56 protein-coding genes (2 of these 56 only partly in view) are annotated in these 57671 nt (G+C 61.8%); 6 read left to right on the forward strand and 50 right to left on the reverse strand.

Going from position 1 to position 57671, the window contains the following annotated elements:
* Positions 1–5739 carry the beginning of a non-ribosomal peptide synthetase gene (locus tag C4J88_RS18650; protein WP_124407805.1) on the reverse strand. 7158 nt of this gene lie to the left of the window's left edge, so only the first 5739 of its 12897 coding nucleotides appear in the window; the start codon lies at positions 5737–5739; its stop codon lies beyond the left edge, outside the window.
* Between the two features lie 51 nt (positions 5740–5790).
* A complete protein-coding gene (locus tag C4J88_RS18655) occupies positions 5791–6543 on the reverse strand; it encodes a thioesterase II family protein (RefSeq protein WP_124407806.1) in 753 nt (250 codons plus the stop codon).
* A gap of 301 nt (positions 6544–6844) precedes the next feature.
* Between C4J88_RS18655 and C4J88_RS18660 the strand changes: the two genes are divergently transcribed.
* A complete protein-coding gene (locus C4J88_RS18660; protein ID WP_124363749.1) occupies positions 6845–7396 on the forward strand; it encodes an RNA polymerase factor sigma-70 in 552 nt (183 codons plus the stop codon).
* Positions 7397–7531: 135 nt separating this feature from the next.
* On the opposite strand, the gene C4J88_RS18665 is transcribed toward C4J88_RS18660, so the two are convergent.
* Both C4J88_RS18665 and C4J88_RS18670 read right to left on the reverse strand, forming a co-directional pair.
* Positions 7532–8320: an ABC transporter substrate-binding protein gene (locus tag C4J88_RS18665; protein ID WP_124407807.1), complete on the reverse strand. Its 789-nt coding sequence runs from the start codon at positions 8318–8320 to the stop codon at positions 7532–7534.
* A gap of 90 nt (positions 8321–8410) precedes the next feature.
* Positions 8411–9034 (reverse strand): TetR/AcrR family transcriptional regulator, encoded by a 624-nt coding sequence (locus C4J88_RS18670; RefSeq protein WP_124407808.1) that lies wholly within the window; start codon positions 9032–9034, stop codon positions 8411–8413.
* 187 nt (positions 9035–9221) lie between these two features.
* Between C4J88_RS18670 and C4J88_RS18675 the strand changes: the two genes are divergently transcribed.
* On the forward strand, positions 9222–9764 hold the full coding sequence (locus C4J88_RS18675) for an exonuclease domain-containing protein (RefSeq protein ID WP_124363752.1): 543 nt from the start codon (positions 9222–9224) through the stop codon (positions 9762–9764).
* A gap of 65 nt (positions 9765–9829) precedes the next feature.
* Positions 9830–10111: a pyrimidine/purine nucleoside phosphorylase gene (locus C4J88_RS18680; protein WP_124363753.1), complete on the forward strand. Its 282-nt coding sequence runs from the start codon at positions 9830–9832 to the stop codon at positions 10109–10111.
* A gap of 48 nt (positions 10112–10159) precedes the next feature.
* Here the strand turns inward: C4J88_RS18680 and C4J88_RS18685 are convergent, their stop codons facing one another.
* Together C4J88_RS18685 and C4J88_RS18690 are read right to left on the reverse strand one after the other, a co-directional pair.
* Complete coding sequence (locus C4J88_RS18685) at positions 10160–10963, reverse strand: MOSC domain-containing protein (RefSeq protein ID WP_124407809.1); 804 nt, start codon at positions 10961–10963, stop codon at positions 10160–10162.
* A gap of 40 nt (positions 10964–11003) precedes the next feature.
* On the reverse strand, positions 11004–11939 hold the full coding sequence (locus C4J88_RS18690; RefSeq protein WP_124367833.1) for a chemotaxis protein CheV: 936 nt from the start codon (positions 11937–11939) through the stop codon (positions 11004–11006).
* A gap of 549 nt (positions 11940–12488) precedes the next feature.
* Between C4J88_RS18690 and C4J88_RS18695 the strand changes: the two genes are divergently transcribed.
* The 3 genes from C4J88_RS18695 (at position 12489) to C4J88_RS18705 (ending at position 14811) form a co-directional block, all read left to right on the forward strand.
* Positions 12489–12938, forward strand: coding sequence for a hypothetical protein (locus C4J88_RS18695; RefSeq protein ID WP_177412752.1), 450 nt, complete (start codon positions 12489–12491; stop codon positions 12936–12938).
* Positions 12939–13261: 323 nt separating this feature from the next.
* Complete coding sequence (locus tag C4J88_RS18700; RefSeq protein ID WP_124408655.1) at positions 13262–14155, forward strand: sensor histidine kinase; 894 nt, start codon at positions 13262–13264, stop codon at positions 14153–14155.
* Complete coding sequence (locus C4J88_RS18705; RefSeq protein ID WP_124371402.1) at positions 14152–14811, forward strand: response regulator transcription factor; 660 nt, start codon at positions 14152–14154, stop codon at positions 14809–14811. The genes C4J88_RS18700 and C4J88_RS18705 overlap by 4 nt, the downstream gene beginning before the upstream one ends.
* On the opposite strand, the gene yegS is transcribed toward C4J88_RS18705, so the two are convergent.
* The 44 genes from yegS to C4J88_RS18930 form a co-directional block, all read right to left on the reverse strand.
* Positions 14770–15690 carry a lipid kinase YegS gene (yegS, locus tag C4J88_RS18710; RefSeq protein WP_124407810.1) on the reverse strand — a complete coding sequence of 307 codons (921 nt, stop codon included), beginning with the start codon at positions 15688–15690 and terminating at the stop codon, positions 14770–14772. The two genes, C4J88_RS18705 and yegS, sit on opposite strands and share 42 nt — an antisense overlap.
* Positions 15691–15906: 216 nt before the next feature.
* Positions 15907–16299: a DUF2802 domain-containing protein gene (locus C4J88_RS18715; protein ID WP_124363758.1), complete on the reverse strand. Its 393-nt coding sequence runs from the start codon at positions 16297–16299 to the stop codon at positions 15907–15909.
* Positions 16300–16782, reverse strand: coding sequence for a chemotaxis protein CheW (locus tag C4J88_RS18720; protein WP_124363759.1), 483 nt, complete (start codon positions 16780–16782; stop codon positions 16300–16302). It abuts the gene before it with no gap.
* A gap of 79 nt (positions 16783–16861) precedes the next feature.
* A complete protein-coding gene (locus C4J88_RS18725; RefSeq protein ID WP_124407811.1) occupies positions 16862–17653 on the reverse strand; it encodes a CheW domain-containing protein in 792 nt (263 codons plus the stop codon).
* Positions 17653–18441 carry a ParA family protein gene (locus tag C4J88_RS18730; RefSeq protein WP_124407812.1) on the reverse strand — a complete coding sequence of 263 codons (789 nt, stop codon included), beginning with the start codon at positions 18439–18441 and terminating at the stop codon, positions 17653–17655. Before C4J88_RS18730 ends, C4J88_RS18725 begins: the two co-directional genes overlap by 1 nt.
* Positions 18442–18491: 50 nt before the next feature.
* Positions 18492–19379, reverse strand: coding sequence for a flagellar motor protein MotD (gene motD, locus C4J88_RS18735; RefSeq protein ID WP_124363762.1), 888 nt, complete (start codon positions 19377–19379; stop codon positions 18492–18494).
* Positions 19380–19518: 139 nt separating this feature from the next.
* Positions 19519–20259, reverse strand: coding sequence for a flagellar motor protein (locus C4J88_RS18740; protein WP_124363763.1), 741 nt, complete (start codon positions 20257–20259; stop codon positions 19519–19521).
* The gene (locus tag C4J88_RS18745) at positions 20259–21386 is read right to left on the reverse strand and encodes a chemotaxis response regulator protein-glutamate methylesterase (protein WP_124407813.1); all 1128 of its coding nucleotides are present in this window, start codon (positions 21384–21386) and stop codon (positions 20259–20261) included. Before C4J88_RS18745 ends, C4J88_RS18740 begins: the two co-directional genes overlap by 1 nt.
* Before the next feature lie 48 nt (positions 21387–21434).
* Positions 21435–23642, reverse strand: a complete 2208-nt coding sequence (locus C4J88_RS18750; protein ID WP_124407814.1) for a chemotaxis protein CheA — start codon at positions 23640–23642, stop codon at positions 21435–21437.
* Positions 23643–23653: 11 nt separating this feature from the next.
* Complete coding sequence (locus tag C4J88_RS18755; protein WP_124363766.1) at positions 23654–24442, reverse strand: protein phosphatase CheZ; 789 nt, start codon at positions 24440–24442, stop codon at positions 23654–23656.
* Positions 24443–24460: 18 nt separating this feature from the next.
* A complete protein-coding gene (locus tag C4J88_RS18760) occupies positions 24461–24835 on the reverse strand; it encodes a chemotaxis response regulator CheY (RefSeq protein WP_005790040.1) in 375 nt (124 codons plus the stop codon).
* A 167-nt stretch (positions 24836–25002) separates the two neighbouring features.
* On the reverse strand, positions 25003–25743 hold the full coding sequence (fliA, locus tag C4J88_RS18765) for an RNA polymerase sigma factor FliA (RefSeq protein ID WP_124359259.1): 741 nt from the start codon (positions 25741–25743) through the stop codon (positions 25003–25005).
* Positions 25740–26573, reverse strand: coding sequence for a flagellar synthesis regulator FleN (gene fleN / locus C4J88_RS18770; protein ID WP_003192912.1), 834 nt, complete (start codon positions 26571–26573; stop codon positions 25740–25742). Before fleN ends, fliA begins: the two co-directional genes overlap by 4 nt.
* 105 nt (positions 26574–26678) lie before the next feature.
* Complete coding sequence (flhF, locus tag C4J88_RS18775; protein ID WP_124363767.1) at positions 26679–27995, reverse strand: flagellar biosynthesis protein FlhF; 1317 nt, start codon at positions 27993–27995, stop codon at positions 26679–26681.
* A 12-nt stretch (positions 27996–28007) separates the two neighbouring features.
* On the reverse strand, positions 28008–30122 hold the full coding sequence (gene flhA / locus C4J88_RS18780; RefSeq protein WP_124365188.1) for a flagellar biosynthesis protein FlhA: 2115 nt from the start codon (positions 30120–30122) through the stop codon (positions 28008–28010).
* A gap of 254 nt (positions 30123–30376) precedes the next feature.
* Positions 30377–30589, reverse strand: coding sequence for a hypothetical protein (locus tag C4J88_RS18785; protein ID WP_256659142.1), 213 nt, complete (start codon positions 30587–30589; stop codon positions 30377–30379).
* Positions 30590–31122: 533 nt separating this feature from the next.
* Positions 31123–32259, reverse strand: a complete 1137-nt coding sequence (flhB, locus tag C4J88_RS18795; protein WP_124363769.1) for a flagellar biosynthesis protein FlhB — start codon at positions 32257–32259, stop codon at positions 31123–31125.
* Positions 32260–32262: 3 nt separating this feature from the next.
* Positions 32263–33048, reverse strand: a complete 786-nt coding sequence (fliR, locus tag C4J88_RS18800; RefSeq protein WP_124367840.1) for a flagellar biosynthetic protein FliR — start codon at positions 33046–33048, stop codon at positions 32263–32265.
* Positions 33049–33052: 4 nt separating this feature from the next.
* Entirely contained in the window at positions 33053–33322 is a 270-nt protein-coding gene (gene fliQ, locus C4J88_RS18805) for a flagellar biosynthesis protein FliQ (RefSeq protein WP_057721355.1), read from the reverse strand.
* Between the two features lie 4 nt (positions 33323–33326).
* Complete coding sequence (fliP, locus tag C4J88_RS18810) at positions 33327–34070, reverse strand: flagellar type III secretion system pore protein FliP (RefSeq protein ID WP_124363771.1); 744 nt, start codon at positions 34068–34070, stop codon at positions 33327–33329.
* Complete coding sequence (gene fliO / locus C4J88_RS18815) at positions 34070–34504, reverse strand: flagellar biosynthetic protein FliO (RefSeq protein ID WP_124367841.1); 435 nt, start codon at positions 34502–34504, stop codon at positions 34070–34072. The genes fliP and fliO overlap by 1 nt, the downstream gene beginning before the upstream one ends.
* 1 nt (position 34505) lies before the next feature.
* Positions 34506–34973 carry a flagellar motor switch protein FliN gene (gene fliN, locus C4J88_RS18820; RefSeq protein WP_053257298.1) on the reverse strand — a complete coding sequence of 156 codons (468 nt, stop codon included), beginning with the start codon at positions 34971–34973 and terminating at the stop codon, positions 34506–34508.
* 43 nt (positions 34974–35016) lie between these two features.
* Positions 35017–35985 carry a flagellar motor switch protein FliM gene (fliM, locus tag C4J88_RS18825; protein WP_124363773.1) on the reverse strand — a complete coding sequence of 323 codons (969 nt, stop codon included), beginning with the start codon at positions 35983–35985 and terminating at the stop codon, positions 35017–35019.
* A 9-nt stretch (positions 35986–35994) separates the two neighbouring features.
* Entirely contained in the window at positions 35995–36495 is a 501-nt protein-coding gene (gene fliL, locus C4J88_RS18830) for a flagellar basal body-associated protein FliL (protein ID WP_124363774.1), read from the reverse strand.
* Positions 36496–36729: 234 nt separating this feature from the next.
* Positions 36730–38013 carry a flagellar hook-length control protein FliK gene (locus tag C4J88_RS18835; RefSeq protein WP_124407816.1) on the reverse strand — a complete coding sequence of 428 codons (1284 nt, stop codon included), beginning with the start codon at positions 38011–38013 and terminating at the stop codon, positions 36730–36732.
* Positions 38014–38117: 104 nt separating this feature from the next.
* Positions 38118–38462 (reverse strand): Hpt domain-containing protein, encoded by a 345-nt coding sequence (locus C4J88_RS18840; protein WP_124407817.1) that lies wholly within the window; start codon positions 38460–38462, stop codon positions 38118–38120.
* Between the two features lie 30 nt (positions 38463–38492).
* On the reverse strand, positions 38493–40211 hold the full coding sequence (locus C4J88_RS18845; RefSeq protein ID WP_124407818.1) for a fused response regulator/phosphatase: 1719 nt from the start codon (positions 40209–40211) through the stop codon (positions 38493–38495).
* Positions 40208–40513 carry an STAS domain-containing protein gene (locus C4J88_RS18850; RefSeq protein ID WP_124367845.1) on the reverse strand — a complete coding sequence of 102 codons (306 nt, stop codon included), beginning with the start codon at positions 40511–40513 and terminating at the stop codon, positions 40208–40210. Before C4J88_RS18850 ends, C4J88_RS18845 begins: the two co-directional genes overlap by 4 nt.
* A gap of 95 nt (positions 40514–40608) precedes the next feature.
* Positions 40609–41058 (reverse strand): flagellar export protein FliJ, encoded by a 450-nt coding sequence (fliJ, locus tag C4J88_RS18855; RefSeq protein WP_124363779.1) that lies wholly within the window; start codon positions 41056–41058, stop codon positions 40609–40611.
* A 3-nt stretch (positions 41059–41061) separates the two neighbouring features.
* A complete protein-coding gene (gene fliI, locus C4J88_RS18860) occupies positions 41062–42420 on the reverse strand; it encodes a flagellar protein export ATPase FliI (RefSeq protein ID WP_124407819.1) in 1359 nt (452 codons plus the stop codon).
* Positions 42410–43174, reverse strand: a complete 765-nt coding sequence (gene fliH / locus C4J88_RS18865; RefSeq protein WP_124407820.1) for a flagellar assembly protein FliH — start codon at positions 43172–43174, stop codon at positions 42410–42412. Before fliH ends, fliI begins: the two co-directional genes overlap by 11 nt.
* 10 nt (positions 43175–43184) lie before the next feature.
* Positions 43185–44201 (reverse strand): flagellar motor switch protein FliG, encoded by a 1017-nt coding sequence (fliG, locus tag C4J88_RS18870; RefSeq protein ID WP_057721344.1) that lies wholly within the window; start codon positions 44199–44201, stop codon positions 43185–43187.
* Entirely contained in the window at positions 44194–45969 is a 1776-nt protein-coding gene (fliF, locus tag C4J88_RS18875; RefSeq protein WP_124363782.1) for a flagellar basal-body MS-ring/collar protein FliF, read from the reverse strand. The genes fliG and fliF overlap by 8 nt, the downstream gene beginning before the upstream one ends.
* Positions 45970–45985: 16 nt before the next feature.
* On the reverse strand, positions 45986–46315 hold the full coding sequence (gene fliE / locus C4J88_RS18880; RefSeq protein ID WP_017134937.1) for a flagellar hook-basal body complex protein FliE: 330 nt from the start codon (positions 46313–46315) through the stop codon (positions 45986–45988).
* A gap of 130 nt (positions 46316–46445) precedes the next feature.
* Positions 46446–47822 (reverse strand): sigma-54 dependent transcriptional regulator, encoded by a 1377-nt coding sequence (locus tag C4J88_RS18885; protein WP_124407821.1) that lies wholly within the window; start codon positions 47820–47822, stop codon positions 46446–46448.
* Between the two features lie 7 nt (positions 47823–47829).
* Positions 47830–49041: a PAS domain-containing sensor histidine kinase gene (locus C4J88_RS18890; RefSeq protein ID WP_124365190.1), complete on the reverse strand. Its 1212-nt coding sequence runs from the start codon at positions 49039–49041 to the stop codon at positions 47830–47832.
* 110 nt (positions 49042–49151) lie between these two features.
* Positions 49152–50627, reverse strand: coding sequence for a sigma-54 dependent transcriptional regulator (locus C4J88_RS18895; RefSeq protein WP_124363784.1), 1476 nt, complete (start codon positions 50625–50627; stop codon positions 49152–49154).
* A gap of 170 nt (positions 50628–50797) precedes the next feature.
* The gene (gene fliT, locus C4J88_RS18900) at positions 50798–51094 is read right to left on the reverse strand and encodes a flagellar protein FliT (protein WP_124367849.1); all 297 of its coding nucleotides are present in this window, start codon (positions 51092–51094) and stop codon (positions 50798–50800) included.
* A 25-nt stretch (positions 51095–51119) separates the two neighbouring features.
* A complete protein-coding gene (fliS, locus tag C4J88_RS18905; RefSeq protein WP_124367850.1) occupies positions 51120–51524 on the reverse strand; it encodes a flagellar export chaperone FliS in 405 nt (134 codons plus the stop codon).
* A gap of 140 nt (positions 51525–51664) precedes the next feature.
* Positions 51665–53059 (reverse strand): flagellar filament capping protein FliD, encoded by a 1395-nt coding sequence (fliD, locus tag C4J88_RS18910; protein WP_124407822.1) that lies wholly within the window; start codon positions 53057–53059, stop codon positions 51665–51667.
* Between the two features lie 81 nt (positions 53060–53140).
* A complete protein-coding gene (locus C4J88_RS18915; RefSeq protein ID WP_124404862.1) occupies positions 53141–53491 on the reverse strand; it encodes a flagellar protein FlaG in 351 nt (116 codons plus the stop codon).
* Between the two features lie 75 nt (positions 53492–53566).
* Positions 53567–54988 (reverse strand): flagellin, encoded by a 1422-nt coding sequence (locus C4J88_RS18920; protein ID WP_124367853.1) that lies wholly within the window; start codon positions 54986–54988, stop codon positions 53567–53569.
* Positions 54989–55251: 263 nt separating this feature from the next.
* Positions 55252–56181, reverse strand: a complete 930-nt coding sequence (locus C4J88_RS18925; RefSeq protein ID WP_124407823.1) for a ketoacyl-ACP synthase III — start codon at positions 56179–56181, stop codon at positions 55252–55254.
* Positions 56182–56461: 280 nt separating this feature from the next.
* A protein-coding gene (locus C4J88_RS18930) for a flagellar hook-associated protein 3 (protein ID WP_124407824.1) crosses the window boundary here: on the reverse strand, positions 56462–57671 show its 3' portion. The gene runs 395 nt beyond the window's last position; only the last 1210 of its 1605 coding nucleotides appear in the window; its start codon lies beyond the right edge, outside the window — the gene reads right to left on this strand; the stop codon is at positions 56462–56464.

Raw genomic sequence — 57671 nt, forward strand, 5'->3', positions numbered from 1 at the left:
CAGCGGATGTTCGCTGCCCAGTTGCGCGGTCCAGTAATCCAGCTGGCGTTGCCGCTCGCCCGCTTCCAACCACTGGCGTTGCCACGCGCTGTAGTCCAGGTACTGCACCGGCAGCGGCGCCAGCGGTGAGTCGCGCTCGTCGATGAAGGCCTCGTACAGCGCACTGAGTTCACGGGCAAAGATGTCCATGGCCCAGCCTTCGGTGACGATATGGTGCAGGGTCAGCACCAGGTAATGCTCCTGCTCACCTGCCTTGACCAGGCAAGCGCGCAGCAACGGCCCGGTTTCCAGGTTGAACGGCGTATGCGCTTCCTGATCCGCCAGTTGCTGCAAACGCTGCTGACGCTCGGTTTCAGTCAGTGCCGAGACGTCCTGCCAGTCCATGCGCAGGCCGGTCTGTGGCGAGACCTTTTGACAGGCCAAGCCATCGACGCTCGGGAAGGTGGTGCGCAGGGTTTCGTGACGCATGATCAAGGCCTGCAGCGCCGCCTCGAAACGCCCCACATCCAGCACCCCGCATAAGCGCGCCATGCCGCCGACGTTATAAGCCGGGCTGTCCGGTTCCATCTGCCAGAGGAACCACATGCGCTGCTGGGAATAGGACAGCGGCACGGGTTGGCTGCGGTCGACCCTGGCGATTGCAGTCTGTTGGTTGCGTTGGCCCGAGGCCTGGATCAACCCGACCTGCTCGGCAAACGCACCCAGCTCGCTGGCGTCGAACAAGGTGCGCAACGGCAGTTCGACATCGCAGACCTGGCGGGTGCGGGAGACGATTTGCGTGGCCAGCAGCGAGTGGCCGCCGAGGGCGAAAAAGTCGTCGCGCAGGCCAATACGGGGCAGGCCGAGCACTTCGCGCCAGATCGCGGCAATTTGCTGCTGCAACGGCGTTTCCGGTTCGACGTGTTCGCGGGTTTGCCACACCGGTTCGGGCAGTGCGCGGCGGTCGAGTTTGCCACTGGGGCTCAGGGGCATCGCGTCCAGGCGCATCAGGTAGGCAGGCACCATGTACTCGGGCAGGTCAACGGCCAGGGCGGCTTTCACTGCCTGTGCATCCAGTTCGGCCGGGCCGGTGTAGTAACCGATCAACTGGCCGTCCCGCACCTGCACCACGGCGTGGGCGATGCCGTCCAACGCCAACAGGCGCGCTTCGATTTCCTGCGGTTCCACCCGAAAGCCGCGCAGCTTGACCTGCTGATCGAGACGGCCCAGATATTCAAGCACGCCATCGACACTCCAGCGCGCACGGTCACCGGTGCGATACAGACGCGCCCCGGCTGCGCCCAGCGGGTCGGCGACAAAGCGTTCGGCGGTGAGCCCCGCACGGCCGAGGTAACCGCGCGCCAGGCCGATGCCGCCGATGCACAGTTCACCCGGCACACCGGCCGGCAACGGGTTGAGCTGTTCGTCCAGCACCCGGCAGATCACATTGCCCAGTGGCCGGCCAATCGGCGAGCGCTCGCCATCCTCCACGGCGCAGTGCCAATGGGTGACGTTGATCGCGGTTTCGGTCGGGCCATAACGGTTGTGCAACTGCACCGCCGGCAGGCGCGCCAGGACGCGGTTGCGCAACTGCGCGGGCAAGGCTTCACCGCCGGAGAACAGCCGGCGCAGGCTGGTGCATTCGGTAACCAAGGGTTCATCGATAAACAACTGCAACAGCGGCGGCACGAAGTGCAACGTGGTCACGCCATGTTCCTGCACCAATTGCGCGATGCGATGAGGATCACGGTGCTCGCCAGGGCCGGCCAGTACCAGACGGCACCCTGTGATCAGCGGCCAGAAGCACTCCCACACCGACACGTCGAAACTGATCGGCGCCTTTTGCATCAGCACGTCGCTGGCATCCAACGTGTAGGTGGCCTGCATCCACTGCAACCGCTCGGCCAGCGCCGCATGGGTATTGCCCACGCCCTTGGGCTGGCCGGTGGAGCCGGAGGTGTAGATCACGTAGGCGAGGTTGTCGCCGTGCAGGTGCAGGCCCGGTGGCTGGGTCGGCCAGCGGTCCAGGTGCAGGCTGTCCATGGCGATCACACACACGCCTGCCACCGTCGGCAGTTGTTCCAGCAGTGCGGTTTGGGTCAACAGCAAGTGCACGCCGCTGTCCTCGAGCATGTAGGCCAGGCGCTCGGTGGGGTAATCCGGGTCCAGCGGCACATAGGCTCCGCCGGCCTTGAGGATCGCCAGCAGGCCGATCAGCAACTGCGGCGAACGCTCGGCGGCGATGCCCACGCAGACATCCGGGCCGACGCCCTTGTCGCGCAGGTAATGCGCCAGGCGGTTGGCCTGGGTATGCAACTGGGCAAAGCTCAGGCTGCCAGCTTGCCAGATCAGCGCGGGGGCGTGCGAAGTGTGCTGGTTGAGCAGCTCGGGCAACCACTGCCGGGCCGGCGCGCAGGGTGCCTGGCTCCATGCCTGTTGCTCGTCCTCTGCGGTCAGTTTCAGCTCGCCCAAGGCTAGCTGCGGTTGTTCGCAGACCGCTTGCAGCAGGTGAATGTAATGCTCGGCCAGGCGCTGCAGGATTGCCGGCTCGAACAGCTCATCGGCGTAGTCGAAGGCCAGGCTCAAGCGCCCGGTGCGGTCTTCTTCGCTGTGCAGTTGCAGGTCGAACTTGGCTTCACGGCTGTGCCACGGCAGTTCCTCGGCGAGCAGGCCCGGCAGGCGGCGCAGGGCGCTGAGGTCACGTTGCTGGTGATTGAACATGACCTGGAACAGGCCCTGTTCCCGCGCCTGGGGGAAGGCCTCCAGCAGCTGCTCGAACGGCAGGTCCTGATGCGCCTGGGCGTCCATTGCCGCCTGGCGTGTCGCGGCCAACAGCTGGTTGAAAGGCTGGAGCCCGTCGAGTTCGGCACGCAATACCAGGGTGTTGATGAAGAACCCGACCAGCCCTTGGGTTTCCTGGCGTGAGCGATTGGCATTGGGCACGCCTATGCGGATATCGCGCTGGCCGCTGTAGCGATACAACAGCGTCTGGAACGCGGCCAGCAGCAGCATGAATGGGGTGGCTTCATGGGCCTGTGCAGTCTGGCGAATCGCGTCACTGAGCTTGGCGCTCAGGCGTACGGTATGGCGCGAGGCGCTGTTCAGACGCTGCGCCGAGCGCGGGTGGTCAGTGGCGAGGTCGAGCGTCGGGTGATCGCCCTCAAGCGTTGCCTGCCAGTACGCCAGTTGCCGCTGGCCTTCACCTGCGGCCAGCCATTGGCGCTGCCAACTGCCGTAGTCGGCGTATTGCAGGCTCAGTGGCGGCAGCTCCAGGGGCTGGCCCTGGGATGCGGCCGCGTAGAGACGGGAGAACTCGTCGATCAGAATAGTCAGCGACCAGCCATCGGCGATGATGTGGTGCAGGGTGACCAGCAACTGGTGGTCTTCTTCATCCAGGCGCACCAGGGTCACCCGCAGCAGCGGGCCTTTTTCCAGGTCGAACGAAGTCCGTGCCTGGTCTTCACGGATTTGCTGCGCACGGGCTTCGCGCTCGGCGCCGGGCAGGTCGCTGAGGTCGATGGTGTGCAGGTCGAACACCGCACTGGACTCGATGCGCTGGAACCCTTCGCCGTCACGCTCATAGAAACGCGTGCGCAGGGCTTCGTGGCGCTGGACCAGGTGCTGGAAGCTTGAGCGCAGCGCGTCTTCGTCCAACGCGCCGCGCAGGCGCAGGGCGCCGGGGATGGTGTAGGCGCTGCTGTCGGGGTCCAGCTGCCAGGTGATCCACAAGCGGTTCTGGGCCAGGGATTGCGGCAGCTCGTGCTGGCGCGACAGCGCAGCCATTGCGCCTTGTGCAACGCCGCCGGCCTGCTGCACCTGCGCGACGCTGGCGGCGAAGCCTTGCAGGGTGGGCGCCTCGAACAGCAGGCGCAGGTTCAGCTCCAGGCCCAGGGTTTCACGCAGGCGCGCGACCACCTGGGTGGCACTGATGGAGTTGCCGCCAAGCAGGAAAAAATGATCATCGGCGGCAACCGTGGCCACTTGCAGCTGCTCACACCAGATCGCCGCGATCTGCTGTTGCAGGGCCGACGCCAGCGCGACCTCACTCGCCGGCGCTTGTACCTCGGGGAACTGCGCATAGCGGTCGAGGCTGCCATCGGCATGGCGCAGCGCACACGCCGCCCGTTGCACCTTGCCGCTGGAGGTTTTCGGCAGCGCGCCAGGGTTGAGCAGCACCACCACGCTAGGCGCCTCTTGGTAAGCCTCGGCCACCGCTTGGCGAATCGCCTTGATCAGCGCTTCGGGCGGCAGGATTTTCTGCACGCTGCGGCTGATTTCCGCAGCGATGCCGATGCCTTCCAGGCCCCGGTCATTCACCGCAAAGGCCGCCACCCGGCCTTTGCGCACCACCTCGACCTCACGTTCGATGGTTTGCTCGATGTCCTGTGGATACAGGTTGTGCCCGCGCACGATCAGCAGGTCTTTCAAGCGCCCGGTGATGTACACCTCACCGTCACGGATAAACCCCAGGTCGCCGGTGCGCAGCCAGGTCCGGCCGGCGTGCTGGACGAATGTCTTGGCGGTGGCTTCAGGGTTGCGCCAGTAACCCTGGGCGATGCTCGGGCCGCTCGCCCAGAGTTCGCCCACGCAATTGTCGGCCAACGCGCTCAGCGTGTGGGGATCGGCGATCAGTACGGCGTGGTCCGGCTGCTGAGTGCCGCAACTCATGACGGCCCTGCCCTGCCCTGGCGCGGCGCGGTTGGCGGCCAGCGCGTGCTCATCGACGTGCAGCGCAGGGATGCCTTGGCCACGGGTGCCGCCCGCGACGAACAGGGTCGCCTCGGCCAGGCCGTAGGAAGCAAAGAAATTGCTTGAGGTGAAACCGCAGGCGGAGAACTTGTCGGTAAAACGGTCCAGGGTGTCCAGGCGGATCGGTTCGGAGCCGGAATAGGCCACGCGCCACTGGCTCAGGTCCAGGCGTTCCAGGGCCGACTCGCTGACCCGTTCGCTGCACAGGCGGTAGGCGAAATCCGGGCCACCGCTGATGGTGCCGCCGTAGTCGCTGATCGCTTCCAGCCAGCGCAACGGCCGCGCCAGGAAGTAGGCCGGCGACATCAACACGCACGGCACGCCGCTGAAGATCGGTTGCAGCAGGCCGCCGATCAGGCCCATGTCGTGGTAGAGCGGCAGCCAGCTGACGATGACATCGTGCGGGTTGAGGTCGATGCCAAAGCCGCGACGGATCAGCACTTCGTTAGCCACCAGGTTGCCGTGGCTGACTTGCACGCCCTTGGGCAACGCGGTGGAGCCGGAGGTGTATTGCAGGAAGGCAATGTCGTCGGCTTGCAGCGCGGGGGCGACCCAGTGAGCGGCCAGCTGTGCGTCGAGGGTGTCTACGCTCAAGACCGGTGGTGCGTGGTCAATCTGCGCCAGGCTTTCGCCGAGGCTGGCGATGGTCAGCAGCAGGCGCGGCTCGGCGTCGCTGATGATCGACAGCAAGCGCTCCTGGTGATGCCGCTTGGTGGATTCCGGCGGATAGGCCGGCACCGCGATTACCCCGGCGTACAGGCAGCCGAAGAACGCTGCGACATAGTCCGGGCCGCTGGGGAACAACAGCACTGCGCGCTCGCCCATCGCGACATCGGCTTGCAAGGCGGCAGCGATGGTGCGGGCGCGTTGGTCCAGGTCACGGTAGCTGAGCACCACGCTGTGCTCGGCGGACTCGGCCAGAAAGCGCAGGGCTATCTGGTCCGGCGTCTGTGCGGCACGGCGTTGGAGGGACTGGACCAGGGTGCGGGGAAGTTCGAAGGCGTCCATCATGGGGTTCCTGCCTGAAATCGGCTTACGGGAAAGTCGGGAAGTCGGTGAGATTCAGCCGGTGGCCAGTTGCCGCGCCGCGCCAAGGCGCCAGCGGGCCAGGTGTTCGTCGGCATAGCGGCGCACACAACGCAGCACGGCGCTTTCGTGCTGCACGAGGAAGAAGTGGTGACCGTCGAACATGTCGAGGGAGAAGCCGCTGGCCGCCTCGAGCTGCCAGTCGAGCAATTGGTCGGCGCGCACGCTGTCCTGCTTGCCGCCGAACACATGGATCGGCACGCCCAGGGGCTCGCGCTCGCCATAGGTGAAGCTGCCGCAGAGCAGGAAATCGGCGCGCAGGATCGGCAGCATCAACTCCATCAATTCAGGATTGGCCAACGCGGCGTCGCAGGTGCCCTGCAGTTCGCGCAAGCGGGCGATCAGTTGTGCGTCGGTCTTTTCGATGGCGTATTCGCTGACATCGCGCCGCGCCGGGCCGGCGGTGCCGGAGGCGAACAACGCCAGCGGCGCCGGCACATTGCGCGCTTTCAATGCATGGGCCAGTTCGAACGCCAACAGGCCGCCGAGGCTGTGGCCGAACAACGCATAGGGGCCATTGAGGTCGCGGCTGATTTCAGTCGCGAGCTGGGCAGCCAAGGCCTTGATATCGCGCTGCAGCGGCTCGCCCATGCGCATGCCACGCCCCGGCAATTCCAGCGGGCACACCTGCAACCATTCCGGCAGCACGCGGCGCCAACGTGCGTAGACCGAGGCGCTGGCGCCGGAATGGGGCAGGCAGAACAGGCGCAGCGGCGTTGGCGTACTCATCACCCGAGGACTCCAAGCTGAAACACGCTGTGTGCACGATAAAAACCCATTTCGCCCTCCTGCGGGTGCTGATCCTTGGCCGTTTGTTTACAGGCCTGTCACCCAGAAGAACGGACGGCCCCGGCAAATAATTAGTCGCCGGGGGCGAGCGAGACGCGGTTCACACCTTACCGGAAGGCATAAGATTAGTTCGCCTTCTCATTTGACAATCATTATCATTCAGCATAATTTGTTGCCCGATGTGTAGGAGGCCTCAGCAAGGACGCCCTCCCCTAACCTCTTTTGCAACCAGGTGATTTCCATGACGGAACCAGTATCCACAGGCAGGTGCGACTCACCACTTCTCCAGGCGTTCGTCGACAATCGACTGATCCTGGTGAAGATCGCGGCACGTATTACCGGCTGTCGTTCCCGCGCCGAGGATGTGGTGCAGGACGCTTACTTTCGGCTGCAGTCGGCCCCGACGATCACCTCTTCGTTCAAGGCCCAACTGAGTTATCTGTTCCAGATCGTGCGCAACCTGGCGATCGATCACTACCGCAAGCAGGCCCTGGAGCTCAAGTATTCCGGGACCGAAGAGGAAGGCTTGAATGTGGTGATCCACGGCGCTTCACCGGAAACTTCCCATATCAATTTCAACACCCTGGAAAACATCGCCGACGCCCTGACCGAGCTGCCGCAGCGCACCCGCTACGCCTTCGAGATGTACCGCCTGCACGGCGTACCGCAGAAGGATATCGCCAAGGAACTCGGGGTTTCGCCGACGTTGGTGAACTTCATGATCCGCGATGCGCTGGTGCACTGCCGCAAGGTGTCGGGCAACCACAGCGATACGTTTGCGCGCAGGGTTTGAAAGCAACAGAAACAAATGTGGGAGGGGGCTTGCTCCCGATGAGGGAGTGTCAGTAAACATCTGTTACTGACCCACCGCCATCGGGGGCAAGTCGAATCGTCGCACCGCCCCTCCCACATTTGATTTCCAGCGCTCTCAGGGGACAGGCGTTACATCGATGCGATACGGCTCGAAGATCCTGAGCATCTGGCCATTATCCCGCAGCTGCTTGAGCAACCCGGCAAACGCAGGCCCGGTGATCGGGGCTTTGGGCCGTAGCAACGCGTAATGGTGATAGACCTGGTCGATGCGCTCCGACACCAGGAATGTCCCCGCCATCTCGGCATTGCGCACCATGAAGTCACTCAGGTACGAACGGGTGACCAAGGCGATATCAGCACGCCTGCGGGCGACCATCAGCAAGTTGCTGTCATGGGAGTACGTCAACGTTGCGTTGAAGTGCTCGGCCAGGTACTTGGGGTCGGGGTTGAAGTTGGCGAAGGCGTAGTGATAGCCGCTGAACACCGCCAAGCGTTTGCCGGCAAGGTCGCTGAAATAGCTTTGGTCGCGACCGGGCTCACGCTCGGCGACGAAGATTTCAGCGTCTTCCAGGCCCATGTCGACGCTGGTATGGGCCACGTCTTTCCAGCCCCAGGACGGGTTTTCAAAGATCGCCATGTCGACCCGGCCTTGCTCGAAATCGCGAAAACGCCTGGGAATCGAAGTGGGCACCAGCACAAACTGATAGTCGCTTTGCACGGCGTTCAGCGCTTCGACCAATTGCGGCAGCAATCCGGTATCGGCGCCTTGCTCAGGGCGTACGGTATACGGCGGAAAATGTGCCGCGCCGATCCTCACCAACTGCGCGGCGCTGGCCTGCGTCCACCCTGCGGTACCCAATGCCCAAAATGTCAGTCCTGCAGCCAGCCGCCATGGCGAAAACATCTAGGCACACACCGTGAATTCTATGATGGCGATAAGCTAGGCGTTTTTCCCTGGGGAGACAATGTTCACCCGCAAATTAATAGCCGCACTTCAGTCCGCCTTGAGCACCATCAACAGCGCTTCGTCGGCCAGCTCTTCGAGGGTCAGGCTGCCTTGGGTGCGGAACCACGTGGTGGTCCAGGATAACGCGCCGGTCAGGAAGCGCCGGGTGATGAGCACGTCGCCCCTGATATAACCGGCGGCCTTGGCTTCGCCCAGTACCTGCAGCCAGATGTCCTCATACATATCGCGCAGGGCCAGTACCTGGACCTGGCCGTCGGCAGACAACGAGCGCCATTCATACACCAGCACCGCCATCGCCTCACCGCTGCCGCCCATGATCGACTGCAATTCGCAGCGGATCAGCGCCAACACGCGCTCGCGCACCGTGCTCGCTGCTTCCAGCGCAGCCCGCACCATCGCGGTGTTGTAGAGGATGGTTTCTTCCATCACTGCGCGCAGGATCTCGTCCTTGCTCTTGAAGTGATGAAAGATGCTGCCGGACTGAATGCCCACCGCACTGGCCAGGTCGCGCACAGTGGTGCGCTCGAAGCCCTTGTTGCGAAACAGGTGCGCCGCGGTTTGCAGCAACTTGCCCCGGGCACTCTCGGGGTCGGTCAATTGTCCAGCGTCGACCAGGGTGCGCATCACCCGCAGGGCTTGGGGGTCGTCCATGCTGCTGTCCCTCATGTCTACTATCGTCTTGGGCGGCAATTTAGGCCGTGGCCGCCACCCGAGCAAGCGCTTGGGTAAAACTTGTGTACGGGGTTTACCAACCAGGCGAATCAGCCCCCTGGGCGGAACTACAAGGCCCGGCTACGCTCTATCCCCATCAGGACAGGAACAGTACGGGAACCTGCGCATGCCTCATTGGCTGATTATTGACCTTGAAGCCACCACGGATGACGGCGGCTGGCCCGTGACGGAGATGGAAGTCATCGAAATTGGCGCAAGCCTGGTCAACCGCCAGGGCCGCGAGCTGGATCACTTCCAGCGCTTCGTGCGGCCGCTACGGCGGCCGCTGCTGACGCCGTTTTGCCGCCAATTGACCCATATCACCCAGGCCAATATCGACGCGGCAACGCCGATCACCGAGGTGTGGCCGCTGTTCGAGCGCTGGCTGGGCCAGCATCAGGCACGCCTGGAAGGCTGGGCCAGCTGGGGCGATTACGACCGTGTGCAACTTGAGCTGGAATGGCAACGCCATGGCCTGGCCAGCGCGCTCGGCCAGACGCCCCATGTCAACCTCAAGCAACGGTTCGCCAAGGCCCGGCGGCTGGACAAGCCCTTGGGGCTTAATGGCGCGCTGCAATTGGCGGGGATGCAGTTCAGTGGCCAGCAGCATCGGGCGCTGGAGGATGCGCGCAACACCGCACGCCTGCTACCGCTGATTTTGCCGGTCTAGGCAGCTCCCCTGCCCTTGGGCATACTGGCTGACCTTTCCAGACCCTTTTTTCCGAGGATTCACTCATGTTCAAAGTCAATGAATACTTCGACGGCACCGTCAAGTCGATCGCTTTCGGCACCGCGGAAGGCCCGGCGACCATCGGCGTGATGGCCCCGGGTGAATACGAATTCGGCACCGACCAGCGTGAAATCATGCACGTCGTTTCCGGCGCGCTGATCGTCAAACTGCCTGACGCCGAATGGGAAACCTTCGCCGCCGGCAGCCAGTTCAACGTCCCGGCCAACAGCAAATTCCAGTTGAAGGTTGGCGTAGACACCGCTTACCTGTGCGAATACCGCAGCTGAGCCTGACTCGGCGCAAAAAAATGCCCGTCTCCTGCGAGACGGGCATTTTTATTCCAGCACCGTTACCGGCATCCCGACTTCCAACTGGCCAACCCCATCGTTGACCAGGTTCTGACCGAACATCGGGCCCTTGTCGGTGCTGCGATAGGCCTGCAGGGTGGCGAACGGCTCGCGGTCCGGGCTGCGCTCGCCGGTCTGGGGGTCGACGGTGGTGAGAATGCAGCGTGAACAAGGCTTGACCACGCGAAACTCCACATCGCCGATGCGCAAGCGTTTCCAGCCATCCTCGGCAAAGGCCTCGCCGCCTTCGATCACCAGGTTGGGACGAAAGCGCAGCATTTCCATCGGCCGGCCAATATGCGCGCACAAATCGTCCAGGGAAGCCTGGCCGATCAGCAGCAAGGGGTAGCCGTCGGCAAACCCCACTTGATCGTCATCCCGGCCAAAACCGGCCTGGGTCGAGCGTGCACGCTCCAGGGGCATATGCACCAGGCGCGTGGGCTTGCCGATGAAGGCGCTGACCCAGGCCGCCGCCGCATCGCCCGCGTCCGGCACGCGCAGGGTGTCGTGCCAGATGGTCACACCGCGCAATGCATCGGCGCCGGGCATTGCCACGTCGAGCGTCCCATAGCCAGGCGAGCTGAGGGTCAGGCCGCCCGCCGCGTTCCACAGCGCCGTCAACTGGCTCATCTTCGCCACGGCGCGTTGCGTGAGGAACCGCCCGCTGGCTTCGTCCACCAGCATCCAGCGTCGATCCCCCGCCAGCCCGAGCTTGTCCAGGCCACTCTGCTGCAAGGCCTCGGCCTTGCCGGATTTCAAGGGGTAACGGTATAACGCGCTGAGACGGAGCATGAGCCTGCATTCCTGGGGAACAAAGTGGCATACCCTAGTGTCACGCGGGCACTTCGTCCAGCATCAGTCGTTGACGCACCACATCCACCAGCTTGTCCGGCTGGAATTTGGAGAGAAAATTGTCGCAGCCGACCTTCTTGACCATCGAGTCATTGAAGCTCCCCGACAGCGAGGTGTGCAGCACCACGTAGAGGCCACGCAGGCGCGGGTCGTTGCGAATTTCGGTGGTGAGGCGGTAGCCGTCCATCTCGGGCATTTCGGCGTCGGTGAAGATCATCAGCAGCTTGTCGGTCATCACCTGGCCGCTGTCGGCCCAGGCCTTGAGCATGTTCAGCGCCTTGAGGCCGTCGCTGGCGATGTGCATCTTCACGCCCAACTGGCCCAGGGTGTCCTTCAACTGCGACAGCGCTACGTTGGAGTCGTCCACCAGCAACACTTCACGGCCACGGGCGCGTTCCAGCACTGGGTCCTCGAGTTTTTCCCGGGAGACCTTGGCGTTATAAGGCACGATTTCCGCCAGGACTTTTTCCACGTCGATGATTTCCACCAACTGGTCATCGACCTTGCTGATGGCGGTGAGATAGTGCTGGCGCCCGGCGCTGGCCGGCGGCGGCAGGATGGCTTCCCAATTCATGTTGACGATGCGGTCGACGCCGCCCACCAGGAACGCCTGCACCGAACGGTTGTACTCGGTGACGATGATGGTGCTGTTGGGCCCTGGCACCAGGGGGCGCATGCCGATGGCCTGGGACAAGTCGATCACCGGCAAGGTCTGGCCACGCAGGTTGACCACGCCGCAGACAAACGGATGGCGCTGCGGCATCAGGGTCAGCTTGGGCAGCTGCAGCACTTCCTGCACCTTGAACACGTTGATCGCGAACAGCTGCCGCCCAAACAGGCGGAACATGAGAATCTCCAGGCGATTCTCACCCACCAATTGCGTGCGTTGATCTACGGTGTCGAGAATGCCGGCCATTAAGAGCTCCTGGTGTGCACATGGGTTGCGCGCTGAGAGGGTGTGCAGTTCGTATAGGCAAGTTATCGGCGGCAAGCGCCAGACCTTGACCCCGCTAAAATGCCATGTAAATACATTGATGTCACACTGACATCATGCTTTACTGCATCAGCCCTGTCCTCGGGCTGCGTGGGCCTTGCACGACACTCCAATCGGCGTGCGGTTCCATGACGTAGGGGATTCCCCTATGCGCAATCAGGCCCGACCTGATATTCGCGATATCTAATAGCCATTAATGTGACGCCATTCTCATTGCATGAATGGAGTCAGGCTTTTGTTTGCCATCCCACGCCCTAGGCCCATGGGCCTTCCAGGCACTCACGTATCGGCAACTGAAGTCGTGTCATCCCGCTCAACTGGGACTACGCACGACTTTCGTGAGCATTTCAATAAATGTCCTACTGGAATATCGGAATCAGCCTACAAGCTCAAATCATATTTCAGCGCTAGTTTTAAGCTATTCACCCGGTGCGACATCTCATCACCCGAGCTTGAGTTGCGGAGACATGCATGATGAATAGCGCGAAAGAATGGCAAACGGCACTTCCCGAGTTTCTGCTGGAGGCCGAAATGCTGCTGATCAAGTCCCAAGAGTGCTTGAGCCACCTGCATTTGATCCGCAACGACAGCGACGCCATCGACTGCATGAAAACCAGCCTCGCCAAACTGGCTGAAAAGGCCGACAGCCTGGCGCTGCAGGCGATCAGCGAGTTCTCGCGGCACCTGCAGGACCTCATTGCCAACGCCGAAAACCCGATGCAACTGCATGACCAGGCACTGGATGCGTTACATGACTGCCTGACGCTGCTGGCCTGGCAATTGGAGCTGATCGACACGCGCACCGGTGAGTTGGCCCTGGACGAGACCGAGCAAACGTCGTTGATCGCGACGGTTACCTTGCAGATTCCGCAAAAGGATTTCCGGCATAAACCACAGCAGCGGTTGCATCATGCGTCCTGAGTCCCAAGCATGTCACCGACGATAGCTGACCTGTCCAAAAACGACCGATAACGGCGAGAAAGGCAGAAATATCAATTAGCCATCTACGCAATAACGATACAAACCAACTTTACTAATACAACTTTTTCAACTCTGGGATTACCCCCCAGAGTATTTGCGCGGGCCATAAACCAATCAGGCGACCAACGGTAACAGGGGTGGTACTATGCCCCCACTCGAAGTGACTCAACTTCATCATGGTTAAACACGATTCGGCAGCGTATTCCAAACAGAGCCCGGCCAACCGGTCTCCCCGCAGCGAACCCTCAGTGGCTCCATCCGCTATGTACGCCAACCTCAAGCCCCTTTTCTCAAGGTCTGTGTCGCGCAGCAACGCACGCCGCATCGTCCTTGCGCTGTGCCTATGTTCGTTGTCGGTCAGCGTGTGGGCCTACGCGCATGCTTCGCCCTGGTCGCTGCTGATCCTACTGGTTAACCTGGCCACGCTGGCGGTGGTGGGCCTGCACCAATGGCGTTCACGCAAATCCATCAAGTTCCAGCCCCAGGAGTTGGCGGACCGGCTGTTACAGGTCCAGGAAAACGAACGCCATCGCCTCAGCCGCGAACTGCACGACGACATCGGCCAACTGCTGACCGCCGCCAAGCTGCAAAGCGAATGGCTGCAGCGTCGCCTGCCGCCAGAGCTGCACGAACACTGCATGGTGCTGTGCAATACCCTCGACGAAACCTTGGCCAAAGTGCGCGACGTGTCGGCCATTCTCAACCCGCGCCAGTTGACCAGCCTGGGCCTGGAAGCCAGCTTGCGCGCACACCTGCTCAAGACCCTGGAAAACACCTCGGTGTGCTGGAGCCTGGAATGCCAGCAACGCCTGACCGGTATTCCTGAAGAAATGGCCGTGGCGGCGTTTCGCATCACCCAGGAAGCCGTGACCAACATGCTCCGTCACGCCCAGGCACACAACCTGCGGGTGTGCCTGCGGCGCCTGCCCGAAGGCTTGTCGCTGATGATCTGCGATGACGGCCAGGGCTTTTCGCCGGCTACCGACCCAGGCCTTGCGGGCCAACGCGGCATGGCCGGCATGGCCGAGCGGATAGACCAACTGGGCGGCACCTTGTCGGTCAGCAGTCAGCCAGGCCAAGGCACGCGGATCGACGCGCTTTTCCCCTGGGCGCCCCGCGCCCTCGAACGGGCCAGTTCCCCTAAGGGTTTCGAGTGACCTGCAATTTACTCCTGGTGGATGACCACGCACTGATTCGCGCCGGCGTGCGTGCGCTGATCCTGGACATGCCCGGCTACGACGTGATCGGTGAGGCCAGCGATGGCGCGCAAGTGCTCGCGCAATTTCGCGCCCTGCAGCCGGACATCGTGCTGCTGGACCTGTCGATGAAACACACCAGCGGCCTGGATGCCTTGCAGGAACTCAAGGGCGCCTACCCCCTGAGCAAAGTGCTGATCCTGTCGATGCACACCGACCCCGACCTGATCATGCGCGCGCTGGAATCAGGTGCCCACGGCTACCTGCTCAAGGACATGACCGCCAACGAGCTGGAACACGCCCTGCATGCCTTGCGCAACAACGAGCGCTACCTGAGCCCGGCGATCGCCCACACCGTGATCAATCAAGCACTGATCCGCAGCAACGGCCCTGCGACGCCCGCGCCCCATAGCCACAACTTGACGGCGCGCCAGTTGGAAATCCTGCGCCTGATCGTGCGCGGCAAGTCCACCCGGGAAATCGCCCACGGCCTGGGCCTGAGCATCAAGACGGTAGAAGCGCATCGCTCGCAGATCATGAAGCGCCTGCAGATTTTCGACGTGGCGGGCCTGGTGTTATTCGCTGTGCGCGAGCAGATCATCAGCCTGGACGACTAGGGGCGAACCCAACGGCAGGTGCACGCGCAGGGCCTTGGGCAAGGCCTCGAAATGCAGATCATCGCCTTCCAGCGGCTCGCCATCGAGATTGATGTACAAGCCCTGCGCCACCTTGATATTGACCCACGGCAGGCGTGCCCGCACGAACATGGTGTCCAGGCCCCAGCCGTTGCTCATCAATTCGCGCAAGGTGCCGACCACCTCCTGGGGCGCCGGCAGGATGCTGATGTCCAGCAGGCCATCATCGGCCAGCGCACCCGGGCACAGCACATGCCCGCCCCCGGCCTGGCGCCCGTTGCCGATCCCCAGCGCGAGCAGTTCGCCTTTCCAATGGAAATCCGGGCCTTCCAGCTCACCGTAGGCAGCCTTCAATTCACTGAAACGCGACAAACCGGTGAACAGGTAGGCGGCACCGCCGAGGATTTTCTTCAGGTCTTCGGAGGTGTTGGCGGTGACCTGGCTGCCGAAACCGCCGGTGGCCATGTTCAAGAATATCTGCCCGCCGACCTGGCCCAGGTCAATCGCCCTCGGTTCAACATCCAGCAACGCCAGCGCACCAGACGGCTCCAACGGCACGCCGGCGGCCTTGGCGAAGTCATTGGCGGTGCCCAGCGGCATCAGCACCAGGCTGGCATCGGTATTGGCGTGAGCCATGGCTTCGGCCACATCGCGCAAGGTGCCGTCGCCACCGCCGGCGATGATGTGGGTGTAACCGTCGGCCAGGGCTTCATTGACCAGGCGCTGGGCATCGCCACCTTCCCAGGTCACCCGCACTGCCAGCTCCCAACCCTGCTCACGCCGGGCCAGCACAGCCGCGCGCACGTCCTCGTTGAGGGCTTGTTTGCCGTGGAGGATCAACAGGGCTCTGGCGGTGGTCATTTGGGGAACTCTCCTGGGTCAAGGTGCTTGCAGGATGTTGACCCTTGGGGATGAGGAAAAGTCTGTGGCTGGACAAATTTGATTGATGTACGCAGATCAACATGTGGGAGGGGGCTTGCTCCCGATAGCGGTGGGTCAGCTCTAGTTAAGCTGACTGATACACCGCCATCAGGAGCAAGCCCCCTCCCACATTGAATCCAGCAAGCCCGGCCCGAATCAGCTCTTGTGCAACTTGCTCATCAACTGCGCCTCGGCCTGGGTCAACCCGCACGACTGGGTCAGCTCATCCACCGTCGCGCCCATGCCCACCAGCTTGGCCGCCTGGGCGAACGACAGGTTCGCAGGATCACGCTGTTCCAACTGCACCAACTTGTCCGGCAACGGCCCGAGAATCGCGCGCAGTTCATGCACTTCATCCCCAACCCGCACCGCACTCTGCTGGAAATGATCGACACGCTTGACCAACTCCAGAATGCGCCGGTCACGCACCGCATCGCGCTCGGCCTGTTGCAAGGCCAACTCCCGTTGCTGGCGCACATAGCGCAGCACAAACGCCAAAGTCCCGGCCCACAACAGGGCCAGGACGATCACCGCCGCCTCAAGGAACAATCAGATGCTCTCCAGGTCCGACCACTCTTCTTCGCTCATCATTTTGTCCAGCTCAACCAGAATCAACAGCTCGTTGTTCTTGTTGCACACGCCCTGGATAAACTTGGCGGATTCTTCGTTGCCCACGTTCGGTGCGGTTTCCACTTCCGATTGGCGCAGGTAGACCACTTCGGCCACGCTGTCGACCATGATCCCGACCACTTGCTTGTCGGCTTCGATGATGACGATGCGCGTGTTGTCGTTGACATCGGTTGGCGCCAGGCCGAAGCGTTGGCGCGTATCGATCACCGTCACCACGTTGCCGCGCAGGTTGATGATGCCCAGCACATAGCTCGGCGCACCCGGTACCGGGGCGATCTCGGTGTAGCGCAGCACTTCCTGCACGCGCATCACGTTAATGCCGTAGGACTCGTTGTCCAGTTTGAAGGTCACCCATTGCAGGATCGGATCATCCAAACCTTGTGCGGACGCTGACTTGTTCATGCTTCTGACCCCTTCAAATGCCGCTATCGACGGCGTGTGTGCTAATGGGCCGCGCAACCGCACGACCTTTATTGTTCAATCAACTGCGTTTGTTCTGCGCCATTTCCTTGACCGCCCCACTGGCGATCAACTCGGCCAGTTCGGCGACGTCAAGCAACGCGCACATGTGTTCGATCACGGTGCCCGCCAGCCACGGCCGTTGGCCACGGTGGCTGCGCCATTTGATTTCGTTCGGGTCCAGGCGCAACGAGCGGCTGACTTGATGCACCGCCAGCCCCCACTCGTAGCCCTGCACGGAGATCACGTACTGCAGGCCCTGGCGGAAGTCGTCGCGGTAGCGGTCGGGCATCACCCAGCGCGCGGTGTCCAGCACCTTGAGATTGCCGGCCTGGCTGGGCAGGATGCCGAGGAACCACTCCGGTTGCCCGAACAACGGCGTCAGCTCCTGGCCTTCCAGGGAATAGATCGAGCCCAGGCACACCAGCGGCACCGCCAGGGTCAACCCGGCGACATCGAACAGCAGGCATTCGAACGGCTCGGCGGCCCACGACGGGCGACCATCGCCGGTCACCGGCGGCGGCGTGATGCTCGGCGGCAGGTGCACTTCCACGATCGGCTCGACCACCACCGGCGCCATCACGTCAGGCGTGATCGGCACCACCACCGGCGCCACTTCCACGTGTGCATCGCGGGCCTGCTCCTCAAGCACCGCCAACTGGAACTCATCCAGCGCAGCGTCAGGCTCGACGGCCGGCTCCAGCACCAGGATCGGTTCCGGCAGTTCCTCGGCGGTCGCCTCCTGCAGCAAGGCATCCAGGTAGGATTCCAGTGCCAGTTGCGGCCGGGTCTTGAAGTCGAGGGGACGGTTCATCAGGCCACCTGCGCCACAAGCTGCTGGGACAGCAGGTGCTTGAGCAACGCCCGATAAGCCAGCACGCCACGGCTCTTGCCGTCGAATTGCGACGGCGTGAGCCCGGCGCGGCTGGCGTCACGCAGGCGCGTGTCCACCGGGATGTAGCCGTTCCAGATGGTGTCCGGATAGGCATCGCGCAGTACGCGCAGGGTGCCAAGGGAGGCCTGGGTACGCCGGTCGAACAAGGTCGGCACGATGCTGTACGGCAAGGCCTGCTTGCGCGAACGGTTGATCATCGCCAGGGTGCTGACCATGCGCTCCAGGCCTTTGACGGCCAGGTGTTCGGTCTGTACCGGGATCACCAACTGCTGGCTGGCCGCCAAGGCGTTGACCATCAGCACGCCGAGCAAGGGCGGGCTGTCGATGATCGCGTAGTCGAAGTCCTGCCACAGCTGCGCCAGGGTCTTGGCGATCACCAGGCCCAGGCCGCTCTGGCCCGGCGACTGGCGCTCAAGGGTGGCCAGGGCGGTGCTGGACGGCAACAGCGAAATGCTGTCATTGCTGGTGGGCAGCAGCAGTTGCCCAGGCAAATCGCTGGGCACGCTGCCTTTGTGCAGGAACAGGTCGTAGCAGCTGTGTTCCAGCGCATCCGGGTCGTAACCGAAATAGCTGGTCATGGAGCCGTGGGGGTCCAGGTCGACCACGACCACGCGCTTGCCCGCCTCGGCCAGCAAGCCGGCTAACGCGATGGACGTGGTGGTCTTGCCGACTCCACCCTTTTGATTGGCAACTGCCCAGACTCTCATTCGGTTGATTCCTCCCGGTGGGCACACGCGCGACCGAGACATTGCATAGGTTAGTGAGCCGGTGACGGAGAATTGACGGAGCTGGCCCGCACCAGCGGCTTTGCAGGGGCCGGTGCAGTTTGTGTGCCAGCGCGCCTCAACGCCGCATCCGGTGTTGCATTCGCCGTGCCGGTGCCGGTCAGGCTGCGGCGTACATCCAGGTTGCGCGACACCACCAGCACCACCCGCCGATTGCGCGCGCGGCCTTCGAGCGTGGCGTTATTGGCCACCGGCTGGAATTCACCGTAGCCCACCGACGCCAGGCGCTGGGGGTTCACGCCCTGCATCGCGAGCATGCGCACGATGCTCGCCGCCCGCGCCGAGGACAGTTCCCAGTTGGTCGGGTACTGCGCCGTACTGATCGGCAGGTTGTCGGTAAAGCCTTCGACGTGGATCGGGTTTTCAAACGGCTTGAGGATCGCTGCCACCTTGTCGATGATGGTGAAGGCCTGGTCGCTCGGCAGCGCATCGGCGCTGGCGAACAACAGGCTGGAGTTGAGCTCGATCTCCACCCACAGTTCATTGCCGCGCACGGTCATCTGGTTGGAGCTGATCAGGTCGCCAAATGCGGCGCTGATATCGTCGGCAATGCTTTTGAGCGGGTCGCTGGTGCCGCCGACACCGGCGGCGGTTTCATCGCTGTCGTTGACCAACGGCTTGGCCGGGGTCACCGTCTTGGGTCGTTCATCGCCTATAGGAATAGGCTTGAGCGCGCGGTCGGAGTCGGAAAACACCCCGATCAACGCTTCGGAAATAACCTTGTACTTGCCTTCGTTCACCGACGAGATCGAGTACATCACCACGAAAAACGCAAACAGCAAGGTGATGAAGTCCGCGTAGGACACCAGCCAGCGTTCATGGTTGACGTGCTCTTCAGGCTCGCGACGGCGACGGCTCACTGACGACCTCCGCAAAACGAATCAACTGTAGGAGCGAGCTTGCTCGCGAAAATCGTCAACGATAACGCGAACATCCTGGATGAACGCGCTGTTCTCAGGTTTTTCGCGAGCAAGCTCGCTCCTACAAGGTTCATGTGCATCAATCCATGAAGCCCTGGAGCTTCAATTCGATGGAGCGCGGGTTCTCGCCCTCGGCGATCGACAGAATGCCTTCGAGCAACATCTCGCGGTAACGGGACTGGCGCATGGCAATCGACTTGAGCTTGCTCGCCACCGGCAACAACACCAGGTTGGCGCTCGCCACACCGTAGATGGTGGCGACAAATGCCACGGCAATGCCGCTGCCCAGTTGCGAAGGGTCGGCCAGGTTGCCCATCACGTGGATCAGGCCCATCACCGCGCCAATGATGCCGATGGTCGGCGCATAGCCGCCCATGCTTTCAAAGACTTTGGCCGCGTTGATGTCGCGGCTTTCCTGGGTGTAGAAATCCACCTCGAGGATGCTGCGGATCGCCTCCGGCTCCGCGCCATCCACCAGCAGTTGCAGACCTTTGCGGGCGTAGCTGTCGGGCTCGGCATCGGCCACGCTTTCCAGGCCCAGCAGGCCTTCCTTGCGTGCGGTGAGGCTCCAGTTGACCACACGGTCGATGCCGCCTGGCAAGTCGACCCGTGGCGGGAAAATGATCCATATCAGGATCTGCATGGCGCGCTTGAACGAGCTCACCGGCGCCTGCAACAACGCCGCGCCCACGGTGCCGCCGATCACGATCAGCGCCGCCGGGCCGTTGGCCAGGGCGCCGAGGTGGCCGCCTTCGAGGTAGTTGCCGCCGATAATGGCGACAAACGCCAGGGTGATGCCGATCAGGCTCAAGACATCCATCAGAGGCAGGCCTCCACCAGATGCTTGCCGATGTCATCCAGGCTGTAGACCGCGTCGGCCAGGTCAGCCTTGACGATCGCCATGGGCATGCCGTAGATCACGCAACTGGCTTCGTCCTGGGCCCAGATTGCACTGCCGCCCTGCTTGAGCAGGCGCGCGCCCTCACGGCCATCGGCGCCCATGCCGGTGAGCACCACCGCCAGAACTTTGTCACCGTAGGACTTGGCCGCCGAACCGAAGGTGATATCCACGCACGGCTTGTAGTTGAGGCGCTCGTCGCCCGGCAGGATTTTGATCGCGCCACGGCCATCCACCATCATCTGCTTGCCACCCGGGGCCAGCAGCGCCAGGCCAGGGCGCAGGATGTCGCCATCCTCGGCTTCCTTGACGCTGATGCGGCACAGCTTGTCCAGGCGCTCGGCAAAGGCCTTGGTGAACGCGGCAGGCATGTGCTGGATCAACACGATCGGCGCCGGGAAGTTGGCCGGCAGTTGGGTCAATACACGCTGCAAGGCCACCGGCCCGCCCGTGGACGTACCGATCGCCACCAGTTTGTAGGCCTTGCGCTTGGGCGCGGGCGAATGGGCGCTGGGTGCAGTCGCGCGGGTAGGCGCTGCCGGCGCGGGCCGCGCTGCCGGGGCGGGCGCCGGGCGGCTGAACGATGATGTCGGCGCGGCCACAGGTGCAGGCGCAGGTGTCGGCGCGGGCGCGCTGAACAGACTGCGGCGGTTACTGCGCGAAATGCTGTGCACCTTCTCGCACAGCATCTGCTTGACCTTATCGGGGTTACGCGAGATGTCTTCGAAATTCTTCGGCAGGAAATCCACCGCGCCGGCATCCAGCGCATCCAGGGTGACCCGGGCGCCTTCATGCGTCAGCGAGGAGAACATCAATACCGGTGTGGGGCAGCGTTGCATGATGTGACGCACGGCCGTGATGCCATCCATCATCGGCATTTCGTAGTCCATGGTGATCACGTCCGGCTTCAACGCAATGGCTTGATCGATCGCCTCTTTGCCGTTGGTGGCCGTGCCGACTACCTGGATCGTTGGATCGGCGGAAAGAATCTCCGAGACGCGGCGGCGGAAGAAACCCGAATCGTCCACCACCAGGACCTTGACTACCATAAACACTCCGTTAGACGGGGCGGGCGCTACCGCCCTGCCCCGCCAGAATCAAATACGCCGTGCGGCGTAACGCTTGAGCATGCTCGGAACATCGAGAATCAACGCGATGCGGCCGTCACCGGTGATGGTCGCGCCGGACATGCCCGGGGTCCCCTGCAGCATTTTGCCCAACGGCTTGATGACCACTTCTTCCTGGCCCACCAGTTGGTCGACCACAAAGCCGATGCGCTGGGTGCCCACCGACAGAATCACCACATGGCCTTCGCGCTGCTCTTCATGCTTGGCCGATGCCACCAGCCAGCGCTTGAGGTAGAACAGCGGCAGGGCCTTGTCACGCACGATCACCACTTCCTGGCCGTCCACCACGTTGGTGCGCGACAGGTCGAGGTGGAAGATCTCGTTGACGTTGACCAGCGGGAAGGCGAAGGCCTGGTTGCCCAGCATCACCATCAGGGTTGGCATGATCGCCAGGGTCAACGGCACCTTGATGACGATCTTCGAGCCCTGGCCCTTGGTCGAGTAGATATTGATCGAGCCGTTGAGCTGGCTGATCTTGGTCTTCACCACGTCCATGCCGACGCCACGGCCAGACACGTCGGAGATCTCGGTCTTGGTCGAGAAGCCGGGGGCGAAGATCAGGTTGTAGCACTCGGTGTCGGTGAGGCGATCGGCGGCGTCCTTGTCCATCACGCCGCGCTTGACCGCGATATTGCGCAGAATCGCCGGGTCCATGCCTTTGCCGTCATCGGTGATCGACAGCAGGATATGGTCGCCCTCTTGTTCCGCCGCCAGGATCACCTTGCCGCCCCGCGATTTGCCCGAGGCTTCGCGTTCTTCCGGGGTTTCCACGCCGTGGTCGACGGCGTTGCGCACCAAGTGGACCAGCGGGTCGGCCAGGGCCTCGACGAGGTTCTTGTCGAGGTCGGTTTCTTCGCCCACCAGTTCCAGGTTGATTTCTTTCTTGAGCTGGCGCGCCAGGTCGCGCACCAGGCGCGGGAAACGGCCGAAGACTTTCTTGATCGGCTGCATCCGCGTTTTCATCACGGCGGTTTGCAGGTCGGCGGTGACCACATCGAGGTTCGACACGGCCTTCTGCATGGCTTCATCGCCACTGTTCAGGCCCAGGCGCACCAGGCGGTTACGCACCAGCACCAGCTCGCCGACCATGTTCATGATGTCGTCCAGGCGCGCAGTGTCTACGCGCACCGTGGTTTCGGCTTCAGTGGCAGGTTTATCGGCAACCGGCGCAGCGGCAGGACGCGCCGGAGCTGGCGCGGCAGCCGGTGCAGGCGCTGGCTTGGCGGCCGGCGCTGCGGCTTTGGCGGCGGCAACCGGTGCGGCTGTAGCGACCGCTGCGGCGGCGGCCGGAGCCGGGGCCACTTCGGTGAACTTGCCTTTGCCGTGCAACTCGTCCAGCAAGGCTTCGAACTCGTTATCAGAAATCAGCCCGTCACCGGCAGGTGCTGCGCTGGCCGCCGGAGCGACGGCGGCAGTGGCAGCGACCTGCGGCAAGGCTTCGGCGACGAACGTGCCTTTGCCGTGCAGTTGGTCGAGCAGCGCCTCGAATTCGTCGTCGGTAATATCGGTACTGGCGTTGGTCGCCGGTGCCGCTGGCGCAGCCGCCGGTGCCACGGCGTCGGCCGCGAACTGGCCTTTGCCATGCAACTGGTCGAGCAGGGATTCAAATTCTGCGTCGGTAATGTCTTCGCTGGTCGGCGTGGCAATCGGCGCCGTTGCAGCCGGTGCTTCAGCCTCGGCCTTGACCGCATTGAGCGAGTCGAGCAGTTGCTCGAACTCGCTGTCGGTCACATCCGCCTCGGCTTCCACCACTGGCTCAGGCACGGCTTGCACAGCCGGTGCTTGCGCAGCCGGTTCGGCCAGGCGCGCCAGGGCAGCCAGCAGTTCCGGCGTGGCGGCGGTGACCGGTGCACGTTCACGCACCTGGCTGAACATGGCGTTGACCGCATCCAGTGCTTCGAGAATCACGTCCATTAATTCCGAGTCAACCTGACGCTCACCCTTGCGCAGGATGTCGAACACGTTCTCGGCGATGTGACAGCACTCCACCAGCTCATGGAGCTGGAGGAAGCCGGCGCCCCCTTTTACAGTGTGAAAACCGCGAAAAATTGCATTGAGCAGGTTCGCATCATCCGGACGGCTTTCCAGCTCGACCAGTTGTTCGGACAGTTGCTCTAAAATTTCGCCGGCCTCTACAAGGAAATCCTGAAGGATTTCTTCATCGGCGCCGAAGCTCATGTGGGTGCTCCTTAGAAGCCTAAACTGGACAGCAAATCGTCTACGTCATCTTGACCGGATACGACGTCTTCACGTTTATCGGCATGAATCTGCGGACCTTCACCCTTGGCGAGGTGTTTTTGTGGATCTTTTTCCGAGAGGATCGCTTCGCGGTCATGTTCGATGCCGGCAAAACGGTCGACCTGGCCGGCCATCAGCACCAGCTTGAGCAGGTTGCTTTCCACTTCGGTGACCAGTTGGGTCACACGCTTGATCACTTGACCGGTGAGGTCCTGGTAATCCTGGGCGAGCAGAATGTCGTTGAGGTTGCCGGCCACCGTGCGGTTTTCCTGCTCGCTGCGCGACAGAAAACCGTCGACCCGACGCGCCAGTTCACGGAACTCTTCAGCCCCCACTTCGCGGCGCATGAAGCGGCCCCAGTCAACGCTCAAGGCCTGGGCTTCACTGGCCATGCCGTTGACCAGAGGCGTGGCGTTTTCCACCAGGTCCATGGTGCGGTTGGCCGCAGCCTCGGTCAGCCTGACCACATAGGACAGGCGTTCGGTGGCATCGGTGATCTGGGAAATTTCTTCGGCCTGGGGCATGCGCGGGTCAATCTGGAAATTGACGATCGCACTGTGCAGCTCACGCGTGAGCTTGCCCACTTCCTGGTACAGGCCGCGGTCACGGGTCTGGTTAAGCTCATGGATCAACTGCACCGCATCGCCGAACTGGCCCTTTTCAAGGCATTCGACCAACTGGTGAGCATGTTTTTTCAGGGTCGACTCAAAATCGCCCTGTGACGTTTCGTTATGGTCCATAGCTCCCCCGTGGCAGCATCAATGGCCGATGCGTTCGAAGATTTTTTCGATCTTCTCTTTCAAGGCCAGGGCAGTGAATGGCTTGACCACATAGCCGTTTACCCCGGCTTGGGCGGCTTCGATGATCTGTTCACGCTTGGCTTCGGCGGTCACCATCAACACCGGCAGGCTGCGCAGTTTTTCATCGGCGCGCACATGGCGCAGCAAGTCGATACCGGTCATGCCGGGCATGTTCCAGTCGGTTACCAGAAAGTCGATGCTCCCGCTGTTGAGGATCGGAATCGCCGTAATGCCGTCATCCGCCTCGACCGTGTTAGTGAACCCAAGGTCACGCAACAGGTTTTTTATGATCCGCCGCATCGTTGAGAAGTCATCAACGATGAGGATTTTCATGTTCTTGTCCAATTCGACCTCCAAGCAGTCTTAAACGCGCCCAGCACCTGGACGCGCCACTTCAATCAACAGGCGTTACACAAAAAGGACTGCCCAGGGCACCACGGAGCGAACCCGCGAAGGCCGAAACCTTCGCGGTAGCGTCTGCAGTGTCCCCACACTGCCTGTCAGCGCGCGCGCCACTCTCCCAACCGCCCCCGCAAGCGGGCCGCGCACTGGCTATGCAACTGGCTGACACGCGATTCGCTGACCCCCAGGACCTCACCGATTTCCTTGAGGTTCAGCTCCTCGTCGTAGTACAGCGCCAACACCAGGCGCTCGCGCTCCGGCAAATTGGCAATGGCCTCCGCCAGCGCTCCCTGGAAACGTTCATCTTCCAGATCGCGCGACGGTTCCATATGCGCGCTCGCGCCGTCCTCGTGCAGCCCTTCGTGTTCGCCGTCCTGCAACAGGTCGTCGAAACTGAACAGGCGGCTGCCCAAGGTATCGTTCAAAATCCCGTAATAATCGTCGAGACTCAATTGGAGTTCGGCCGCAACTTCATGATCTTTAGCGTCACGACCGGTTTTTGCTTCAATTGCACGAATTGCGTCACTGACCATGCGCGTATTGCGGTGTACCGAACGCGGCGCCCAATCCCCTTTACGCACTTCATCGAGCATCGCGCCACGGATACGGATACCCGCATACGTCTCGAAACTCGCGCCCTTGCTTGCGTCGTATTTGGTCGACACTTCGAGCAGGCCGATCATCCCGGCCTGGATCAGGTCTTCCACCTGCACGCTGGCGGGCAGGCGCGCCAGCAGGTGATAGGCAATGCGCTTGACCAGCGGCGCATAGCGCTCGATCAACTCGCCCTGGCTGTCACGGGCCGACTTTTTGTAAAGGTTGTAGCCGCTGGATGTCATAGCACAGGCCCTGCGCTCGTCTGATGCACCAATCGCTCGACAAAAAACTCCAGATGCCCCCGAGGGTTGGCAGGCAACGGCCAGGTATCGACCTTCTGGGCTATCGCCTTGAACGCCAGTGCGCACTTGGAACGAGGGAACGCTTCGTAGACCGCACGCTGCTTTTGCACGGCCTTGCGCACACACTCGTCATAGGGAACTGCACCGACGTATTGTAAGGCGACATCGAGGAAACGATCCGTGACCTTGGTCAACTTGGCGAACAGGTTGCGCCCTTCCTGCGGACTCTGGGCCATGTTGGCCAGCACGCGGAAGCGGTTCATGCCGTAGTCACGGTTAAGCAGTTTGATCAGGGCGTAGGCGTCGGTGATCGAAGTGGGTTCGTCGCAGACCACCAGCAGCACTTCTTGCGCGGCGCGTACGAAGCTGACCACCGACTCGCCGATCCCGGCGGCGGTGTCGATTACCAGCACGTCGAGGTTGTCGCCGATATCGCTGAAGGCCTGGATCAGGCCGGCATGCTGCGCCGGGCTCAGGTGCACCATGCTCTGGGTGCCCGAGGCGGCCGGCACGATGCGGATACCACCGGGACCCTGGAGCAGCACATCGCGCAGCTCACAGCGGCCTTCGATCACATCGGCGAGCGTGTGTTTGGGTGTCAGCCCCAGCAGAACGTCCACGTTCGCCAGGCCCAGATCAGCATCCAGCAGCATGACGCGACGGCCAAGCTCTGCCAGGGCCAGGGACAAATTCACTGACACGTTAGTTTTGCCGACGCCACCTTTGCCGCCGGTCACCGCGATCACCTGTACGGGATGCATGCTGCCCATTTTATTTCTTTACCTTGTCTTGCTTAGACGCAGGCTACATGGCTTGGTCGCGTGTATCGCTTGCAGACCATCGATGTAGGTACATTTCACGGTGTTCATCCTGCCTTATCCCACCCGCTTTGCCGGGTTGTGATAAAGGTCGGCGAACATGTCGGCCATCGCTTCCTCGCTAGGCTCGTCTTGCATTTGCACACTGACAGCACGGCTGACCAACTGATGACGGCGCGGCAGATGCAAATCATCCGGGATCCGCGGCCCGTCGGTCAGATAGGCGACCGGTAATTCATGACTGATCGCCAGGCTCAGCACTTCGCCGAGGCTGGCGGTTTCATCCAGTTTGGTCAGGATGCAACCGGCCAGGCCGCAGCGTTTGTAGCTGTGATAGGCAGCGGTAAGAACCTGTTTCTGGCTGGTGGTTGCAAGCACCAGGTAATTTTTCGACTTGATGCCGCGTCCGGCCAGGCTTTCAAGCTGCATGCGCAGGGCCGGGTCGCTGGCTTGCAGGCCGGCGGTATCGATCAACACCACGCGCTTGCGCAGCAGCGGGTCGAGGGCATTGGCCAGGGACTGGCCCGGGTCGACGTGGGTCACCGGCACATTGAGGATACGGCCCAGGGTCTTGAGCTGTTCCTGGGCGCCGATGCGGTAGCTGTCCATGCTCACCAGCGCGATATTCGACGCGCCGTACTTGAGCACATAACGCGCGGCCAGCTTGGCCAGGGTGGTGGTCTTGCCCATGCCGGCGGGGCCGACCATGGCGATCACACCGCCTTCTTCCAGGGGTTCGATTTCCGGGGTGGCGATCATCCGCGCCAGGTGCGCCAGCAGCATGCGCCAGGCTTGGCGCGGCTCTTCGACTTCGGCGGTCAGCGCCAGCAGGTCGCGGGACAACGGCCCGGACAGGCCGATGCGCTGCAGCCGGCGCCACAGGTTGGCTTGTTGCGGCTTGCTGCCTTGCAGTTGGCTCCAGGCCAGCGAGCCCAGTTGCACTTCAAGCAGCTCGCGCAGGCCGTTGAGTTCAAAGCGCATCGAATCGAACACACGCTGGTCGACTGCGGCGGCCGGGGCTGGCGCTGCAGGACGTGGCGGTTCGACAAACGTAGGTTCCACCAGCGGCTCGGCGGCGGTCAGTGGCAGGCCGGCGAACAATTGGCGGTTGGTGGTGGCGTCGCTGTCACCGCGCATGCTCAGTTCGGCCTGGGCCGAGACGATGCGCGAAGCGGTCTTGCGCAGCTCGTCTTCGAGCTCCATGTTCGGCACACGCGGAGCCAGGGCCTGAGGCGTGTAATCCAGGGCAGCCGTCAGCTCGACACCGCCAGCGATACGACGGTTACCGATAATCGCGGCATCGGCGCCCAGCTCATCGCGGACCAACTTCATGGCCTGACGCATATCGGCGGCGAAAAAACGCTTTACTTGCATAACCCACTACCCTCAGCCGTTGGGCCCTACTGTCGCGACGATAGTCACTTGCTTATTGTCAGGAATTTCCTGGTAAGCCAACACGTGCAAATTCGGTACTGCCAGGCGCCCGAAGCGCGACAACATCGCGCGGACCGGACCGGCCACCAGCAGAATCACCGGCTGGCCCTGCATCTCCTGGCGCTGCGCGGCTTCGATCAACGAACGCTGCAGCTTTTCAGCCATGCTTGGCTCCAGCAGAACGCCCTCTTCCTGGCCTTGCCCTGCCTTCTGAATACTATTGAGCAATATCTGTTCCAACCTTGGCTCCAAGGTGATAACAGGCAGCTCAGACTCAACGCCTACAATGCTTTGCACGATGGCGCGGGACAAACCGACCCGTACCGCCGCCACCAGAGCGGCAGTATCTTGACTCTTGGCGGCATTGTTGGCGATGGCCTCGGCGATGCTGCGAATATCGCGCACGGGCACCTGTTCGGCGAGCAAGGCTTGCAACACCTTGAGCAACTGCGACAACGACAGCACGCCCGGCACCAGCTCTTCGGCCAGTTTTGGCGAGGCTTTGGCCAGCAAACCCATCAATTGCTGGACTTCCTCGTGGCCGATCAGCTCGTGGGAGTGTTTGTAGAGAATCTGGTTGAGGTGGGTAGCGACCACGGTACTGGCGTCCACCACGGTATAACCGAGGGACTGCGCCTGGCTGCGCTGGCTGACTTCGATCCACACCGCTTCCAGGCCGAAAGCCGGATCTTTGGCGGTGATGCCGTTGAGCGAACCGAACACTTGCCCTGGGTTGATCGCAAGTTCGCGGTCCGGGTAGATCTCGGCTTCGGCCAGGATCACGCCCATCAAGGTCAGGCGGTAGGCGCTGGGGGCCAGGTCGAGGTTGTCGCGGATATGCACGGTGGGCATCAAAAAGCCCAGGTCCTGGGACAGCTTCTTGCGCACACCCTTGATCCGCGCCAGCAGTTGGCCGCCCTGGTTGCGGTCCACCAACGGGATCAGGCGGTAACCGACTTCCAGGCCGATCATGTCGATCGGGGTCACGTCGTCCCAGCCCAGTTCCTTGGTTTCCTGGGCGCGGGCCGGGGATGGCAGCAATTCCTGCTGGCGGGCAACTTCCTGCAGGGCCTGAACCTTGACCGCATTCTGTTTCTTCCAGAACAGGTAGGCCGCGCCGCCGGCCATGGCCGCCATGCTCAGGAACGAAACGTGGGGCATGCCCGGCACGATGCCCATGACGGCCATGATACCGGCGGCCACGGCCAGCGCCTTGGGCGAAGCGAACATCTGCCGGCTGATCTGCTTGCCCATGTCTTCGGAGCCCGAAGCACGGGTCACCATGATCGCAGCAGCTGTGGATAACAACAGTGATGGCAATTGCGCCACTAAACCGTCACCGATGGTCAGCAAGGCGTAGACCTTGCCCGCATCGCCGAAGGTCATGCCGTGCTGGAAAATGCCCACGGCCATGCCGCCGATCAGGTTGATGAACAGAATCAGCAGGCCGGCGATGGCGTCACCGCGCACAAACTTACTGGCGCCGTCCATGGAGCCGTAGAACTCGGCTTCCTGGGCCACTTCCAGGCGACGGCTCTTGGCCTGGTTCTGGTCGATAAGGCCGGCATTGAGGTCGGCGTCGATAGCCATCTGCTTACCGGGCATCGCATCCAGGGTAAACCGCGCGCTCACCTCGGAAATCCGCCCGGCGCCCTTGGTGACCACCACGAAGTTGATGATCATCAGGATCGCGAACACCACGATACCGACCACGTAGTTACCGCCGATCACCACCTCACCGAAGGCCTGGATCACCTTACCGGCGGCGGCGTGACCGTCCTGGCCGTGGAGCATCACCACGCGGGTGGACGCCACGTTCAGCGCCAGGCGCAGCAGGGTCGCCACCAGCAGGATGGTCGGGAACACCGCGAAATCCAGCGGCCGCAGGGCGTACACACACACCAGCAGCACCACCACCGACAGGGCGATGTTGAAGGTGAAAAACACGTCGAGCAGGAACGGCGGCATCGGCAACATCATCATTGCCAGCATCACCAGCAACAACAACGGCACGCCCAGGTTGCCCCGCGACAGGTCAGTCAGGGTGCCACGGGCCGTGCTGAGCATTTGAGAGCGATCTACCACCGGTCTTCCTCGTGTCCTTGAAGCAAAGTTTTGACGCTGGGGGGCGTCCTGCAGGCGGTATTGCAAGAAGCCTTCCAACTTTGCTTTTGGGCCCGGGATGACCTTGGAAGCGACGCAGCCTAGCGGGTGTGACTCAGGTCAAAGGTGGGAGCAAGCCCCCTCCCACATTTGCACCCGGGGTGGTCTTTAAATAGGCCGTATATTCGAGGCCTGAACACTTGCCGTTCTCCACACACTTATGGACCCGTCCCGGTACCGTTGCGCGCACTGACGGGGAGCGCATAAACGCCCTGGGGTTTATGGATCATTTGAAACGTTAACTTCTTACCAATCGACAGTGCAGCCCCCCGCCAATCGCTCCAATCGATAAAGACGCAGTCATGCCCGTCATCCAGCGCAATCAGCCACTTGCCCCTGGCCAGCTCACGTTTGACTGTACCCGTCGTCACTTTCAATACCGTTCTCCCTGCATCTCGTTTACAGCCTGCGCGCAGTGCCTGGTGCAATAGAACCGCGAGACGCTGGCGCTGGCTACTGTCAAAGTTGACAGGTAGACGCAAACGACCATGGGTGCTAGCGAGGGGCTTTCGGTGTTTTTTTCCGCTTGCGGGGCTTTCGCAAGGTGGGTGCGGCTGGCGGGACTTCACCGCACTTGGCATCTGTCGACTGCACGGCAACCGCGTTGCCATCACGATCCCGGGCAATAAAACCAATGCCCTTGACCGCATCGAACCACTTGACCGTAGTCCTATCCATCACCGCCTCCCGAGCCGCGCATGGCTGCGCAGCTCATCGCTGTATCAAACAGTGAAGGCGGCGCATTGGCTACTGTCAAAGTTGACAGGTAATGGGCACCCTCCTGTAGGAGCGAGTTTGCTCGCGAAGGTGGGTAACGATAACGCGCAAATCAGGATGAACGCGGCGACTCGGAGTTTTTCGCGAGCAAGCTCGCTCCTACAGAGGCAGACATAAAAGCGCGTTTTCAGGAGTCGCGACGCAAATCCGGCGGGATCGGCAGGTCCTTGAGCGGATCGGGCCGCTTGCCCTTGCCCGCCCGGTACTGGCGGATCTGGTAGACGTAGGCCAATACCTGCGCCACGGCCAGGTACAGCCCGGCGGGGATTTCCTGATCGAGGTCGGTGGAATAGAAGATCGACCGCGCCAGCGCCGGTGATTCCAGCAGCAAGATGTCGTTGGCCACAGCGATTTCACGAATCTTGAGCGCGGTAAAGTCGCTGCCCTTGGCCAGCAACATCGGCGCGCCGCCCTTCTCCGGGTCGTACTTGAGGGCGACGGCGTAGTGGGTCGGGTTGGTGATGATCACATCGGCGTCGGGCACCGAGGCCATCATCTTGCGCTGGGACATCTCCCGCTGCAGTTGGCGGATGCGTTGCTTGACCTCCGGGCGCCCTTCCTGGTCCTTGTGTTCGTCGCGCACTTCCTGCTTGGTCATCAGCAGTTTCTTGTGGCTTTCCCACAGCTGGATCGGCGCGTCCACCGCCGCGATTATGATCAGCCCGGCAGACATCCACAACGCGCTCCAACCCACCACTTGCAGGCTGTGGATGATCGCCGACTCCAGCGGTTCATGGGCGATGCGCAGCAAGTCGTCGATGTCGGACGACAACACCGACAACGCCACGAACAGAATCAGGATGAATTTGGCCAAGGCCTTGAGCAGCTCCACCAGGGCCTTGGTGGAAAACATGCGCTTGAGCCCGGCCGCCGGGTTCATGCGGCTGAACTTGGGCGCCATGCTGCTGGCGGCAAACAGCCAGCCGCCGAGGGCGACCGGGCCGATCAGCGCGGCGAGCAGCAAGGTGATCAGGATCGGTTGCACCGCCAGCAGCGCGATTTTGCCCGAATGCAGCAGGTAGAGCCCCATGGAATCCGGGTTGAGCAACACCTCGCGGGGCAAGGTGAAGTTGTGCTTCATCAGCTCCAGCAAGTCCAGCGCCAGGCCACCGCCGTAGATCAGCAAGGCGCCGGCACCGGCCATCATGGTCGCAACGGTATTGAGCTCTTTGGAGCGTGCGATCTCGCCCTTTTCCCTGGAGTCCTTTTTACGTTTCTCCGTGGGGTCTTCTGTCTTGTCCTGACCACTCTCGCTCTCGGCCATGGCTCAGCGCGCCCGTGCCAGGTCACGTAAGAACTGCAAGGCGTCGGTCGCCAGCGGTTGATACTGATTGAGAATGTCAGCCAGGCCGACCCAGAAAATCCCCATGCCCAACACCAGGGTCAAGGGAAAACCAATCGAGAAGATGTTCAGCTGCGGCGCCGCGCGGGTCATCACGCCAAACGCGATGTTGACCACCAGCAACGCTGTGATCGCCGGCAACACCAGCAGCAACGACGCGCCCAGCACCCAGCCGAGGCGCCCCACCAGTTCCCAGAAGTGGTTGACCACCAGCCCCGAGCCCACCGGCAAGGTGGTGAAGCTTTCGGTCATGACCTCGAACGCCACCAGATGGCCGTTCATGGCCAGGAACAGCAAGGTCACCAGCATGGTCAGAAATTGCCCGATCACCGCCGCCGACACACCGTTGGTGGGGTCGACCATGGACGCGAAGCCCATGCCCATCTGCACCGAGATGATTTGCCCGGCGACCACAAACGCCTGGAAGAACAGGCTCAGGGAAAAGCCCAGCATGGCGCCGATCAGGATCTGTTCGGCGATCAGCATCAATGCGCTGAGGTCGAGAGCGTTGACCGGCGGCATCGGCGGCAAGCCGGGCACGATCACCACGGTGATCGCCACCGCGAAATACAGGCGCACACGCCGTGGTACCAGGGTGGTGCCGAACACCGGCATGGCCATCAACATGGCCGTGACGCGAAACAGCGGCAGGATGAACGAGGCCACCCAGGTGCTGATCTGGGTGTCGGTCAAGGCCAGTAACGATTGCATCGGCTCAGCCGATCAACTGCGGAATACTGCCGTACAGCTGCAGGATGTATTCCATGAAGGTTTGCACCAGCCACGGCCCGGCGACGATCAGGGTGATCAGCATCACCAGCAGGCGCGGCAGGAAGCTCAGGGTCTGTTCGTTGATCTGGGTGGCGGCCTGGAACATCGCCACCAGCAGACCGACCAGCAGGCTCGGCACCACCAGCACGGCGACCATCAGGGTGGTCAGCCACAGCGCTTCGCGAAACAGGTCGACGGCAACTTCTGGGGTCATCGCGCTATACCCCTCCGAAACTGCCGGCCAGGGTGCCGATAATCAGCGCCCAGCCGTCCACCAGCACAAACAGCATGATCTTGAACGGCAACGAAATGATCAGCGGCGAGAGCATCATCATCCCCATCGCCATCAGCACGCTCGCCACCACCAGGTCGATGATCAGGAACGGGATGAAAATCATGAAGCCGATCTGGAACGCGGTCTTCAATTCCGAGGTGACGAAGGCCGGCACCAGGATGGTCAGCGGGGCCTGGTCCGGCGTGGCGATGTCGGTGCGCTTGGACAGGCGCATGAACAGCTCGAGGTCGCTGGAGCGGGTCTGCGACAGCATGAAGTCCTTGATCGGGCCCTGGGCCTTGTCGATGGCGTCCTGGGCGGTCATTTTCTCCGCCAGGTAGGGCTGCAGGGCTTGCTGGTTCACCTTGTCGAACACCGGCGCCATGATGAACAGCGTCAGGAACAACGCCATGCCGGTGAGGATCTGGTTCGACGGCGTCTGTTGCAGGCCCAGGGCCTGGCGCAGGATCGAGAACACGATGATGATCCGCGTGAAGCTGGTCATCAGCATGACGAACGCCGGGATAAAACTCAGCGCGGTCATGATCAGCAGGATCTGCAGGCTGACCGAGTATTCCTGCGCGCCGGCCGCATTGGTGCCCAGGGTGATCGCCGGGATCGACAACGGGTCGGCGCCCAGGGCCATCGGCGCGGCCAGCAACAGCATGAGCGTCAGGAACACGCGCATTACTTCTTATCCTTCTGATCCTTGCCCAGCAATTCCATCAGGCGCTGGGCGAATTCTGGCGTGGCGGCCTCGGTCTTGGCCGCGTCCACCGGTGTCTTGAGTACGTGCAACGGGGTAATGCGGCCGGGGGTGAGGCCGAGCAAAATCTGCTCCTCGCCGACCTGCACCAGCACCAAACGATCGCGCGGGCCGAGGGCACGCGAGCCGATCAGCTCGATAACCTGGGCGTTGCCCGGGCCGATACGCTGCACGCGGCGCATCAACCAGGCCAGCACGAAAATCAGGCCGACCACCAGCAACAGGCCGAGCATCAGTTGCGTCAACTGCCCGCCGACGCTGCCGACCGCAGGTGCCGCAGCCGCTTGCGCGATCGGCTCAGCCGCCAGGGCGCCCAATGGCAGCGCCAGCAACAGTCCCGCCATGCTGTACTTCATTTCAGCGCAACTTCTTGATGCGTTCGCTCGGGCTGATCACGTCCGTCAGGCGAATGCCGAACTTCTCGTTGACCACCACCACCTCGCCATGAGCGATCAGCGTGCCGTTGACCAGCACGTCCAGCGGCTCGCCGGCCAGGCGGTCAAGCTCGATCACCGAGCCCTGATTGAGCTGCAGCAGGTTGCGGATGTTGATTTCGGTGCTGCCCACTTCCATGGAAATCGACACCGGAATGTCCAGGATCACGTCCAGGTTAGGGCCGTCGAGGGTCACCGGGTCGTTGTTTTTCGGCACGCTGCCGAATTCTTCCATCGGCAGGCGTTTGCCGGCCGGCGCGGAGGCAGCGTCGGCGGCCAGCAGCGCATCGATATCGTCCTGGCCGACATCGCCGGTTTCTTCCAGGGCCGCAGCCCACTCGTCAGCCAGGGCCTGGTCTTCGGCGGAAGTGTTTTCGTGTTCGGTAGCCATTACATGTCCTCGGCGCAGCAAACAATCATGAATAGGGGGTGCATCAGCGGCGATTGATCGGCTCAATCACCTGCAACGCCAGGTTGCCCTTGTGGGAACCGAGCTTGACCTTGAACGACGGCACACCGTTGGCGCGCATGATCAGTTCTTCCGGCAGTTCGACGGGGATCACGTCGCCCGGCTGCATGTGCAGAATGTCGCGCAGGCGCAACTGGCGACGGGCCACGGTGGCGCTCAGGGGCACGTCGACGTCGAGCAGGTCTTCGCGCAGGGCCTTGACCCAGCGTTCGTCCTGGTCGTCGAGGTCGGACTGGAAGCCGGCGTCGAGCATTTCGCGCACCGGCTCGATCATCGAGTACGGCATGGTCACGTGCAGGTCGCCGCCACCGCCATCGAGTTCGATGTGGAACGTCGACACCACAATGGCTTCGCTCGGCCCGACGATGTTGGCCATGGCCGGGTTCACTTCCGAGTTGATGTACTCGAAATTGACTTCCATGATCGCCTGCCAGGCTTCCTTCAAGTCAATGAAGGCCTGCTCCAGCACCATGCGCACCACGCGCAGTTCGGTGGGCGTGAATTCACGGCCTTCGATCTTGGCGTGACGGCCGTCGCCACCGAAGAAGTTGTCCACCAGCTTGAACACCAGCTTGGCGTCGAGGATGAACAGCGCGGTGCCGCGCAACGGCTTGATCTTGACCAGGTTGAGGCTGGTGGGAACGTACAGCGAATGCACGTATTCACCGAACTTCATCACCTGCACGCCGCCCACCGCCACGTCCGCCGAACGGCGCAGCATGTTGAACATGCTGATACGGGTGTATCGGGCGAAACGTTCGTTGATCATTTCCAGAGTCGGCATGCGTCCACGGACGATGCGATCCTGGGTGGTCAGGTCGTAACTTTTGACGCTGCCGGGTTCGGCAGCCATTTCGGTCTGTACCAGACCATCGTCGACGCCATGCAACAGCGCGTCGATTTCATCCTGGGACAGCAGGTCTTGCACGGCCATGTCGTGGTCCTACTGCAATACGAAGTTAGTGAAGAGCGCCTGCTCGACCACGACTTTGCCGAGCTCTTTCTGGGCCACTTCCTGCACGCTGGCAGTGACCTTCTGGCGCAGCATTTCCTGGCCGACCGCAGTGGCCAGGCTGTCGAAGCTCTGCCCGGAGAACAGCATCACCAGGTTGTTGCGGATCACCGGCATGTGCACCTTGAGCGCGTCCAGGTCCGCCTGGTTGCGCGCCAGCAAGGTGATGCTCACCTGCAAGTAGCGTTGGCGACCGTTCTGGTTGTAGTTGGCGACAAACGCCGGCAGCATCGGCTCGAAGATTGCCGGTTGCTTGACGTTCGTGGCGGCGTCGGCAGCGGGGGCCGGCTTGCTGGCGCTGCTGTGCATGATGTACCAGGTGCCACCCACCGAGGCGCCAATGGCCAGGAGCAGGCCCAGCACAATCAGCAGGATCAGCTTGAGCTTGCCTTTGCCTGCGGGGGGAGTTGCTGCGTCGTCGCTCTTCGCCATGCCAATAATCCGTCACTATTCTGGGATTCATAGATCTACGGAAAGGCAAGAGCAAGTGTTATGCCAGAGTTGTCTGGCACCAGGGCAACAGGACAACACAGATCAAATGTGGGAGGGGCGGTGCGACGATTCGACTTGCTCCCGATGGCAGTGTGTCAGTCAACAAATTTGTTGCTGATACACCGCAATCGGGAGCAAGCCCCCTCCCACATTTTGAACGGTGTTCGGCTTGGGTCAGGCGTAGTAGTCGACGGCGCTGGAGCCGATCACACTGCTCACCACCGGCGCGACGGCGACCGCCACGTCGACAGAGTCGGCAGCATCGCCAGAACTACTCCGGCCGCTACTCACGCCCCGCGCCTGGCTCTGCTGTTGCGGCTGTTCCTGCCCGCGAGACTGGTCGGACACATTCACGTCCACCTGCCCCATGCCTTGCTGGGCGAACATCTCGCGCAGGCGCCCGGACTGGCTTTCCAGCGCTTCACGGACCACCGCATGGCCGCTCATGAAGCTCACTTGGGCCTGCTGGTCGGGCGTCATGTTGACCTTGATGTCCAGGCGCCCCAGTTCGGCCGGCTGCAGCTGGATTTCGGCCGACTTGAGGTTGGCGCTGGAGAGGTACATCACGCGGTTGACCACTTCTTCGGTCCAGCCGCTCTGGTGCATGGCCAGCGGGGCGTTGGTCACCGGCGGCAAGGCGTTGGCGGTTTTTGGCGTGGCGGCCTGGGTCAGCGCGGCGAGGCGGTTGGCGAAGTCATCCACGCGGGTGTCGCTGCTGGCGTCCTTGAGGTCCTTGAGGCCGTCATCGATCAGCGCGCCGAAGGCTTTGTCGCCGCCCTGGTCAGTGCTGTCCTTGGTGGCCTGTTGATCGACCGTAGTGGCCAGGCCTGCCGCGAAGTTCTGCGCGGCGGTCGGTTGATCCAGGGGCGTGGCTGGCGCAGTTTTCTGTGGCGCCTGGCTGCTGGCCGATACATGACCGCCCTGCTCCATCGCCAAACGTACGGCGGGCATGGCATCCAGGGGGTCGGCTTCGGGGTCGAAGGCCGATGACTTGGCCTGGTCGCTCACGGCAACGGGGGCGGCGGCGGCCGGCTGGGGCTTGTCATCTTCCACGGCCGCCGTCGGCGCTGGCGTTTCCACCGGCACGGCAGCGGGTGTGATCGTGGCGATCAGCGCGGGGTCGACCGGCGGATCGGCCGGCGGCTGTTGCGCCAGGGACGGGTCGGCGGCTGTGTCGGCTGTGTCCTCGTCGACCTTGGCCGGCTTGGCAGGCAAGAGATTGCCGCTATCGGCAACCGCCGGCGTGCTGGCGGCAGATTGATCGCTGGCTGCCGTCGGCGCCGACTTGCCTGGGGCGTCGGCGGTTTTCAAGGCAGGTTTGGCGCCTTGGTTGGCGAACACTTGAGCGAAGCCAGGGCCCTTGTCCCGTGGGTCCGCAGCCGCCGCAGGGGTGGCGGCAGGCGCTTGAGGCTTGGCCGCGGGGGCAGCCTGAAGGAGCGAATTAGGGGCGACTGGCATAGATAAAGGTCTCCACTGCATGGGGGTCGGGGATGCAGTATCCAGAGATAGAGCAAGAGTCGGGCCAAGTCGCCCAGGGCAGCTAAATCGCGGTTTGAAGTGCTTCAGAGACTGAAGCGCTGCCGCTCCGACTCATACAGCGGTCGGACCAAGGCAAACTCATGATCGATCTGATCGACCAGGGCCCCGAGGTCCGCCGTCGTGCCAACGGACTCCACTTCCAGGCGCTGACACAAATGCGCCAGTCGCACCGCCCCAAGGTTGCCGCTGCTGCCCTTGAAGCTATGGGCGATGCGCCCCAGCGCCTTGGCGTCATCACGCGCCTTGCGCAAGGCGGTGACGCGCTCTTCGGAGTCATGAAGGAAGGTCTCCAGCAACCGTGGATACTCGTCCTCCATCACCTCCTGCAAGCCCGACAGCACGTCGGGGTCCAGATGAATCTCAGCCACTTGCTCGCTCCTTGATCAAGAATCGGCGGATTATGCCAGAGCCTCCCAGCAAAACTCCACGCAGACACTGCGCCCGCCATCGGACCAGCGTACCGCGCTGCAAAGTTGACGCACCAGGCTCAAGCCGCGGCCAGACAGACGGTCAGCATCCAGCGGCCGCGTCAGCACCTCGTCAACATCGAAGCCGGGCCCGCTGTCCTCGACACGCAACGTCATCTTGCCGCCCTTTGCAGTCGGGGACACCTGCACATGTATCCGGATATGGCCGCTGTTCAATTGCGCCAGCCGCTCGTTGCGCAGGCGGTAGTACTGCGCAAACCCGTCGGCATCTTGCTTGAGCTGTGAATCCAGCCCCAGTACCCCATGTTCGAGGGCATTGGCATACAACTCGGCCATCACCGTGTAGAGCGCACCGCTCTGCTCACGCAGGCCGTGGACCTCCAACAGTAATTGCAGCAGATACGGCAATGGGTTGTAGCGCCTGAGGGTCTGCGCGCGAAATTCAAAACTCACCGACCAATTCAGCGGGCACGACTGGCCACTGTCGGAATACATAGGTTCCGCCACGCGCAGCGGTTGGCCGGACAGCAAGGTGATTTCCACCATGCTGACGTCGTCCCGTGCCTCACCGCGAAATGCCGCCAGCGCCTGCTCGATATCCTCGAACAAGCGGTCGGGCTCGCGGTTGGCGGCAAACACCTGCTGCAAACGCTCGGCGCCGAACAACTGGTCGTTGGCGTCGGCGGTGTCCAGCACCCCATCGGAGAGCAGGAACACCCGGTCGCCCAGGGCCATGGGCCAGACCTCGGTGCTGTCATCGAATGCCTGGGCCGACAGCACGCCCAACGGCAGATGCCGCGACATCAACGGCGTGCGCTTGCCGGTAGCGACCTCATGCACATAGCCCTCGGGCATGCCGCCGTTCCACACCTCCACCACGCGCCGCTCGGTGCTCAGGCACAACAGTGTGGCGCAGCAGAACATGTCCACCGGCAGGATGCGCTTGAGCTTGGCGTTCATCTCGCGCAGGGTCTGCGTCAGCCCATAGCCCTTGGCGGTCATGCCATAGAACACTTCGGCCAGGGGCATGGCACCGATGGCCGCCGGCAGGCCGTGGCCGGTGAAATCGCCGAGCAACACGTGCATGTCGCCGGACGGCGTATAGGCCGCCAGCAACAGGTCCCCGTTGAACAGTGCATAGGGCGATTGCAGGTAGCGGATATTCGGCGCCGCGTTGATGCAACCCGAATGCGCGACCTTGTCGAACACGGCCTTGGCGGTGCGCTGCTCATGTAACAAGTAATCGTTGTGACGGGCGATCTGGTCACGCTGCCGCAGCACCGTGGCTTGTAGCCGCCGCAGGCGGTCCATGGCATTGATCTTGGCGGCCAGAATCAACTGGTTATAGGGCTTGGGCAGGAAATCGTCGCCGCCGGCGTCCAGACACTCGGCCAGTGCGGCGCTTTCGCGCAGCGAGGTCAGGAAGATAATGGGGACCAACTGCTCGCCCGCCAACTGCTTGATCCAGCGCGCGGCGAGAAAACCATCCATCACCGGCATCATCGCGTCCATCAACACCAACTGCGGGCGCTCGCGCGCAAACACTTCAACGGCTTGCTCGCCATTGGTCGCGGTGAGCACATGGTGACCCTGACGCCGCACGATGGTCGACAACAACAGCAAGTCGGCGGCACTGTCTTCGGCAATCAGGATGGTCAGCGGCTCGGATAAGGGCGCCAGGACTCTCACGAGATATCGAAAAGCTTGTCGAAATTGGAAATGGCGAGGATTTTGCGCACGTCCGTGTTGCTGTTGGTCACGCGCACATCTGAATTATCGCCACCGGCATGGTCCCGCAGCAGCAGAAGCATGCCCAGGGCCGAGCTGTCCATATAAGTGGTTTCTTTCAGGTCCACGACGTACGACTCAGGCACCTTATAGAACCGCTCGTAGGCATCACGAAATGCCTGGTGGCTGCCGAAATCGAATCGGCCCTTGATCGTGATCGTCAACTTCTTCCCATCCAGGGATACATCTGGCTCGATCGACATGTGACTGCTTCCTTGTCATTGGCACTAGACACAAGGTGTAGCAGGCGAATTCGATCTGAGCAACACAGTAGTTCAAATGTGCCCTGTTTCCCTGGTTAGAACTGTTCCTGGCGAGGAAGGCGCTGGGACAGCTCGTCGAGCAGCTTCTGCTCACGCTTATCCTCAAGGGCCCGCGCCTCGTCGAGATAGCGCTGCACCAACTTGCGCAAACCTTCGACGCGGGCGAACGCCGCTTGCCAGCTTTCGCGCGCTTTATCGAGGTTGTTCTGGTGCCAGGCCAGGCTCTGGCGCTGTTGGCCGACGGCGGTTTCCAGTTGGTTGAGAAAGCCCTGGTACCCCATCAGCCATTGACCCGACACGCCCTTGCTGCCGCGCTCGATCCACTGTTGCTGATACTCGAGGCGAAAGCGCTCGAGGTCGCCCAGCTTGCTTTCCGCCAGGCGCACCTGGCCCTGGAAATAGCCCAGGCGCTGCACAGCGGTTTTTTCGGCCTTTTCGGCCATTTCCACCACCGGGGCCAGGCGCGCGGCGCGGCTGTTGGCCATGGCTTAGCCGCCTGGCGCGGGGGCGAAGATGGACTGCAGATGTGCTTCGCTTTCGCCCATGCTGATCTTGTCGTTCAGCCCCTGGCGCAGGTAGGTCACCAATTGCGGTTGCAGCGCAATGGCCAGGTCGGTCTCGCGATCGCCACCGGCCACGTAGGCGCCAACGCTGATCAGGTCGCGGCTCTGCTGATAACGCGACCACAGCTGCTTGAAGTATTGCGCGCGGGCCATGTGCTCCGGCGTCACCACCGCCGGCATCACCCGGCTGATGGACGCCTCGATGTCGATGGCCGGGTAGTGCCCTTCTTCGGCCAGGCGCCTCGACAGCACGATGTGCCCGTCAAGCACGCCCCGCGCCGAGTCGGCAATCGGGTCCTGCTGGTCATCGCCTTCGGACAACACGGTGTAGAACGCGGTGATCGAGCCCCCGCCGGCCTCGGCATTACCGGCCCGCTCCACCAGCTTGGGCAGCTTGGCGAACACTGACGGCGGATAGCCCTTGGTTGCCGGCGGCTCGCCGATGGCCAGGGCGATCTCGCGCTGGGCCTGGGCGAAACGGGTGAGCGAGTCCATCAGCAACAGGACATTCTTGCCCTTGTCGCGAAAATATTCGGCGATGCGCGTGCAATACATGGCGGCGCGCAGGCGCATCAGCGGTGCATCATCCGCCGGCGAGGCGACGACCACCGAACGCTTGAGCCCTTCCTCACCGAGGCTGTGCTCGATGAATTCCTTGACCTCACGGCCACGCTCGCCGATCAGCCCGACCACGATGATGTCGGCCTCGGTAAAGCGCGTCATCATGCCCAGCAACACCGATTTACCCACACCGGTACCGGCGAACAGGCCCAGGCGCTGGCCGCGACCGACCGTCAATAAACCGTTGATACTGCGTATGCCCACGTCCAGCGGCACGCTGATGGGGTTACGGTTGAGCGGGTTGATGGTGGGACCGTCCATCGGCACCCAGTCCTCGGCTTTCATGCCGCCCTTGCCATCCAGCGCGCGACCGGCGCCGTCGAGTACGCGGCCGAGCATGCTCATGCCCATCGGCAGGCGCCCGGTGTCAGCCAGGGGCACTACGCGGGCGCCGGGGGCGATGCCGGCGAGGCTGCCCACCGGCATCAGGAAAATCTTGTTGCCGGAAAAGCCCATCACTTCGGCTTCGACCTGCACCGGGTGGTAGCTGTCGTCGTTGATCACCATGCAGCGGCTGCCCATGGCGGCACGCAAGCCCTCGGCTTCAAGGGTCAGGCCGACCATGCGCAACAGACGCCCTTCAAGGATCGGCTGGCTGGGCAACTCGGTGGCCTCGGCGTAGCTGCCCAGGCGCTTGGCGAAGCTGGTGCGGTCAAGGCGCATCGGTGGCGTCCAGGTCAACGCTCAGATCAGGCTCGGCCGGGTGCAGCACCTGCTCATGCAACTGGTCGAGCAATTTGGTCATGATCTGGCTGATGCGGGTTTCCACCGTGGCATCGATGCGGCTGTGCTCGGTCTCGACGCGGCAGCCACCGGGCTGCAACGCCGCGTCCTCGACGATGCGCCAGGTTTCTTCATGGCGCTCGCGCAAGGCTTTGACCTGCTCGAAATCCTGCGGGTTGATGTACAGCCGCACATTGCCGACACCCAGGGGCAGCAGCTTGAGAGCCTCGCGCATCACGCTTTCGATCTGGCTGGAATCCAGCACCAGTTCACGCTGGATCACTTGCCGCGCGATGTGCTGCACCAGGCCGACCATGGATTTTTCCAGCTGCGCGTCCTGTTCGGCGATGGGGTCGAACAGGTTGCCCATCAAGCGCTCCAGGCTGGCCAATTGGCCACTGAGGGCTTCTTCGGCTTCCTGGCGAACCTTGAGGGTAGTGCTGCGAAAGCCGTCTTTTTCACCGGCCGCGAAGCCTTCGTTGTAAGCCTCCTGGCGGATGGCTTCCAACTCTTCAAGGGTCAGCGGCTGGACTTCTTCCAGCGGCACTTCTTCCATCTGTGCCGGCGGTTCCTCCACCGGTTCCGGCTCAGGCTCCGGCACGTGGGGGTCGAAGCTGGGCAACGACCAGATGTCGAACCCGCCGACATCCCGCGCGCGAATCAGGTCGCTGGGCGTCTCATCTTTGTTCGACATGCAGGGCGCCTTAAATCATTTCTTCGCCGCCCTTCCCGCCGAGAACGATTTCTCCGGCTTCGGCCATACGGCGGGCAATGGTGAGGATTTCTTTCTGCGCGGTTTCCACGTCGCTGACGCGCACCGGGCCCTTGGCTTCCAGGTCGTCGCGCAACAGTTCGGAAGCACGCTTGGACATGTTCTTGAAGATCTTTTCCTTGACGCCCTCGTCCGAGCCCTTGAGGGCCAGCACCAGCACGTCGGACGACACTTCGCGCAGCAACGCCTGGATGCCACGGTCGTCGACATCGGCGAGGTTGTTGAACACGAACATCAGGTCTTCGATCTGGCCGGACAGGGTGTCGTCGATCTCGCGGATCGAGTCCATCAACTGGCCTTCGACCGAGCTGTCGAGGAAGTTCATGATGTCGGCTGCACGCTTGATCCCGCCCAGGGTGGTGCGCGAGGCGTTCGAGTTGCCCGAGAACTGTTTCTCGAGAATCGTGTTGAGTTCTTTCAGCGCCGCCGGCTGCACGGTGTTCAGCGACGACACGCGCAGGATGATGTCCAGGCGCACTTTATGGTCGAAGTGGCCGAGCACTTCGCCGGCCTGGTCCGGGTCCAGATAGGCCACGACGATGGCCTGGATCTGCGGGTGTTCGTAGCGAATCACGTCGGCGACCGCGCGCGGCTCCATCCACTTCAGGCTGTCGAGGCCACTGGTGTTGCCGCCCAGCAGGATGCGGTCGATCAGGCCGTTGGCCTTGTCTTCGCCCAGGGCCGAGGTGAGCATTTTGCGGATATAGCTATCGGAGCCGACACCCAGGCTGGTCTGGTCGCCGACGATCTCGACGAACTCGCTCATCACCTGTTCGACTTGCTCACGATGCACATTGCGCATCTGCGCCATGGCCACGCCGACGCGCTGGACCTCTTTGGGGCCCATGTGGCGCAGCACTTGGGCGGCGTCGGTCTCGCCCAACGACAGCAGCAGCACGGCGGCTTTGTCGACCCGGGAGAGCTTGGCAACAGCGACTCGATCATTCATCAGCGTTAATCCACTCTTTCACGACCTGGGCCACACGGCCCGGGTCTTCTGCCACCAGACTCTTGATTGCGTTCAACTGAGCGTCATAGCCTTCGCTCGGGCTTGGCAACAGGATGCTTTGCGGGCCGCCCAGGCTGACGCGGTCGTTGGCCAACTCGCCGTCCAGGCCACCCATGCCGCCCAACTCGACGTCGCCACCGGCCAATGCCAGTTGTTTCTTGCCATGCCCGGTGATGTTGTTGAGCACCGGCCGCAGCACACCAAATACCAGCACCAGGATGAACAACACTCCCAGCACTTGCTTGACGATGTCCCAGAACCACGGCTGGGTGTAGAACGCCGGGTCGGTGATCACTTCTCCGCGCTCGGCGGAGAACGGCATGTTGATTACGCTGACGCTGTCGCCACGGCTGGCGTCGAAGCCGACGGCGTCCTGCACCAGGCGAGTAAAGCGCGCCAATTCGTCGGCGCTCCAGGGTGCGCGGGTAACGGCACCGTCAGCGGCGTTGACCTTGACCTGGTCATCGACCACCACCGACACCGACAGGCGATTGATCTTGCCCTGCTGCTGCTTGGTGTGGCTGATGGAGCGGTCGAGCTCGAAGTTCTTGGTGGACTGGTTACGCTTGTCCGCCGGGTACGGGGCGAGCATCGGCTGGCCGGTGGCCGGGTCCATGATCTGCTGGCCGTTGGCGTCCAGCAGCGGTTGGCCGGCTGCAATCGCGCCAGCGGTGGCAGCGGCGCCACCGGTGGTTTGTGGGGCGGAAGCAGGTGCCGGCGGCTGGTTGCTCAGGGCCCCCGGTACGCCTTGCGGGCCGTTGCTGGCGGTGCGTTGTTCACTGGTGGACTGCTCGCTGCGCAGGGCGGGCTGGTCCGGATTGAACTGCTCGGACGTCGATTCGACGGCGCTGAAGTCCACGTCGGCAGACACTTCAGCCTTGTAGCGGTCGTTGCCCAGCACCGGTTGCAGGATGTTATGCACGCGCTGGGTGAGCATGCTTTCCATGCGACGGCTGTAGTCGAACTGCTTGCCGGCCTGGGTCAGCGCGGAGTTTTCGGCCATGTCGGACAGCAGGTTGCCCTTCTGGTCGACCACGGTGATCTGCGACTTGCTCAACTCCGGCACGCTGGTGGCTACCAGGTTGATGATCGCCAATACCTGGCCAGGCTCCAGGGAGCGGCCGGAAAACAGTTCGACCAATACCGAGGCACTCGGCTTGCGTTCGTCACGCACGAACACCGAGCTTTTCGGGATGGCAAGGTGTACGCGGGCACCCTTGACGTTATTCAGGCTGGAAATGGTCCGCGCCAGTTCGCCTTCCAGGCCACGACGGTAGCGGGTGGCTTCCATGAACTGGCTGGTGCCCAGGCCCTGGTCCTTGTCGAGGATTTCAAAGCCGATATTGCTGTCGGACGGCGTGACGCCGGCGGCCGCCAGTTTCATCCGCGCACGCGCCACATCGTCGGCCTTGACCAGCAAGGCACCGGAGTTGGGCTCCACGGTGTAGGCGATGTCGGCGGCGGCGAGGGTTTCCATGATCTGCTTGGAATCCATGCCCGCCAGGCTGCCGTACAGCGGCCGGTAATCAGGCTGCTGCGACCACAACACCACGGCAAAACCAATCGCCACGCTGGCAGCCAGGCCGACCATCAGGCCCACCTGACGCAACATGGTCATTTCGGAGAGGTTTTCCAGGAACGACAGGCCAAACAGCGGCGGCTTGCCGTCTGTCTTGGCGGGTACGTTGTCCACGACTGCTTCTGCCATGACTTAAATCTCGCCCTTAAACCGGCATCTGCATGATGTCTTGGTAAGCCTGAACCAACTTGTTACGCACTTGGGTCAAGGCCTGGAAGGAAACACTGGCCTTTTGCGAGGCGACCATCACATCGGTCAGGTCCACGCCGCTTTTACCGATCTCGAACGCGGTCGCCAACTGGCTGGACGCCTGCTGGGTATCACTGACTTTATTGATTGCCTGACCGAGCATGTCGGCAAAACTGCTTTGGCCCAATTCCGGCGCTGGCGCGACAGACTTCGGTTGAGCCATGGCATCCATTTGCATGGAGCGCATATCCAACATCAACCGATTGAACTCAATACCCTGGCTCATGACCTTCTCTCTCCGACGACCCGCAATTTTTTGACACTACGCAGCGGTTACCAGGGGAGGTGCAACAAGGGTGCCAGCTTCGTTGCGACTCGTAAGAAAAGCCGACAAAGCTTGTCAGCCTAGGCTTTGCTCAGGTGGCGAAAAGATACGCTTCCACATCCATGCCCGCGTCGCGCATTTGCGCCAGCTTGTAGCGCAAGGTGCGCGGGCTGATGCCGAGGCGCTCGGCCGCTTCTTTGCGGCGGCCGCGCTCGGCGCGCAGGGTGTCGATGATCATCTGGAATTCGCGGCGGCGCAGGTCATCGCCCAGGGCGCCGGCCGATTCGGCTTCGGCAAGCACCGGTGCCGGCGCCAGGCTCGGCAACGGCGCCACGCCATTGCCCATGGCCAGGCAGAAATCCTGGGGCTGGATCAAGCCGCCCTGCTGCAGGATCAGCGCGCGCTGGATCGCATTGTCCAGTTCGCGCACATTACCCGGCCAGGGGTAAGCGACCAGGCAGGCCTGGGCCTCGGCCGACAGCCGCGCCTGGGCGTGTTTCATTTTTTTGACGTGGTTGTTCAGCAGGCGCTCGGCCAGAGGAATGATATCGGCCGGGCGTTCGCGCAACGGGCGCCAGGCCAGCGGGAACACCGACAGGCGATAGAACAAGTCTTCGCGAAAGCGCCCCGCCGCCACTTCGCCCGCCAGGTCGCGGTTGGTGGTAGCGACCACGCGGATGTCCAGCTGGATCGGCTTGCGTGCGCCCACCCGCTCGACTTCGCGCTCCTGCAACACGCGCAACAACTTGGCTTGCAGACCCAGGGGCATTTCCGAGATTTCGTCGAGCAGAATGGTGCCGCCGTCGGCCTGCTCGAACTTGCCGGCCTGGGCCGCGATAGCCCCGGTGAACGAGCCCTTCTCATGGCCGAACAGGGTGGCTTCGAGCATGTTGTCCGGGATCGCCGCGCAGTTGATCGCGATAAACGGTTGCTGGGCGCGACTGGATTGTTGGTGGATATAGCGCGCCAATACTTCCTTGCCGGTGCCGGACTCGCCGGAGATCAACACCGTGGAATCGCTGCGCGCCACACGGGCCGCCAGTTCCAGCAGTTGCGCGCTGGCCGGTTCGAAGGCAATCGGGCCTTCGCCGGCCCCCGTCGAGATGACGCCCAGGGCATGCCGGGCGACCAGTTCGATCAAGGCCTTGGGTTCGAACGGTTTGACCAGGTAATCCGCCGCCCCCTGGCGCATGGCGTCCACGGCCCGCTCCACGGCGCCATGGGCGGTCATCAGCAGCACCGGCAATTGCGGCTGGCGCGCGCGCAGCAGGCCGAGCAGTTGGTGGCCGTCCATGCCGGGCATGTTCACATCGCTGACCACCAGGCTGAACGCCTCCTGCTGCACCGCTTCCAAGGCCTCCTCGGCAGAGCCGACCGCGCGGTAGTCATGGCCCGCCAACAGCAGCGTGTCAGCCAATGCTTCACGCAGGGCGCGATCGTCTTCAACCAATAGAACCTTGATAGCCATGATCCCTTTACTCCGCGCTCGCCGCGCTGGAAAACAGCGGCAAGGTCATCAATGCACAGGTGCCGCGCCCCAACCGGGAGCGCAACTGCAATTCTCCCTGATGCGCACGGGCCACTGCCTTGACCACGGTCAGGCCCAGGCCGGTGCCGTTGGTCTTGGTGGTGAAAAAAGGTTCGCCCAGGCGCTGCAGCACGGCCGGCGCTATACCGCTGCCGCTGTCGCTGATGCACAGGCGCAGAGTTTGCTCGCGGCGATACAGGTGCACCTTGAGGCGAGCCCCGGGGCCGCTGGCCTGGGTGGCGTTTTCGATCAGGTTGAGCAGCGCGCCGACCAGGGTGTCGCGGTTGCACAGCAACTCGCCGTGATGGCTGTCGCACTGCCAGCGCAGGCTCGCGCCCTGGATATGCGTGGCCGCCGCCGCTTGCAGGGCCTGCATCAAACCGGCCGGGGTCAGGCGGTCGGTCAACGGCAATTCGCCACGGGCAAACACCAGCATGTCGCGCACCTGATGTTCCAACTCGTGCAGGCGCTCCTTGAGACGCCCGGCAAAGCGCTGGTGGGTGGCCGCCGGCAACTGCTCATCAGTCAAATGACTGGCGTAGATCAACGCCGCCGACAACGGCGTGCGGATCTGATGCGCGAGGGACGCGACCATCCGCCCCAACGACGACAACCGCTCATGCCGTGCCAGTTGGTCTTGCAGGTGACGGGTTTCTGTCAAATCGTTGAGCAGCACCAACTGGCCCGGTTCAGCATCCAGGGAGCGGGTGGCGATGGACAGGCGGCGCCCGTCTTTAAGGGACACTTCGTGGCCGTCATCCTCACGCGGCGCGAAGCAGCGGGTGATGACGTGGCGCCAAAGCTCGCCTTCCAGCGGCAGGCCGAGCAAGTCGCAGGCCGCCGGGTTGGCTTCGCGCACACGGCCCTGGTCATCAATGACGATCACGCCACCGGGCAACAGCGAAAGCAGATTCTGCAGGCGGTTGGCCAGGCGCTCTTTTTCGGCCAGTTCCTGCATGCGCTGGGCGCTGACCACCGCGAGTTCGCCTTTAAGCTCGGACACCCGGGCTTCAAGCAGACTGTAGGAATCGGTCAGCTGGCTCGACATCTGGTTGAACTGCGAGAACGCCTGTTCAAGACCCTGGCGGGTCGGCGGCTCTACAGGCGAAACCAGCCCCTGGATGGCAGGGGCCGGAGATAGTTGGGCGGCGTGGGGCATCATGCTCTCTCGCTTGGCTGACCGTCAGTTAAACGGAACGTTGCGAGGGCTGTAGCAATACCCGTGCCGAAAAAAAACTATCTAAGAATCAACCGGTTGAAAAACAGGCGTCAATCATCCGCCTGTTCATCGCCCTCTTTGCGGCTCATACCGTACTTGCGCATCTTTTCCACCAGAGTGGTGCGACGGATACGCAGGCGCTCGGCGGCGCGCGCGACGATGCCATTGGCGTCGTCCAGGGCCTGTTGGATCAGGCCTTGTTCCAGGTTGCCGAGGTAGTCCTTCAGATCAAGGCCTTCCGGCGGCAGCATGGCTGTGGCACCGAAGTCCGGCGCATGGCCGTTGATCGCCACGCGCTCTTCCATGTCACTGCGCAGGCTGTCGACCAACTGCTCGTCTTCATCGTCGACGTAGCGGAATTTCTTCGGCAACTCGACCACGCCGATCACACCGTAGGGGTGCATGATCGCCATGCGCTCCACCAGGTTGGCCAGCTCGCGGACGTTGCCCGGCCAGCCGTGGCGGCACAGCGACATAATCGCGGCGGAGTTGAAGCGAATGGAGCCGCGTTTTTCGTGCTCCATGCGCGAGATCAACTCGTTCATCAACAACGGGATGTCTTCCACACGCTCACGCAGCGGCGCCATCTCGATTGGGAATACGTTGAGGCGGTAATACAAGTCTTCGCGGAAGCTGCCGACCTCGATCATGCTTTCGAGGTTCTTGTGGGTCGCGGCAATGATGCGCACATCCACGCTCTGGGTCTTGTTGCTGCCCACGCGCTCGAAGGTGCGCTCCTGCAACACGCGCAGCAGCTTTACCTGCATTGGCAACGGCATATCGCCGATTTCGTCGAGAAACAGCGTGCCGCCATTGGCCAGTTCGAAGCGCCCGGCACGGCTGGTGATCGCGCCGGTAAAGGCGCCCTTCTCGTGGCCGAACAATTCGCTTTCCAGCAGCTCTGCCGGGATCGCCCCGCAGTTGACCGGCACGAACGGCCCGTCGCGACGCTTGGAATGGTAATGCAGGTTGCGCGCGACCACTTCCTTGCCGGTGCCCGACTCGCCCAGGATCAGCACGCTGGCGTCGGTGTCGGCCACTTGCTGCATCATCTGGCGCACGTGCTGGATCGCCCGGCTGGTGCCGACGAGACTGCGAAACAGGTTGGGTTCACGGTGACGGCCGCGCTCGCGGGCCTGGTCGTACATCTCGCGATAGACCTGGGCGCGGTGCAGGGAGTCGAGCAACTTGCTGTAGCTGGGGGGCATTTCCAGGGTGGAAAGTACCCGGCGGCGCTGGTCTTCCGGCAGGTCCACGGAAGAAATATCGCCCATCAGCAACACGGGAAGGAACTCATCCCAGGTTGACAGTGTCTTTAACAAGCCCAAAACAGCGCCAGGAGCGTTTACCGTCCCGATCAGCACACAAATGACTTCACGGCTCGACGCCAACGAGCTGACCGCCTGCTGCCAGTCATGGCTACCGCAGGGTAAATTTTCTTCACCGAGAAAATTTAAAATCACCGCTAAATCGCGGCGGCGAACGCTATCGTCATCGATCAGCAGAATTTTGGTTTCACGCCACATGCAATAGCAACTTCCCTAGTAAAACTTCCTGCCCCGGAATGAAGGCAATCAAGACGTCTGTAAGACTTATCTTCTACTAGACGTCTGAAATCTGAAAACAGCACTAGTTAAGTCAAAAATGCTGGCACAGTCAAATATATGACGCGCCGTTCGGACCAACCGCGCCCCTATCAGCCGAACAGATGGTAAACCTTTGACGCATTTTTCGCTTGGTTGATCTGCGACATCTCTTCGAATATCGCCTGGCGCTCGCCGGTCGTCACCTCAAGTAACTGCTGGTACACCGCCAACAGTGCCTCCAGCTTCTCCCGCAACGCATTCTCGTCCACCGGCGCTTCGCTGAGCACGTTATCGATCACGTTGCGACACCCCAGGTCCAACTCGCCAATGGCGTCCCAGTTGCGCGCAGCCAGTGCGTCGACCAGGGCTTCACGGGTTTCATCAATGCGTTGCAGTGCGTGGCTCATGACGTGCTCCTTAAGGCTTCAGGCCTTATTCTGCTACTGCCTGTTGCGCCGCAATGGCGTCCCAGCCTTCTTTTACGGTGATCAGCAAACGAGCCACTTCGTCGATCATGTCGGCGTCGTTATGCAGGTTCGCTTCCATCAAGCGGTTAGTCATATATGCATACAAACTTTCCAACTGCTGAACGTAGGCCGGGTTATCACTCTTTTCTGCATCCAGGCCGTCACGCAGGCCGATCACGATATCAATCGCCTTGCCGAGCATCAGGCCCTTGGCAGCGATGTCGCCACGCGCCAGCGCCCCTTTGGCCTGGGCCATGCGGTCCAGACCGCCTTCCATCAGCATCTGCACCAGGCGATGCGGGCTCGCCTCGGAGATCTGGGCATGGGAATTAACCTTCTGGTATTGGCGAAGGGCTCGCATGGGATTCATGGTTCTACCTCGTGACAGGCGACAGCGAAAAGGATTTCAGTAACCATTATGTCGACTGGGCTGCTAGAAACTTTAACCCCGATGGTCCTGTAAAAAACAAAGCCCGGGTCAGATGACCCGGGCTTTTTTCATGCATTCAATCAATTGTTTTTCTGGTTGTTCAGCGCGTTGAGCGTGCCCATGATGTTGTTACTTTGCTGGCGCAACTGGGCGACCAGCGAATCCATCGCCGCGTATTTGCGTGTCAGGCTGGCTTGCAGATCCGCCACATGCACGTCCAGTTCCGCCTGGTCCTTGCTCAAGGTCTTGAGACTGTCGGATAGAGCGGTCGTGCGCGTCGCGAAGATACCGGTGGTCGCTTTGGCATAACCTTCAGTGGCATTGGTCATGCGTGCCAGCAACCCGGTCTTGCCGCTGAACATACTGCTGATATCTGCCGAGTTGGTCAGCGCAATCTTGTCGAAGGTTTTGTCGTCCATGGTCAACAGACCGGTACCGGAGTCGGTACTGATACCGAATTGTGCCAGGGACTTGATGGTGCCATTCCCGGACAACGCGTTGAACTCGGCGCGCAAGGAGCTTTGCAGCGAGCGCATGTTGGCGTCACCGGTCAAGGTCGCCGATACCGAGTTACCCGCCGCGTCCTTGGTCACCTTGGTTTCGGCATTCATCGCCTTGAGCAAAGCGTTATAGCTGTCGACAAAGCCCTTGACCCCGGACTTGAGCGCCGCGGTGCTGGTAGTCACGGAAATCGTCGTGGTTGCCTTCGGCCCGTCCGGGTCCTTCGTATCCACGGGCGGTGAAACCGACAGCAGCTTGATGCTGACCCCGCTCACCGCGTCCGTGATGTTGTTGGTCTTGGACGTATAGGGCACGTTATCGATGGTGTACTCGGCGTTCTGCGGCGTATCGATCACTTTGTAGCCGGTATCAATACCCGAGTTGCCCGACAACGTCAGGTCCGAGCCGACGCCACCCGTGGTGGAAGTCAACACCATGCGCGAGCCGGTGGAGTCGGTAACGATGTTGGCACTAAGCCCGACGGTGCCGAACTGGGTGTTGATCGAGTCACGCACCTGCTGCAGGGTTGCGCCCGGCGGCACGCTCAGATCAAACTTTTTACCCGACTGGGAGATGGTCAGGGTGGTTGCGGTATCGCCCTTGTTGACCACTGTCGAAGCGCCGCCAGCCAGGGTGACCGTGGACAGTTTGGAAGGCTGAGCGAGTTTATTGACCACCAGGTTGAAGCTGCCGTTGGCAGCGCCCTGGGCGGTGGTCATGGTCGCGACCTTTTCATTTGACGAAGTGCCGGTCAGGCCACTGAAGCTGTTGTCGTCGGTCATGCTTTTGATGGCGCCACGGAAAGCGTCCAGCGCCGACTGGATTTTGCCGATCGACGACAGCTGGGTAGTCGCTTTCTGTGACTGGGTATTGATCTGGGTCTGCTTCGGCGCCCGATCGGCGTCGACCAAAGCTTTTACGATGCCCTGGATGTCGATGCCAGAACCCACACCGTTTACCGTTGTACTCGCCATCGTCTTTCTCCTAATACGGCTGCTGGCGTTTTCTTGACGAACCGCACTTCAAGAAAACAGCGCAACAAGTTTCATGCCAGTTCAGACCTTTTCATCGAACAGCACATGACTGGCGGTGGCCAGATTTTGTGCCAGCTTCAAGGCCGTTTCCGACGGAATCTGGCGGATCACTTCACCACTTTCAGTGGCGATGACCTTGACCACGACCCGATGGGTGGAATCATCAATGGAAAAATCCAGTTTGCGCTGGGCCGCTTGTACGAATTCTCGAATATCGGTGACTGCTTTTTCCAGGTCAGCCCGTTTCGGCTCACCGGCGGCCGGCACGATCGCCTCGACCTTGGTTTTGTCTTTGTCCGCAACCACCGCGGTGGCCGGGCCTTGAGGGGCTACCGGTGGATAAGACGAGGCCAGCTTTACACTCATGTCCATGTCCAATCTCCTCTACAACCGAAAAGACGAAAGGGCACGTAAACGCGCCCTTCCGTCAGTTACCAAGCGCCGTTATTACTGAAGCAGCTTCAGTACAGCGGATGGCAGTTGGTTGGCCTGCGACAGGATCGCGGTAGCAGCCGACTGCAAGGTTTGTTGCTTGGTCAACTCAGCTGTTTCAGCAGCGAAGTCGGTGTCTTGAACGGTGGAGCGTGCAGCGGTGGAGTTTTTCTGAATGTTGGTCAGGTTGTCTACAGTAGTGGTCAGACGGTTCTGAACAGCACCCAGGCCCGAACGAGTGCTATCGATGCCGCCGATAGCCTTGTCCAGTACCGCGATAGCAGCCTGTGCGTTGAAAGCGCTGCTTACGTCGGTCTGTGCAACAGTGGTCTTGGCCGAAGCTGCGGCAGTACCTGCTGCGGCGAACAGACCGGTCACACCAGCACCGTTCAGCGCGTAGCCTTTGGACGAATCCAGGTTCACTGCACCGGTAGCGATCAGGCCGTCGGCCAGAGCGACGCCGGTACCGAAGGCACCTTTACCGTCTTTGGTAGCAACAGTGATCGAACCGGCGTCAGTGGAGGCGCTGAAGTTCAGGTTCTCACCGGAGTCGGACTTGACCGACAAAGTGCCTTTGGATTCGTCATAGTTGACGCTGATACCCAGTTTTGCAGAGTTGGATTTCAGTTGGTCAGCCAGGCTGGCGGTATCGGTTACACCGGTGAAAGTGGTGGCTTGGCCGCCAACAGTCATGGTGAAGGTAGCAGGCGCGGTCTTGGCGGCAGCACCCACGCTGAATTGAGCTTCAGTGCTGGCGGAAGCGCTCAGGCCACCTACAGCGCCGTTCAGTTGGCTGGCGATGGTTTTCGCCGATGCGCCTGCTGCTACGGTAACAGTAGCGGTCTGGCCGTTACCGGTGATACCGATATCGCCACCGGCAACACCTGTGGTGCTAGGTGCAACGCCGACGCTCTTGATCTGCTGCGAGCCGATGTTGTTAGCAGCAACGTTGTCCAGGGACAGGTTGATGGTTTCGTTGGCATTGGCGCCAACCTGGATGGCTTTGGTGCCGTACGAACCGTCGAGCAGTTTCTGGCCACCGAAGGTAGTGGTTTGCGAGATACGGGTCAGTTCCGAAGTCAGCGCCTGGTATTCTTCCTGGTTGGAAGTACGGTCAGCGTCGCTCAGGGAGCCGGTAGCCGAGGACAGAGCCAGGGTACGCATCTTTTGCAGAATGTCGGTCGAAGCCTGCATTGCGCCTTCAGCGGTTTGCGCGATGGAGATACCATCGTTGGCGTTCTTTACAGCTTGGCCCAGGCCGTTGATTTGGCTGGTCAGACGGTTGGAGATCTGCAGGCCCGAGGCGTTGTCTTTAGCGCTGTTGATGCTCAGACCAGTGGACAGACGCTGCATGGAGGTTTGCAGCGAGTTGGCCGCTTTGCCAAGGCCGTTCTGGGTAGTGATGGAAGCAATGTTGGTGTTTACTGTTAAAGCCATGACGAAATCCTCGATGGATGGATACTGCGGCTTCCGGCCCTGGCAACCGCCGGGTGTGGCCTGAGAACCTACGTAATAGTTATCGTCGTGGTAGCCGGTTGCTTGAGGGTTTTTTTGATTTTTTTTACTAGCCCTGTGCCAGCCCTTGCATTTCAAGGGGTTAGCACTACCGAAAACCCAGGGTTTATTGGTTTTTCTGGCGCCAAATAAAAAACGCCGATGATCTTTCGATCATCGGCGTTTTGCTATGCGCTCTTAAAGGGTCAGGAGCGATACAGAATCGCCGAGCCCCAGGACAGGCCCACGCCAAACCCACTGATCGCCACGCGCTTCCAGGTGGCGTCCATCACGTGCTTTTCCAGCAGCAACGGAATGCTCGACGACACGGTATTGCCGGTCTCGACCATGTCCTTGATGAACTTGTCCACCGGCGCATCTTCAAAACGGCGCGCCACGGCGTCGACAATCGCCGCACTGCCCTGGTGAATGCAGAACGCATCGATGTCATCGGCCTTGAGGTCCGACTCGTCGAGCAGCTCGTGCAAATGCGCCGGCACCTTGAGCAAGGCGAAGTTGAACACCTGGCGGCCGTTCATGAAGAACACGCCATCGCTGACCTTAAGGTGCGGCGCACCGGAACCGTCGGTGCCGAACTTGGATTTGCCCAGCAACCACGGCGCGTCTTCGCCCATCCAGGTGGCGGTGGCGGCGTCGCCGAAGAGCATGGTGGTGTTGCGGTCTTCCGGGTCGACGATCTTCGAATACGGGTCGGCGGTGATCAGCAGGCCGTTTTTCAGGCCGGTGGCTTCCATGAAGCCCTTCATCGCGTAGATGCCGTACACGTAACCGGAACAGCCCAGGGAAATATCGAAGGCGGCCACGTGGGTTGGCAGGCCCAGTTTGTCCTGAACGATGGCTGCGGTGTGGGGCAGCCCTTCTTCATCGCCGTTCTGCGTGACCACAATGACGGCGTCGATGGACTCGCGCTTCAAGTCCGGGTTGTTGGCAAACAAAGCGTTGACCGCCTCGACACACAGATCGGAGGTTTCCTGCGCGGCTTCCTTGCGCGGCAGGAACGCCGAACCGATCTTGCCAATGATGAATTCTTCATCCTTGGCGAATTTGGCACCCTGGGCGTAGTTATCGATACCGTCCGCCGGCACGTAACTGGCGATGCTTTTTATGCCAATCATTGTGGCTTCCCAATACTAAATAGCTGGAGAACACCCCAGGGACTGCGCCCGAAGTGCTGACAATAAAGGGGATAACCCCATAAAAATTTCGCTGAAAGCCGCGCAATAACCACAGCAAGGCGACTTATCCTTTTCACACGATACAGTGAAGATGCGCTTTATGACTCGCAGGTCACTCAATTTTGTGTGGTTTATGCAAAACCTTCAAACAATTAAGCCTATGAACGACAACGGCCCAGCCTGTTTCCAGGCTGGGCCGTCGGGCTGCTCTGTTGCGCGCTTACATCTTGTTGAACAAGCTCAACTGAGAGACTTTCACGAAAGCCAACTGCGAAGCTTGCAGCATGGTCTGCTGCAACGTCAGGTTGATCGCCGCTTGTGCCGTGTCGATATTGCCAAGATCGCTCATGGTACTGGTGTTGGCCAGGCCGATGCTGGTGTTTTCGCTGGTCTGTATATCCAGCGCATTCTGCCGTGCACCAATAGAGCCTCGCACACCGTCGATCTGGGTGCGGGTGTTGGAAAAGTTACTGATGGATGCATCCAGCACGTCCCGAAGCTTGAGCATCGCCGCCGGGTTGCCGTCGGCCGGTTGCTCCAGGGCCTGGCGCAACTGGCTCAAGGTATCCAACGCGTTCTGGGTCTTCTGGGTGCTGGCCGAGACCGCGAATTGATCACCAGCCTGCGGCGTGCCGCTGACATCAAAGCTTACCCCGGCAGCGGTGACTGTCGTGCCGCCGCCCGTATCACCCGTGGCAATCGTCTTGCTGTCGGCGGTATAGGGCTGGGCATACACTTCATAAGCAGTGGCGCTGGTGAATTTGATCACCGCCCCATTGTTGGCCGGGAACGTGCTGACATAGGCCGCCTGGTTACTCACGGTGGCATTGGTCAATTGCGCGGCAGAGGCGTTGCTGGGCGTACGCGAGACACTGAAGCTGTCCGGCTTGGCCGCCAGACTGAACGAACGGTCCTTGACCAGCGCATCGGAACTCGGCCCGGTGGCGACATCCTTGAGGTTAAGGGTGATATCGAAATTCACTCCGCGCACGCTCACCGTGGCGCCCTCCTCCTTGCTGGCGTCGAAACTGCCATTGCCCGCAATTTCGGAGGTGATGTCGTTGCCGTTTCGGTCGGACACCTTGAACTGCGTGCTGCTGGTGAACGTCAGCTGGTAAGGCTGGCCGTCCGCGAATTTATTGGTGTAGTCGGTTTCCGACGTCACCAGGCCAGCCGATAACGCCACTTTGTTGTCGTTCGGCACCGGCGCAGTCGCCGGCGGTACCACGGCAGGCGGAATCCACGTCGCCTGGGTGCGACCCGAGTTGATGGCGCCACCCATGATGCTCTTTCCGGTATCACCGGCGTTGACTTTGAGCGTGTCGGAAACCTGCAGGCTCAGGGGCGTTTCATCACCCTGGTAATTGTAAGTGCCATCGCTGTTGCGACTGTAGGGAGGGGTCGAAGTCCTTGAGCCGGAAAACAGATAA

The sequence above is a fragment of the Pseudomonas sp. R4-39-08 genome (assembly GCF_003852275.1).
In the GTDB taxonomy this organism is placed as follows: Bacteria; Pseudomonadota; Gammaproteobacteria; order Pseudomonadales; family Pseudomonadaceae; genus Aquipseudomonas.

Excerpts from the sequence above, each read along its gene's own strand:
- C4J88_RS18690 (WP_124367833.1), bottom strand. The coding sequence starts at position 11,939 with ATGGCCGGCATTCTCGACACCGTAGATCAACGCACGCAATTGGTGGGT.
- C4J88_RS18700 (WP_124408655.1), top strand. The coding sequence starts at position 13,262 with ATGTACGCCAACCTCAAGCCCCTTTTCTCAAGGTCTGTGTCGCGCAGC.
- fliT (WP_124367849.1), bottom strand. The coding sequence starts at position 51,094 with ATGAGCCACGCACTGCAACGCATTGATGAAACCCGTGAAGCCCTGGTC.
- C4J88_RS18675 (WP_124363752.1), top strand. The coding sequence starts at position 9,222 with ATGCCTCATTGGCTGATTATTGACCTTGAAGCCACCACGGATGACGGC.
- C4J88_RS18670 (WP_124407808.1), bottom strand. The coding sequence starts at position 9,034 with ATGGACGACCCCCAAGCCCTGCGGGTGATGCGCACCCTGGTCGACGCT.
- C4J88_RS18665 (WP_124407807.1), bottom strand. The coding sequence starts at position 8,320 with ATGTTTTCGCCATGGCGGCTGGCTGCAGGACTGACATTTTGGGCATTG.
- fliP (WP_124363771.1), bottom strand. The coding sequence starts at position 34,070 with ATGCGCGTGTTCCTGACGCTCATGCTGTTGCTGGCCGCGCCGATGGCC.
- C4J88_RS18720 (WP_124363759.1), bottom strand. The coding sequence starts at position 16,782 with ATGAACAAGTCAGCGTCCGCACAAGGTTTGGATGATCCGATCCTGCAA.
- C4J88_RS18695 (WP_177412752.1), top strand. The coding sequence starts at position 12,489 with ATGATGAATAGCGCGAAAGAATGGCAAACGGCACTTCCCGAGTTTCTG.
- C4J88_RS18655 (WP_124407806.1), bottom strand. The coding sequence starts at position 6,543 with ATGAGTACGCCAACGCCGCTGCGCCTGTTCTGCCTGCCCCATTCCGGC.
- fliO (WP_124367841.1), bottom strand. The coding sequence starts at position 34,504 with ATGAAGTACAGCATGGCGGGACTGTTGCTGGCGCTGCCATTGGGCGCC.
- C4J88_RS18925 (WP_124407823.1), bottom strand. The coding sequence starts at position 56,181 with ATGATTGGCATAAAAAGCATCGCCAGTTACGTGCCGGCGGACGGTATC.
- fliE (WP_017134937.1), bottom strand. The coding sequence starts at position 46,315 with ATGAGCCAGGGTATTGAGTTCAATCGGTTGATGTTGGATATGCGCTCC.
- fliS (WP_124367850.1), bottom strand. The coding sequence starts at position 51,524 with ATGAATCCCATGCGAGCCCTTCGCCAATACCAGAAGGTTAATTCCCAT.
- C4J88_RS18895 (WP_124363784.1), bottom strand. The coding sequence starts at position 50,627 with ATGTGGCGTGAAACCAAAATTCTGCTGATCGATGACGATAGCGTTCGC.
- fliF (WP_124363782.1), bottom strand. The coding sequence starts at position 45,969 with ATGGCAGAAGCAGTCGTGGACAACGTACCCGCCAAGACAGACGGCAAG.
- yegS (WP_124407810.1), bottom strand. The coding sequence starts at position 15,690 with ATGACCACCGCCAGAGCCCTGTTGATCCTCCACGGCAAACAAGCCCTC.
- C4J88_RS18890 (WP_124365190.1), bottom strand. The coding sequence starts at position 49,041 with ATGCCCCACGCCGCCCAACTATCTCCGGCCCCTGCCATCCAGGGGCTG.
- C4J88_RS18750 (WP_124407814.1), bottom strand. The coding sequence starts at position 23,642 with ATGAGCTTCGGCGCCGATGAAGAAATCCTTCAGGATTTCCTTGTAGAG.
- fliG (WP_057721344.1), bottom strand. The coding sequence starts at position 44,201 with ATGAATGATCGAGTCGCTGTTGCCAAGCTCTCCCGGGTCGACAAAGCC.
- C4J88_RS18915 (WP_124404862.1), bottom strand. The coding sequence starts at position 53,491 with ATGGACATGAGTGTAAAGCTGGCCTCGTCTTATCCACCGGTAGCCCCT.
- fliJ (WP_124363779.1), bottom strand. The coding sequence starts at position 41,058 with ATGGCCAACAGCCGCGCCGCGCGCCTGGCCCCGGTGGTGGAAATGGCC.
- C4J88_RS18885 (WP_124407821.1), bottom strand. The coding sequence starts at position 47,822 with ATGGCTATCAAGGTTCTATTGGTTGAAGACGATCGCGCCCTGCGTGAA.
- fliL (WP_124363774.1), bottom strand. The coding sequence starts at position 36,495 with ATGGCGAAGAGCGACGACGCAGCAACTCCCCCCGCAGGCAAAGGCAAG.
- fliN (WP_053257298.1), bottom strand. The coding sequence starts at position 34,973 with ATGGCTACCGAACACGAAAACACTTCCGCCGAAGACCAGGCCCTGGCT.
- C4J88_RS18745 (WP_124407813.1), bottom strand. The coding sequence starts at position 21,386 with ATGGTAGTCAAGGTCCTGGTGGTGGACGATTCGGGTTTCTTCCGCCGC.
- C4J88_RS18740 (WP_124363763.1), bottom strand. The coding sequence starts at position 20,259 with ATGGATGTCTTGAGCCTGATCGGCATCACCCTGGCGTTTGTCGCCATT.
- fliH (WP_124407820.1), bottom strand. The coding sequence starts at position 43,174 with ATGTCGAACAAAGATGAGACGCCCAGCGACCTGATTCGCGCGCGGGAT.
- C4J88_RS18760 (WP_005790040.1), bottom strand. The coding sequence starts at position 24,835 with ATGAAAATCCTCATCGTTGATGACTTCTCAACGATGCGGCGGATCATA.
- flhA (WP_124365188.1), bottom strand. The coding sequence starts at position 30,122 with ATGCTCAGCACGGCCCGTGGCACCCTGACTGACCTGTCGCGGGGCAAC.
- fliI (WP_124407819.1), bottom strand. The coding sequence starts at position 42,420 with ATGCGCCTTGACCGCACCAGCTTCGCCAAGCGCCTGGGCAGCTACGCC.
- C4J88_RS18680 (WP_124363753.1), top strand. The coding sequence starts at position 9,830 with ATGTTCAAAGTCAATGAATACTTCGACGGCACCGTCAAGTCGATCGCT.
- C4J88_RS18685 (WP_124407809.1), bottom strand. The coding sequence starts at position 10,963 with ATGCTCCGTCTCAGCGCGTTATACCGTTACCCCTTGAAATCCGGCAAG.
- flhB (WP_124363769.1), bottom strand. The coding sequence starts at position 32,259 with ATGGCCGAGAGCGAGAGTGGTCAGGACAAGACAGAAGACCCCACGGAG.
- fleN (WP_003192912.1), bottom strand. The coding sequence starts at position 26,573 with ATGGGCAGCATGCATCCCGTACAGGTGATCGCGGTGACCGGCGGCAAA.
- C4J88_RS18835 (WP_124407816.1), bottom strand. The coding sequence starts at position 38,013 with ATGCCAGTCGCCCCTAATTCGCTCCTTCAGGCTGCCCCCGCGGCCAAG.
- fliA (WP_124359259.1), bottom strand. The coding sequence starts at position 25,743 with ATGACATCCAGCGGCTACAACCTTTACAAAAAGTCGGCCCGTGACAGC.
- fliM (WP_124363773.1), bottom strand. The coding sequence starts at position 35,985 with ATGGCCGTGCAAGACCTGCTGTCCCAGGATGAAATCGACGCGCTGTTG.
- fliD (WP_124407822.1), bottom strand. The coding sequence starts at position 53,059 with ATGGCGAGTACAACGGTAAACGGTGTGGGTTCTGGCATCGACATCCAG.
- fliQ (WP_057721355.1), bottom strand. The coding sequence starts at position 33,322 with ATGACCCCAGAAGTTGCCGTCGACCTGTTTCGCGAAGCGCTGTGGCTG.
- C4J88_RS18660 (WP_124363749.1), top strand. The coding sequence starts at position 6,845 with ATGACGGAACCAGTATCCACAGGCAGGTGCGACTCACCACTTCTCCAG.
- flhF (WP_124363767.1), bottom strand. The coding sequence starts at position 27,995 with ATGCAAGTAAAGCGTTTTTTCGCCGCCGATATGCGTCAGGCCATGAAG.
- C4J88_RS18755 (WP_124363766.1), bottom strand. The coding sequence starts at position 24,442 with ATGGACCATAACGAAACGTCACAGGGCGATTTTGAGTCGACCCTGAAA.
- C4J88_RS18920 (WP_124367853.1), bottom strand. The coding sequence starts at position 54,988 with ATGGCTTTAACAGTAAACACCAACATTGCTTCCATCACTACCCAGAAC.
- C4J88_RS18725 (WP_124407811.1), bottom strand. The coding sequence starts at position 17,653 with ATGAACCGTCCCCTCGACTTCAAGACCCGGCCGCAACTGGCACTGGAA.
- fliR (WP_124367840.1), bottom strand. The coding sequence starts at position 33,048 with ATGCAATCGTTACTGGCCTTGACCGACACCCAGATCAGCACCTGGGTG.
- C4J88_RS18850 (WP_124367845.1), bottom strand. The coding sequence starts at position 40,513 with ATGTCGATCGAGCCAGATGTATCCCTGGATGGGAAGAAGTTGACGATC.
- C4J88_RS18730 (WP_124407812.1), bottom strand. The coding sequence starts at position 18,441 with ATGAGAGTCTGGGCAGTTGCCAATCAAAAGGGTGGAGTCGGCAAGACC.